This is a genomic window from Bacillus sp. P4_E1, from assembly GCF_056401715.1.
This window is the reverse complement of sequence record NZ_JBFUIV010000016.1, coordinates 1-57,671: the sequence shown is the minus strand read 5'-3', so window position 1 is coordinate 57,671 and position 57,671 is coordinate 1. Positions and strand designations below refer to the sequence as shown.

The 57,671-nt window shown below is 35.2% G+C and carries 57 protein-coding genes, 1 pseudogene and 1 other annotated feature (1 of these 59 running past the window's edge); of the genes and pseudogenes, 21 read left to right on the top strand and 37 right to left on the bottom strand.

What is annotated here, in order from left to right; all coding sequences use genetic code 11:
* The 9 genes and pseudogenes from AC1DS7_RS20790 to AC1DS7_RS20750 all read right to left on the bottom strand — a co-directional run.
* On the bottom strand, positions 1 to 2,256 hold the 5' portion of the coding sequence (locus AC1DS7_RS20790) for a tetratricopeptide repeat protein (RefSeq protein WP_476999177.1). It extends 1,947 nt beyond the left edge of the window; the window shows 2,256 of its 4,203 coding nt (coding positions 1-2,256); the start codon lies at positions 2,254 to 2,256; its stop codon lies off the left edge, out of view.
* A gap of 374 nt (positions 2,257 to 2,630) precedes the next feature.
* Positions 2,631 to 3,508, bottom strand: a pseudogene (locus AC1DS7_RS20785) (class I SAM-dependent methyltransferase).
* A 222-nt stretch (positions 3,509 to 3,730) separates the two neighbouring features.
* A complete protein-coding gene (locus AC1DS7_RS20780) occupies positions 3,731 to 3,949 on the bottom strand; it encodes a hypothetical protein (RefSeq protein ID WP_016102108.1) in 219 nt (72 codons plus the stop codon).
* A gap of 29 nt (positions 3,950 to 3,978) precedes the next feature.
* On the bottom strand, positions 3,979 to 4,308 hold the full coding sequence (locus AC1DS7_RS20775) for a DUF2085 domain-containing protein (RefSeq protein WP_016102109.1): 330 nt from the start codon (positions 4,306 to 4,308) through the stop codon (positions 3,979 to 3,981).
* Positions 4,309 to 4,479: 171 nt separating this feature from the next.
* Positions 4,480 to 6,168, bottom strand: coding sequence for an arginine--tRNA ligase (gene argS, locus AC1DS7_RS20770; RefSeq protein WP_016102110.1), 1,689 nt, complete (start codon positions 6,166 to 6,168; stop codon positions 4,480 to 4,482).
* Positions 6,169 to 6,213: 45 nt separating this feature from the next.
* Positions 6,214 to 6,428, bottom strand: a binding site (T-box leader).
* Between the two features lie 40 nt (positions 6,429 to 6,468).
* Positions 6,469 to 7,245 carry a class I SAM-dependent methyltransferase gene (locus AC1DS7_RS20765; protein ID WP_002141576.1) on the bottom strand — a complete coding sequence of 259 codons (777 nt, stop codon included), beginning with the start codon at positions 7,243 to 7,245 and terminating at the stop codon, positions 6,469 to 6,471.
* 49 nt (positions 7,246 to 7,294) lie between these two features.
* Positions 7,295 to 7,729, bottom strand: a complete 435-nt coding sequence (locus tag AC1DS7_RS20760) for a BrxA/BrxB family bacilliredoxin (protein ID WP_002012568.1) — start codon at positions 7,727 to 7,729, stop codon at positions 7,295 to 7,297.
* A gap of 82 nt (positions 7,730 to 7,811) precedes the next feature.
* On the bottom strand, positions 7,812 to 8,195 hold the full coding sequence (locus AC1DS7_RS20755; RefSeq protein WP_002085930.1) for a thiol-disulfide oxidoreductase DCC family protein: 384 nt from the start codon (positions 8,193 to 8,195) through the stop codon (positions 7,812 to 7,814).
* Positions 8,196 to 8,198: 3 nt separating this feature from the next.
* Positions 8,199 to 9,326, bottom strand: a complete 1,128-nt coding sequence (locus AC1DS7_RS20750) for a conserved virulence factor C family protein (protein ID WP_476999176.1) — start codon at positions 9,324 to 9,326, stop codon at positions 8,199 to 8,201.
* Positions 9,327 to 9,583: 257 nt separating this feature from the next.
* On the opposite strand from AC1DS7_RS20750, the gene AC1DS7_RS20745 reads away from it, so the two are divergent.
* Positions 9,584 to 10,717 (top strand): FAD-dependent monooxygenase, encoded by a 1,134-nt coding sequence (locus AC1DS7_RS20745; protein ID WP_016102111.1) that lies wholly within the window; start codon positions 9,584 to 9,586, stop codon positions 10,715 to 10,717.
* A gap of 144 nt (positions 10,718 to 10,861) precedes the next feature.
* Positions 10,862 to 11,452, top strand: coding sequence for a TetR/AcrR family transcriptional regulator (locus AC1DS7_RS20740; RefSeq protein WP_002136037.1), 591 nt, complete (start codon positions 10,862 to 10,864; stop codon positions 11,450 to 11,452).
* Positions 11,453 to 11,501: 49 nt separating this feature from the next.
* On the opposite strand, the gene AC1DS7_RS20735 is transcribed toward AC1DS7_RS20740, so the two are convergent.
* From AC1DS7_RS20735 to AC1DS7_RS20715, 5 genes are all read right to left on the bottom strand, one after another.
* Positions 11,502 to 11,840, bottom strand: coding sequence for a single-stranded DNA-binding protein (locus AC1DS7_RS20735; protein WP_002141572.1), 339 nt, complete (start codon positions 11,838 to 11,840; stop codon positions 11,502 to 11,504).
* A gap of 161 nt (positions 11,841 to 12,001) precedes the next feature.
* A complete protein-coding gene (locus tag AC1DS7_RS20730; RefSeq protein WP_002185977.1) occupies positions 12,002 to 12,256 on the bottom strand; it encodes a DUF4318 domain-containing protein in 255 nt (84 codons plus the stop codon).
* A 94-nt stretch (positions 12,257 to 12,350) separates the two neighbouring features.
* Positions 12,351 to 13,082 carry a Bax inhibitor-1/YccA family protein gene (locus AC1DS7_RS20725; RefSeq protein ID WP_002127140.1) on the bottom strand — a complete coding sequence of 244 codons (732 nt, stop codon included), beginning with the start codon at positions 13,080 to 13,082 and terminating at the stop codon, positions 12,351 to 12,353.
* Between the two features lie 75 nt (positions 13,083 to 13,157).
* Positions 13,158 to 15,053: an ABC-F family ATP-binding cassette domain-containing protein gene (locus tag AC1DS7_RS20720; protein WP_002127139.1), complete on the bottom strand. Its 1,896-nt coding sequence runs from the start codon at positions 15,051 to 15,053 to the stop codon at positions 13,158 to 13,160.
* Positions 15,050 to 15,697, bottom strand: a complete 648-nt coding sequence (locus tag AC1DS7_RS20715; RefSeq protein ID WP_002012557.1) for an HD domain-containing protein — start codon at positions 15,695 to 15,697, stop codon at positions 15,050 to 15,052. The genes AC1DS7_RS20720 and AC1DS7_RS20715 overlap by 4 nt, the downstream gene beginning before the upstream one ends.
* Before the next feature lie 109 nt (positions 15,698 to 15,806).
* Here AC1DS7_RS20715 and AC1DS7_RS20710 point away from each other — a divergent pair, with 109 nt between their 5' ends.
* Entirely contained in the window at positions 15,807 to 16,484 is a 678-nt protein-coding gene (locus AC1DS7_RS20710) for a hypothetical protein (RefSeq protein WP_002065129.1), read from the top strand.
* A gap of 232 nt (positions 16,485 to 16,716) precedes the next feature.
* Here the strand turns inward: AC1DS7_RS20710 and AC1DS7_RS20705 are convergent, their stop codons facing one another.
* Both AC1DS7_RS20705 and AC1DS7_RS20700 read right to left on the bottom strand, forming a co-directional pair.
* Positions 16,717 to 16,992, bottom strand: a complete 276-nt coding sequence (locus tag AC1DS7_RS20705) for a stage V sporulation protein S (RefSeq protein WP_002035358.1) — start codon at positions 16,990 to 16,992, stop codon at positions 16,717 to 16,719.
* A gap of 191 nt (positions 16,993 to 17,183) precedes the next feature.
* A complete protein-coding gene (locus tag AC1DS7_RS20700; protein WP_002012544.1) occupies positions 17,184 to 17,333 on the bottom strand; it encodes a hypothetical protein in 150 nt (49 codons plus the stop codon).
* Positions 17,334 to 17,523: 190 nt separating this feature from the next.
* Between AC1DS7_RS20700 and AC1DS7_RS20695 the strand changes: the two genes are divergently transcribed.
* Positions 17,524 to 18,108, top strand: a complete 585-nt coding sequence (locus AC1DS7_RS20695) for a hypothetical protein (protein WP_002127124.1) — start codon at positions 17,524 to 17,526, stop codon at positions 18,106 to 18,108.
* A gap of 195 nt (positions 18,109 to 18,303) precedes the next feature.
* On the opposite strand, the gene AC1DS7_RS20690 is transcribed toward AC1DS7_RS20695, so the two are convergent.
* The 3 genes from AC1DS7_RS20690 to exsG form a co-directional block, all read right to left on the bottom strand.
* Positions 18,304 to 19,914 carry a lipase family alpha/beta hydrolase gene (locus AC1DS7_RS20690; RefSeq protein WP_370671436.1) on the bottom strand — a complete coding sequence of 537 codons (1,611 nt, stop codon included), beginning with the start codon at positions 19,912 to 19,914 and terminating at the stop codon, positions 18,304 to 18,306.
* Positions 19,915 to 20,177: 263 nt separating this feature from the next.
* Positions 20,178 to 20,387, bottom strand: a complete 210-nt coding sequence (locus AC1DS7_RS20685; protein WP_002085943.1) for a hypothetical protein — start codon at positions 20,385 to 20,387, stop codon at positions 20,178 to 20,180.
* Between the two features lie 249 nt (positions 20,388 to 20,636).
* Positions 20,637 to 20,789 carry an exosporium protein ExsG gene (gene exsG, locus AC1DS7_RS20680; protein ID WP_000395676.1) on the bottom strand — a complete coding sequence of 51 codons (153 nt, stop codon included), beginning with the start codon at positions 20,787 to 20,789 and terminating at the stop codon, positions 20,637 to 20,639.
* 208 nt (positions 20,790 to 20,997) lie between these two features.
* On the opposite strand from exsG, the gene AC1DS7_RS20675 reads away from it, so the two are divergent.
* From AC1DS7_RS20675 to AC1DS7_RS20645, 7 genes are all read left to right on the top strand, one after another.
* Positions 20,998 to 21,912, top strand: a complete 915-nt coding sequence (locus AC1DS7_RS20675; protein WP_088291381.1) for an excalibur calcium-binding domain-containing protein — start codon at positions 20,998 to 21,000, stop codon at positions 21,910 to 21,912.
* A 203-nt stretch (positions 21,913 to 22,115) separates the two neighbouring features.
* The gene (ric, locus tag AC1DS7_RS20670; protein ID WP_131246642.1) at positions 22,116 to 22,823 is read left to right on the top strand and encodes an iron-sulfur cluster repair di-iron protein; all 708 of its coding nucleotides are present in this window, start codon (positions 22,116 to 22,118) and stop codon (positions 22,821 to 22,823) included.
* Between the two features lie 246 nt (positions 22,824 to 23,069).
* A complete protein-coding gene (gene nirB, locus AC1DS7_RS20665; RefSeq protein ID WP_131246643.1) occupies positions 23,070 to 25,475 on the top strand; it encodes an NADPH-nitrite reductase large subunit in 2,406 nt (801 codons plus the stop codon).
* Between the two features lie 15 nt (positions 25,476 to 25,490).
* Positions 25,491 to 25,805 carry a nitrite reductase small subunit NirD gene (nirD, locus tag AC1DS7_RS20660; RefSeq protein ID WP_002127109.1) on the top strand — a complete coding sequence of 105 codons (315 nt, stop codon included), beginning with the start codon at positions 25,491 to 25,493 and terminating at the stop codon, positions 25,803 to 25,805.
* A 214-nt stretch (positions 25,806 to 26,019) separates the two neighbouring features.
* A complete protein-coding gene (locus AC1DS7_RS20655; protein ID WP_002127108.1) occupies positions 26,020 to 27,444 on the top strand; it encodes a uroporphyrin-III C-methyltransferase in 1,425 nt (474 codons plus the stop codon).
* Entirely contained in the window at positions 27,441 to 28,151 is a 711-nt protein-coding gene (locus AC1DS7_RS20650) for a sirohydrochlorin chelatase (RefSeq protein ID WP_002185994.1), read from the top strand. Before AC1DS7_RS20655 ends, AC1DS7_RS20650 begins: the two co-directional genes overlap by 4 nt.
* Positions 28,144 to 28,614 carry a precorrin-2 dehydrogenase gene (locus AC1DS7_RS20645; protein WP_002186000.1) on the top strand — a complete coding sequence of 157 codons (471 nt, stop codon included), beginning with the start codon at positions 28,144 to 28,146 and terminating at the stop codon, positions 28,612 to 28,614. The genes AC1DS7_RS20650 and AC1DS7_RS20645 overlap by 8 nt, the downstream gene beginning before the upstream one ends.
* Positions 28,615 to 28,837: 223 nt before the next feature.
* On the opposite strand, the gene AC1DS7_RS20640 is transcribed toward AC1DS7_RS20645, so the two are convergent.
* From AC1DS7_RS20640 to moaA, 9 genes are all read right to left on the bottom strand, one after another.
* On the bottom strand, positions 28,838 to 29,755 hold the full coding sequence (locus tag AC1DS7_RS20640; RefSeq protein WP_002031605.1) for an AEC family transporter: 918 nt from the start codon (positions 29,753 to 29,755) through the stop codon (positions 28,838 to 28,840).
* Positions 29,756 to 29,840: 85 nt separating this feature from the next.
* On the bottom strand, positions 29,841 to 30,584 hold the full coding sequence (locus tag AC1DS7_RS20635; RefSeq protein WP_476999175.1) for an amidohydrolase family protein: 744 nt from the start codon (positions 30,582 to 30,584) through the stop codon (positions 29,841 to 29,843).
* Between the two features lie 482 nt (positions 30,585 to 31,066).
* Entirely contained in the window at positions 31,067 to 31,264 is a 198-nt protein-coding gene (locus AC1DS7_RS20630) for a PspC domain-containing protein (RefSeq protein WP_000737853.1), read from the bottom strand.
* Between the two features lie 267 nt (positions 31,265 to 31,531).
* Positions 31,532 to 32,701, bottom strand: a complete 1,170-nt coding sequence (narK, locus tag AC1DS7_RS20625) for a nitrate transporter NarK (RefSeq protein WP_131246646.1) — start codon at positions 32,699 to 32,701, stop codon at positions 31,532 to 31,534.
* Positions 32,702 to 32,781: 80 nt separating this feature from the next.
* The gene (moaD, locus tag AC1DS7_RS20620) at positions 32,782 to 33,015 is read right to left on the bottom strand and encodes a molybdopterin converting factor subunit 1 (protein WP_002127098.1); all 234 of its coding nucleotides are present in this window, start codon (positions 33,013 to 33,015) and stop codon (positions 32,782 to 32,784) included.
* Positions 33,012 to 33,482, bottom strand: a complete 471-nt coding sequence (locus AC1DS7_RS20615; RefSeq protein WP_002127097.1) for a molybdenum cofactor biosynthesis protein MoaE — start codon at positions 33,480 to 33,482, stop codon at positions 33,012 to 33,014. The genes moaD and AC1DS7_RS20615 overlap by 4 nt, the downstream gene beginning before the upstream one ends.
* Before the next feature lie 44 nt (positions 33,483 to 33,526).
* Positions 33,527 to 34,816, bottom strand: coding sequence for a molybdopterin molybdotransferase MoeA (locus tag AC1DS7_RS20610; RefSeq protein WP_131246647.1), 1,290 nt, complete (start codon positions 34,814 to 34,816; stop codon positions 33,527 to 33,529).
* Positions 34,817 to 34,859: 43 nt separating this feature from the next.
* Positions 34,860 to 35,873: a molybdopterin-synthase adenylyltransferase MoeB gene (locus AC1DS7_RS20605; RefSeq protein WP_078203214.1), complete on the bottom strand. Its 1,014-nt coding sequence runs from the start codon at positions 35,871 to 35,873 to the stop codon at positions 34,860 to 34,862.
* A gap of 17 nt (positions 35,874 to 35,890) precedes the next feature.
* Positions 35,891 to 36,904 carry a GTP 3',8-cyclase MoaA gene (gene moaA, locus AC1DS7_RS20600; protein ID WP_002168528.1) on the bottom strand — a complete coding sequence of 338 codons (1,014 nt, stop codon included), beginning with the start codon at positions 36,902 to 36,904 and terminating at the stop codon, positions 35,891 to 35,893.
* Positions 36,905 to 37,229: 325 nt separating this feature from the next.
* Between moaA and AC1DS7_RS20595 the strand changes: the two genes are divergently transcribed.
* Positions 37,230 to 37,922, top strand: coding sequence for a Crp/Fnr family transcriptional regulator (locus tag AC1DS7_RS20595; protein ID WP_476999174.1), 693 nt, complete (start codon positions 37,230 to 37,232; stop codon positions 37,920 to 37,922).
* A 114-nt stretch (positions 37,923 to 38,036) separates the two neighbouring features.
* Here AC1DS7_RS20595 and narI read toward each other — a convergent pair whose 3' ends face one another.
* Genes narI through AC1DS7_RS20575 form a run of 4 tightly spaced genes read right to left on the bottom strand, consistent with a single transcriptional unit; the run spans position 38,037 to position 44,442 of the window.
* Positions 38,037 to 38,726: a respiratory nitrate reductase subunit gamma gene (gene narI, locus AC1DS7_RS20590; protein ID WP_059037760.1), complete on the bottom strand. Its 690-nt coding sequence runs from the start codon at positions 38,724 to 38,726 to the stop codon at positions 38,037 to 38,039.
* Between the two features lie 17 nt (positions 38,727 to 38,743).
* Positions 38,744 to 39,274 carry a nitrate reductase molybdenum cofactor assembly chaperone gene (narJ, locus tag AC1DS7_RS20585; RefSeq protein ID WP_002031591.1) on the bottom strand — a complete coding sequence of 177 codons (531 nt, stop codon included), beginning with the start codon at positions 39,272 to 39,274 and terminating at the stop codon, positions 38,744 to 38,746.
* Positions 39,275 to 39,293: 19 nt separating this feature from the next.
* On the bottom strand, positions 39,294 to 40,769 hold the full coding sequence (gene narH, locus AC1DS7_RS20580) for a nitrate reductase subunit beta (protein ID WP_002168531.1): 1,476 nt from the start codon (positions 40,767 to 40,769) through the stop codon (positions 39,294 to 39,296).
* The gene (locus AC1DS7_RS20575; RefSeq protein ID WP_063226484.1) at positions 40,759 to 44,442 is read right to left on the bottom strand and encodes a nitrate reductase subunit alpha; all 3,684 of its coding nucleotides are present in this window, start codon (positions 44,440 to 44,442) and stop codon (positions 40,759 to 40,761) included. The genes narH and AC1DS7_RS20575 overlap by 11 nt, the downstream gene beginning before the upstream one ends.
* Before the next feature lie 710 nt (positions 44,443 to 45,152).
* Here AC1DS7_RS20575 and AC1DS7_RS20570 point away from each other — a divergent pair.
* From AC1DS7_RS20570 to AC1DS7_RS20560, 3 genes are read left to right on the top strand one after another with little or no spacing between them, the layout of a single operon-like run.
* A complete protein-coding gene (locus tag AC1DS7_RS20570; protein WP_016120117.1) occupies positions 45,153 to 46,115 on the top strand; it encodes an AAA family ATPase in 963 nt (320 codons plus the stop codon).
* The gene (locus tag AC1DS7_RS20565; RefSeq protein ID WP_262449798.1) at positions 46,115 to 47,329 is read left to right on the top strand and encodes a DUF58 domain-containing protein; all 1,215 of its coding nucleotides are present in this window, start codon (positions 46,115 to 46,117) and stop codon (positions 47,327 to 47,329) included. The genes AC1DS7_RS20570 and AC1DS7_RS20565 overlap by 1 nt, the downstream gene beginning before the upstream one ends.
* A complete protein-coding gene (locus AC1DS7_RS20560) occupies positions 47,326 to 49,554 on the top strand; it encodes a transglutaminase TgpA family protein (RefSeq protein WP_454638710.1) in 2,229 nt (742 codons plus the stop codon). The genes AC1DS7_RS20565 and AC1DS7_RS20560 overlap by 4 nt, the downstream gene beginning before the upstream one ends.
* A gap of 83 nt (positions 49,555 to 49,637) precedes the next feature.
* On the opposite strand, the gene bsaA is transcribed toward AC1DS7_RS20560, so the two are convergent.
* Positions 49,638 to 50,120, bottom strand: a complete 483-nt coding sequence (gene bsaA, locus AC1DS7_RS20555) for a glutathione peroxidase (RefSeq protein ID WP_002127083.1) — start codon at positions 50,118 to 50,120, stop codon at positions 49,638 to 49,640.
* 225 nt (positions 50,121 to 50,345) lie between these two features.
* On the opposite strand from bsaA, the gene AC1DS7_RS20550 reads away from it, so the two are divergent.
* The 4 genes from AC1DS7_RS20550 (at position 50,346) to AC1DS7_RS20535 (ending at position 52,698) form a co-directional block, all read left to right on the top strand.
* A complete protein-coding gene (locus AC1DS7_RS20550) occupies positions 50,346 to 50,555 on the top strand; it encodes a DUF3925 family protein (protein WP_002127081.1) in 210 nt (69 codons plus the stop codon).
* Between the two features lie 96 nt (positions 50,556 to 50,651).
* Positions 50,652 to 51,623, top strand: coding sequence for an MBL fold metallo-hydrolase (locus AC1DS7_RS20545; RefSeq protein ID WP_476999173.1), 972 nt, complete (start codon positions 50,652 to 50,654; stop codon positions 51,621 to 51,623).
* Between the two features lie 86 nt (positions 51,624 to 51,709).
* Positions 51,710 to 52,144 carry a hypothetical protein gene (locus AC1DS7_RS20540; RefSeq protein ID WP_002012503.1) on the top strand — a complete coding sequence of 145 codons (435 nt, stop codon included), beginning with the start codon at positions 51,710 to 51,712 and terminating at the stop codon, positions 52,142 to 52,144.
* Positions 52,145 to 52,455: 311 nt separating this feature from the next.
* Positions 52,456 to 52,698, top strand: coding sequence for a hypothetical protein (locus AC1DS7_RS20535; protein ID WP_003188879.1), 243 nt, complete (start codon positions 52,456 to 52,458; stop codon positions 52,696 to 52,698).
* Positions 52,699 to 52,752: 54 nt separating this feature from the next.
* On the opposite strand, the gene AC1DS7_RS20530 is transcribed toward AC1DS7_RS20535, so the two are convergent.
* A complete protein-coding gene (locus AC1DS7_RS20530; protein WP_033733901.1) occupies positions 52,753 to 53,433 on the bottom strand; it encodes a DUF3600 domain-containing protein in 681 nt (226 codons plus the stop codon).
* A complete protein-coding gene (locus tag AC1DS7_RS20525) occupies positions 53,430 to 54,008 on the bottom strand; it encodes a sigma-70 family RNA polymerase sigma factor (protein ID WP_002165914.1) in 579 nt (192 codons plus the stop codon). The genes AC1DS7_RS20530 and AC1DS7_RS20525 overlap by 4 nt, the downstream gene beginning before the upstream one ends.
* A 206-nt stretch (positions 54,009 to 54,214) precedes the next feature.
* Here AC1DS7_RS20525 and AC1DS7_RS20520 point away from each other — a divergent pair, with 206 nt between their 5' ends.
* Complete coding sequence (locus AC1DS7_RS20520; protein ID WP_050001453.1) at positions 54,215 to 55,201, top strand: quinone oxidoreductase family protein; 987 nt, start codon at positions 54,215 to 54,217, stop codon at positions 55,199 to 55,201.
* Between the two features lie 29 nt (positions 55,202 to 55,230).
* A complete protein-coding gene (locus tag AC1DS7_RS20515; protein ID WP_050001454.1) occupies positions 55,231 to 55,869 on the top strand; it encodes a zinc dependent phospholipase C family protein in 639 nt (212 codons plus the stop codon).
* Positions 55,870 to 55,913: 44 nt separating this feature from the next.
* On the opposite strand, the gene AC1DS7_RS20510 is transcribed toward AC1DS7_RS20515, so the two are convergent.
* Together AC1DS7_RS20510 and AC1DS7_RS20505 are read right to left on the bottom strand one after the other, a co-directional pair.
* Entirely contained in the window at positions 55,914 to 56,297 is a 384-nt protein-coding gene (locus tag AC1DS7_RS20510) for a VOC family protein (RefSeq protein WP_050001455.1), read from the bottom strand.
* A 70-nt stretch (positions 56,298 to 56,367) separates the two neighbouring features.
* Positions 56,368 to 57,162 (bottom strand): sugar phosphate isomerase/epimerase family protein, encoded by a 795-nt coding sequence (locus AC1DS7_RS20505; RefSeq protein WP_215585992.1) that lies wholly within the window; start codon positions 57,160 to 57,162, stop codon positions 56,368 to 56,370.
* Positions 57,163 to 57,671 lie beyond the last annotated feature (509 nt).

The following is a 57,671-nucleotide window of genomic DNA, read 5'->3' as shown; positions in this document are numbered from 1 at the left end:
CGCTTCTTCAAGTTCATCATTTTGAAAATAAAAATCTCCTAAACGAACATATAAAGACGCCTGATCTTCACAATTTTGAATTCCTTGTAATAGAATTTCCTTCGTATTTTTCTCATCATCCAAATCCGATTCATAGATTTCCGAAAGCTTCGTATATAAATAGGCTGCTGTTTTATCTAATTGAATCGCCACTTTAAGTCCTTTTACCGCCAAATACACTTTCCCTAAATACTGAGCACATCTTGCACGTTCATACCATATGTGCGCTTCATATTTATATTCTTTTAATAAATCATTAAAGAATCCATATGCTTCTTCATATCGTTCTAAATCTATTAAAATTAAACCGTGATTTACAAGTGTAAACCTTTCCGGGCTACGTTCTATAGCTGTTAGAGAATATTCTAGCCCCTTTTCGGATTGATCCATATACATGTATGATAATGCTAAGAAACTCCACGCAACTGGTTGATCTGCATCCAATTGTAATGATGAACGAAAACTAGCAATCGATTCTGCATAATTATCTTGCTCAAAAGAGAAACGTCCATTTATAAAATGATACAACGCTTGATTGCTTTTCTTCTCCACACTTTGAAGCATCTGTCCTGCTTTTTCCATATCCTGCAGACGAATAAAACACTGTGCACTATGCAATTTCACAAAGTCAGAGCTCGGAAACTTTTTCATTAATTTTTCTATACAAAACTGAATAAAATCTTTATCTACTTCAGCATCTAAATGTTTAATCGTATATAACCAAGTGTTTGGATTTTCACTTGTTTCTTTTAAAAATAGTACTAACTTTTCAATCCCCTCTTTATCTTGCTCACCTAAATGATCTGTAAGAGAAAAGATTGTTTTATAATAAGTGTGTTCTTCCACATTTAAAAATGAAAGTTGTTCTATTCTATCTTTCGGTATAAACGTAATAGCTAAACAATCTGTATAACGATATTTTTCTTGCAACTTATCATATTCCACAAGAATCGGTTCCAAGAAATTCGGATCTTGAATATAAAAAGCTTGCAGTACATCGTCATAACCAGAAAGCACTTGTACATGGGAAGCGTGCTCAATATCTATACTTAATAAAACGGGAATACCTTGATTGAGTAATCTCTTATAATTTTCCTCATTCCCTTGAAAATAACGATATTCGTAACCTTGCTCTTCTATATATGTAACTGTATCTGAAAACTTAGAACCTGTTACATCAAAAATATGTTGTGCAATTTCATCTTGCGTACGTTTTTCTCCCCATACCCCTAACATCATTTCCAAACTTGTCGGAACGCAATAGTTATCCTTTTGTACAACCGGAACTATCGGTAAACGAACCTTTTTTCCATCAGGATTTTTTTCTATATGATGATATAGAGAATTTTTCAAACTCTTTTCACTTTTCAATAGTGCTTGCAAATCGTGAATATTATTCATTTTATAAAATGCTTCTGCACGTAAATGTATAAAATAAGTTGTATATGCATGATGCGGAAGCATATGATTAATTTTATCTATTACCGCTAACATTTCTTCATAGCGCTCTAAATCTAATAAATATTTTACTTTTTCAAAATAGAAATATGGTACTTGAGGAAACTTTGCAATCGCATCATTAATGAGTTGTAACGCTCGCTGCTGTTCACCTTTATATGCATATAATTGCGCCAATAAGTACGTAGCTAACTCTTCACAATCTTTATGCTGCTGACCGGATAAAAGTTGTTCCTCTGCCTTCTCCCACTCACCAGTCTGTATAAATAAGTAACCCCATTTATCAAAAACTGCACGTGTACTATACTTTTCCGCCTTTTGCATATAGGCATAGGCTTCTTCATTTCGCTTCATATCTAACAAACATCTAACTAACGTAAAGTATGCTTTCGTTAAAACCTCCGCATCAGTTTCTTCTTCATTTACCTTTTCCAAAGAATCTTTTAATAATTGTTCAGCATCAAGAATTTTACGTTCATCAATTAATTCATCACAATATAAAGAGAGCGTTCTCATATTTGGGAATTTTTTATAAGTATAACGAATTAAAAAGGAGCTATATTGATGCATCAAACCTTCATCAGCAAGACGAATTAATGTATCAAACTCCTTAGCTGACGAGACGTTAGAAAGCCATTTCTTCACGTATGATAACTTATTCGTTTCTTTTATATGCGCAATTTCATTATTTATCTCATGTAATCCATCTACGAATCTCTTTTCTTTCAAACAAATCTCTAATTGCTTAAAATCTAGCATGCATTCACCTCAAATTATTATTTATACTGCCATTTGCAAGCAGTATTCTAACCTACTTGCTTAGATTTTACACATCATATAGTATGCATTCAACTAAAACCTCATATAATGAACGATATTATTTAATATTATTCAAGTTTATAACTAAATATCTTAAAAACGATACTTTTTCTCGTTATTTTGTTTAATTTGATGAAATAACATATATTATTCGAAGATGGGTTTTATCTTCTTTTTTGAGGCTTCATTCAGTGGATGAAATTATATTAACGATTTGATAAGATATATCGATTTACCGAAAAATCTTGATAATAATGATAACCTTATTAGAAATATAGCAATTCTCCTTCTCTCTTACTTTTCTAATATGATATTTACTTCTTTATTTCACCAAATGTAATTTTCATATTCGGAGCATATACTAAAGATGCATGTATATGAAACATTCAAAAAATCGTAGTTCTGCTTCATATTGAGCGAGTGCATCAGCAAATGTTAAGCCCCGACTCATTAAACGGTCTATAAATTGTTGTTTTTCACCTGGATTACTAGCAATCCCCTCTTCTTTTAGAGAATTATATAATCCTTGCTTATCATTTTGATTTAAATTAGAATCTAAATAATTCACTTTATCACTTACTCTACATTCAATATTTTTAACACCTAATTCACTTAAATACATTGGTATTTTCATGCCAATATTGCCATCTCTACCACTTCTGTGTACATCTTCTTCAAATAACTTCTGCAAAACACCAAGCTGGATAATTTCCGATTGAATTAATCCGTCTAGCGTGTATGAGGACATATTAGAAATCCAATGTGGTTCAAAACAAATAACATGTCCGCCCTCCTTAATTGAATTTATCATTTTTTGCAACATCGTTTTGGGCGAATTCATATGTAATAAGAAAGCATGACTGACAGCTATATCATATTTATTTTCCAATTCAATTTCTGTAGCATCTCCTTCAATAAATTCTGATTCATATGGAAGCGAACGAAACAACTCTCTCGCTTCAGCTATTAATGCTTCCCCGCTATCAATACCTGTATACTTTGATCCATTTGGAAGTAACGGCAACAAAATTAATCCTAAGTAGCCATACCCACAACCGTAATCAACAATATGTACTGGCTCAGAAATCTTCCAAACTGTATTTACTAAAAAACTTAAATAATCATCGTTATAATATAAATCTCTCGTATTTCTTAAATACTCTAGCTTACTATTCCAATCATACTCTTCCAAGTACAACACCTCCTTTTATATACAAAACTAAAGTTCTCCATTCAATAAACGTATTCCTATGTTTCTAATATTTTTAGAGATTTTTAGTTCTAATTATTGCGTTAAATCGTACATGTTCTTTACTCTCCACCTATTTGACAAACTAATTTTTAAAAAAATAAAAAGGATTACATACCTGAAACGATATATAATCCTTTTCATAAAAAAGAAATACATAGAAGTTTAGATAGTACAATCACAATCTGAGCAATCGGTACAATCTATTACGTCACAATCTAAATTTCTCTTTTTTTTGCTTCTTTTTAAATAAAAATATAGTAGCACCATAAATAATAGGCAAATAACAAAAGCTATTGTTGCTTCTATATATTTTTCATGAATGATAAAACCAATTCCACTTCCACCTGATATAAAAATTAGAATTATGTAAATCCAAAACATGTAAGTAGCTACCTCCGTTGATATGTGGTTTAAGATGTAATCCATATAATACTAGCTGCAATAAATAATCCCATACCATTACCGCTTAATAAGCCAGTAGTTACTCTTAGCAAATTTGTGCTGCTTCGCCATTTCCACTTTTGGGTGAATCCATCAATTAATAATGGAATTTGAGCAAAAAAGGATAGCATTAATGAGAGACTAAACGAAGGTGTTATTAAAAAGTAAATTGGAAACATACATAAACCAATAAACATACCTGTGCATCGCGCACATAAAGGCATGTATTTTTGTAGTTTAAGAAAACTCCTTTCCGGTAGTCTATGACAAGGAATATTTAAAATAAAACTTCGAATCAATACGAACCATCCTCTCTACAAATATTTTAATTGATTTCGTAACAAAATTATAGAATTCTTACACTTCGTAGCGTATAACACTTTATAAATAAGAATTTATTTAAGAAAATACAAAAAGACAAATCAGGTTAATGACCGTCTGATTTGCCTTTTTGTTACAAAATTTTTATTTTACATCTCCTCAGGTGCCCCTACCCCAAGTAAACGTAATCCCTCTTTTAATACAACCGTCACAGCATAAGCTAATGCGAGTCTACTCTCTTTCTCTTCGTTCTCTTCTAATATACGAACATTTCCATAATATTTATTGAACGCTTGTGCTACATCTAATACGTATTTTGAAATAGTAGATGGCTCATTTTTGTTGAAGGCCGCTTCAATTACTTGCGGGAATTTATTAAGTAATTTTACGACACTCCAGCTATAATCGTCTTTTAATGCAAACGTACAAGTTTCAAATTCTACACTTTCTTTTCTTAAAATTGAACAAGCACGCGCATGTGTGTACTGCACATATGGTCCTGTTTCTCCTTCAAATTTCAACATATTTTCTAATGAGAATTCGATATTATGCATACGCTCATTTTTTAAATCGTGGAAGATAACTGCTCCAACACCGACTTGTTTTGCCACGTCTTCTTTTTGTTTTAAATTAGGATTTTTCTCTTCAATATTTTGTTCCGCAAGCGCAACAGCTTCTTCTAACACTTCTTCCAATAAAATAATTCTGCCCTTACGTGTCGACATTTTCTTACCATCTTTTAATATGAACCCGAACGGTACATGTTCCATACCATCGACCCAGTCATAACCAAGCTTTTTTAATACAGTGAAAAATTGATTGAAATGTAAGCTTTGTTCTGGGCCTACAACATATAACGCTTTATCAAATTCGTATGTGTTTTGACGATACAATGCCGCTGTTAAATCACGTGTTGCGTAAATGGTAGCACCATCTGATTTTCTAATTAAACATGGCGGCATACCTTCTTCTTCTAAATTAACGACTAATGCCCCTTCTGATTCTTCCAGTAAGTCGTACTCTTCTAACATCCCAATAAAGTCTTCCATTTTATCGTTATAGAAAGCTTCTCCTTGAAAGTTTGTAAATTCCACACCGAGAAGTTCATAAATACGAGAAAATTCTTTTAAAGACTCATGACGGAACCAATTCCAAAGTTCGACTGCTTCTTCATTTCCTTCTTCTAGTTTTTTAAACCATGAGCGTCCTTCTTCTTCTAGTTCTTTGTTCTCTTTTGCTTCTTCATGAAACTGAACATATAACTTAAATAACTCACGAATTGGATCCTCTTTAACAACTTCTTCATTTCCCCATTTTCTATATGCAGTAATTAACTTTCCAAACTGCGTGCCCCAATCGCCAATATAATTGATTCCGACAACTTCATACCCACATTTTTCGGCGATATGTTTCAGCGAATTACCAATCATTGTAGAACGTAAATGCCCCATTGAAAAAGGTTTCGCGATATTAGGAGAGGAATAATCGATAACTACCGTTTTTTCACATCCAAAGTGATTTTGACCGTACTCTTCTTTCTCCGCTAAAATCGTTTTTAATACTTTATCACTTACTGTTTCACGATTAAAAAATACATTTACATAAGGACCCACAGCCTCTACTTTCGTAAAGAACGGATCATTTAATTTCTCCGCCAATTCCTTCGCTATAATAGCTGGTGATTTTTTATATTGCTTCGCTAGTGAAAAGCATGGGAACGCTGCATCTCCGAATTCATTTTGTTTTGGTGTTTCGATTAAATCTAAAATTTGATTTTGTGTTAATTCATTTGTAAAAATATTCGATAAACTTTTCGCAAACTGCGTTTTATAATTCATACTATAACCTCCTTATTTTTTAAAACACAAAAAACTCGTCTCTAAAAAAGAGACGAGTTTTAACCCGTGGTACCACCCTTGTTGTTCATTTCGAACCACTTTCCCGTTTATAACGAGGACAGGGGGCCTCGGCTTACTCTACTATTCGTTCAAGAAGCGTCTCCGAAGTGCGCTTCATCTTTTTCTTCTGCACTAGGCTCACACCATCCCTAGCTCGCTTTCCTTCTGAAAAAGACTACTCTCTTCATCACAGACAGTATATTTAATTAATTATTGCTTATTATACATCTTTTCAAACAATTAGCAAGGGTCAATTACACCAAAGTGAAACTTAGCACTTTTTCTTTTGTATACGTGAAAATTATGTTTTTCAAATCTAGAACTACGAAAATGATCTTTCAGAACGACACGCTTTCTCGCCACACGCTTCGCTTCCGCAATTGTTTCGTCAGTAATATCATGATACAAAGCGAAGTGTTTTAATCCTTTAATTCCATCTGATTCTATGACAGTTTCTTCAAACATTGGATCAAGGTAAACAACGTCATAACTATTATCTTCACATTGTTTTAAAAATGCAAAATGCTCTGTTTGCTTTACATCGATTCTTTGCATTGCTTCATCGATTTCAGAAACGGATGAAGACCATGTTTGCAAGCCTTTTCCCATGATGTAAGACATATATTCGTTTCCTTCAAGCCCTGTTACTTTTCCACTTTCACCAACAACATAACTAGCTACAATACTATCTGATGCCATACCGAGCGTACAATCTAATACTGTCATTCCGCTCTCTAATTTAGCAGCTTGTATAAATGGATCATGTTCTCCGCGCATTAACCTTTTCACACGAAACATCGCTGAGTTTGGATGAAAGAAAAACGACTCTTCCGTACCTTTTGGATAAATGGCTAATCGATTTTTCCCTACGACAAGTACATCTTGTTCATACTGCTCATGCAGTTTATGTACTGGTATGTCATTACGTTTAACGAAAGAAAGATTTAATTCTGCTGCTACCTTGTTTGCATAATCTTTCATTTCTTTATTTGTTCTTCCTGCTGTTGTTACTATCATTTTTTCACCTCTATATAAAGAAAAGAGGGAGATTCACTCTCCCCCTACTTTAGCAATTCTTTTCGAAAGCTTGTTCTAAGTTTGTAATAATTTCGTCCATTGTTGCGCCTTCAATTTCATGACGGTGAATGAAGTGAACAACTTCTTTTCCTTTTAGTAATGCCATAGATGGTGAAGATGGAGGAATTTCTCCGAAGTATTCACGCATTTTTACAGTAGCATCTTTATCTTGACCTGCAAATACAGTTACAAGATGATCAGGTTGTTTTTCAGCACGTACAACCGCTTGACCTGCTGATGGGCGTGCTAAACCAGCTGCACAACCACAAACAGAGTTTACAACTACTAAAGTTGTACCTGATGCATTCTCCATAAATTCTGTTACAGCTTCTTCTGTAGTTAACTCTTCAAATCCAGAACGCACTAACTCTTGGCGCATTGGAATTACCATTTGACGCATGTATTCTTCATATGCATTTGACATCTTGTATCTCTCCTTCAACTTTCATTCCAAATTTATCATATCACGCTCTATTAATAGGTGCAAAAGAAAGATAACGATGATTTCATTTTTTTGTAGGGATTTCACAAACCCCTTCACGACAGTGTCCAACTGGGACAAGTTTTCTATTGTTGGCAATATAATCGTATACTTTACTTCCAAATCCAAGTACGATAGATAGTTTTATAAAAGGTACTGCAAACCAATAAGATGGAACGGCCTTTGCTAATACGTTAATGCTATGAATTCCGTCATACCACTTATTATTTTTTAAAATATACAATCTTTGTTCCATCTTACTTTGTAATTCTTGAGAAAGTTCATACTTCTCAACTACATCTTCATCTCGAAATGAAACAAATTTCATCTTACCCTTTTTATCTAATCTTTTCGTACGTTCTGCAACCGCCGTACACATTGGGCACCAACTATCATAGAAAACAATCATAAACTATTCCCCTTTACGAGACTCCGTCATTTGCTTCCATACTGATCCTTTTGCTTCTTCGCCGCCTTCAATACGTTCTAAAGCTAAACGTGCTTGCATCGCCACTTCAAACTCCGGATCATCTTCTGCTGCTTTTAGTGCCGGAATTGCACTTTCATCACCAAGTTCAAATAAGAACATTGCTGCACGCCAGCGTACTAATTTACTTGAATCTTTCAGAGATTTAATCATAACGAACATCGCTGCTGGATCACCTACGTCTGATAAGCAATCTCCTGCTGTACGACGAACACTTACTGAACGATCTAATAACGCTTTATATAATAACGGCAATACTCCTTCACCTTTTACCATACCTAAATAAGCTGTTGCTAAACGGCGGATAGATACTTTCTCATCATCTAATGCCATTTTCAATACCATCATATCTTCTTCCGTTGGATCCATTTGTTCTAAAGCTGCAAAACGGTTTTTCCAGTCAGAATCTTTCATCATCTCTTCTGTTAYTTTATATGGCTCACGCTTTTGAATCGTTACTTCAACAGCACCTGCCTGGTTTAATAATTCTTTAACCGTTTCATTTACACGTTCTTCTGAATAAGCAGCAATAATTTCTTCTACTACTTCTTTCCCGATTTCTTCAAAATTACCGTAACGTGTACTTTGCTCTACCCACTTACGCTCTTTCACAACGTTAGGTGCAGACATTTGCACTTTCATAATTGATTCTTTAAAACGATCAGGTAAACCAACACGCTCTTCTGAGGTTCCATCTGTTAACTTCACTTGCATCGGAATTGTAAAGAACATTTGAACAAACACTTTCACTTCTCCAAAATGAGAAAGTTGTTGTTCTTCGCTTTCTTCCACTATTTCTTCACCGAAAACAGCACGAACTTGTTGTAATAAAACTTTCCAGTCATACTTCGCATTTCGCTCCACTGCTAAAAAGTCTGCAACATGATACACACCTTTAATGCCTTCAATCTTCAAAATTTCTTGCACTTGCACTGGTGCTTGTTCTTTATTTTCATTTGTATAATTATTACGCGCTCCTGATGGTAATACTTCATTCAAAATAACTTTCATTGTATTTGGACTTGGCGTCGGTTCAATTGCTTTAATCTTCACGTAAAAAACTCTCCTTTATTGCGTGTTCTTAGCTGTATTGTAACATGTTATCCCTCTATACTCCTACTCGGATGCTTAATTTTACTAATTCCTCTTCTACATTTTTAGAATTTCAATTATTTCTATTTTCACCTAATCGTTCCGGAACTATAGTTAAAAGTCTAATTGACAATAACAAAAAAAGGTACTAATCTTAACTCATAAAATGACCGTGGTCATTTTATGAGTTAAGTCACTTAATTGTGGAGGGATAACAAATGAATAATGTCATGGTTATAGGTGGTGGTATTGCTGGTCTTTGTGTAGCAATTTCCTTAAAAAAAATAGGATTAGATGTAAAAGTATATGACAAAAATATTGAAACTACTGTTGCTGGTGCAGGTATTATCATTGCCCCAAATGCGATGCAAGCACTTGAACCATACGGAATTTCTGAACAAATAAAAAAATTTGGCAACGAAAGTGACGGTTTTAACCTTGTATCCGAAAAAGGAACTATATTTAGTAAATTGACCATTCCAGCTTGTTATCCAAAAATGTACTCCATTCATAGAAAAGATTTACATCAATGGCTACTTTCCGAACTACAAGAAGGTACTGTCGAATGGGGAAAAGAGTGCGTAAAAATAGAACAAAATGAAGAAAACGCCTTAAAAATATTATTTCAAGATGGTAGTGAAGCACTCGGCAATATACTCATTGCTGCAGATGGTATTCATTCTGTCGTTCGAAAACAAGTAACACAAAGTGACGGTTATCGTTATGCCGGTTATACGTGTTGGCGCGGCGTAACTCCAGCTCATAGTCTATCTTTAACAAACGATTTTATTGAAACTTGGGGAACAAACGGTAGATTTGGTATCGTCCCTCTCCCAAACAACGAAGTATACTGGTATGCGCTCATAAACGCTAAAGCTAGAGATCCCAAATACAAGGATTACACAACAGCAGATTTGTATAATCATTTCAAAACTTACCATAACCCCATCCCATCTATTTTAAATAACGCCTCTGACATTGATATGATTCATCGTGATATTGTAGACATTATTCCAATGAAACAGTTTTTTGACAAACGCATCGTCTTTATTGGGGATGCTGCCCATGCACTTACACCTAATTTAGGCCAAGGGGCTTGTCAGGCAATTGAAGATTCTATTATTCTTGCTGAATGCATCAAAAATAATGCCCACTATCGCCAAGCATTTATAGAATACGAACAAAAAAGACGAGAAAGAATTGAAAAAATCTCAAACACTGCGTGGAAAGTTGGAAAAATGGCGCAAATAGAAAGTAAACCTTTAACTATACTAAGAAACCAAGCAATGAAACATATTCCGAAATGGATTTCTGATAGGCAAGCACATGAACTATACAGTTTTCATTTATGACAAACTCCAACGAAAAGTATGAACGGAATTCTCTCTATCCTTCTTTCAATTGTATTAAACAGTAAAATTAGGAGGCATGAAATAAGATTTCATTTGAGATACTCTAATAAACAGATATAATTGTTTGTATTAGGAGTCGATTATATGCTTAGAGAAACGAGAAAAAAAGAATTAAAAGAACTTATATTCCTAAAAGCAGTACAGCTCTTTCAAGAACGTGGGTACGAAAATGTAACGGTTCAAGATATTACTACTGCATGTGGGATTGCAAAAGGAACTTTCTTCAACTACTTTCCGAAAAAAGAAAACATATTATTATTTTTAGGTGATTCTCAAATTGAACTATGGAATGAAAGTTTAAAAACGTATGAAAATGTGGAACATCCAAAAGAACGAATCAAACTTGTTTTAGGAGACTTACTAGATCGCTTTACTGGACATGGAGAATTAATGAAGCATGCTGTTTTTGAAATTATTAAATCTAACTACTTAGTAGAAAATGAATTAAAAAGTATACAACAGCTACAAGAAAGTTTGTCTTCAATTATTACAGCAGCGAAAGAAACAGGAAAATTAAACAGTCAATGGGATATAAATATTATCACTTCTACTATTATGAGTACTTATTTTTATACACTCATGTCCCAATCCCTATTAAATTCTAATGAAACAAATGCGAAAAATATACTCAATCAACAGTTAGATGTTGTTTGGGAAGGTATCAATCAAAAATAATAGAGGGCTATGCTACAAAGCCCTCTTAACTTTTAATACTCTTTACATCTTATTGCGATGCCCCCTCCCTCCTTCTCTCCAGAAATGTAATGCTCTCAATCAGAACTTCAGTTCTATATACTCTCTTTCCTTGTTCATCATCGTAATTACTCGTATGAATACGCCCTGTAATCCCCACAAGTGAGCCTTTCGTACAATATTCTGTTACATTTTCAGCCGACCTTCTCCATACAACACAATTAATAAAATCTACTTGCTGTTCACCTAAACTATTTCGAAAACCTCTATTCACCGCAACACATATTCGTGCATAAGCGACACCTTGTTTTGTGTAGTATAATTCTGGCTCCTTTGTCAATCTACCTATTAATACAACTCGATTCATCATAAGTTATACCACCTCACATATTTTTCTTCATTGTAAAGAAAAATGTTGGAAGGGTAAAAAGCGCAAAATGATATGTTTGTAAGCAAAAATTATTACTTTATATCTTACAAATCAAAAAAAGAAACCCTACATAGTTTAAACATGTAAGGTTTCCAAAAACATTATACTTTACTGCAAGATATGTAATATCCTCCGCGGGCCATCTTTATTTCAGCGCGGTACATTACATTTTCTAAGTAGAAAGTAATCGGTTTAACTTTACTCTCAATTTTTAATTGTTCATTACATTTAGCCGCATAGCTTTCAATAGCTGAACGAATAACTTCTGCTGATGGATATGTTAAAGCGTCATCTAGTTCTATGAAAAAACTTTTAGAAAATAGTTTTTTCATAATCCCTTTTTTCTCTTTCATCATATTCCATCCCCCTTCAATTTAAGTCGCCAACATCCATATTTTCAATTTATCTTTAAAAATAAAAAAACCTGCACATTTCATGCAGGATTTTTTATTAGTCATTTTTCGTAAAGTAAGAAACGAAACGAAGAATTTCTAAGTATAACCATACTAGCGTCATCATTAGACCCATTGCACTGTACCACTCCATATATTTTGGAGCTTGGCTACGTGCACCATTTTCGATTAAATCGAAATCTAGTAATAAATTTAATGCAGCAACTACAATAATAACTGCACTAATGATCATACCAATTGTTCCACCTTGGTGAATATATGGAACAGAAACACCGAACATGTTTAATAAGAATACGATTAAATACATAACCATAATTCCCATTGTTGCTGCCATAACACCTGTGCGGAATTTATCAGTTACCTTCACTACGCGTGTTGCATATAAAACTAACATCGCAAATAGAATTGAGATTGTTAGTAATACAGCGTTTAAAACGATAGAATCCTGAAATTTCATTGCATAAACTGCTGAAATACTTCCTAACACTACCCCTTCTACTGCCGCATAAATCGGTGCACCAATTGGTGATATGCGCGGGAAGAAGATAGATGCAAATGCAACGATTGCCGCAATAACTAAAGCACCAATTAATACTGGCATCTTCATCGTACCTTGCGTCATCTGTATGTATGAATAGACAGACGTTGCAAGCAGCAAGATAAGCATAATAAACGTTTTGCCTACTGTTCCGCCAATAGTCATCGCAGAAGTATTTGCTCCCTCTTTACGGAATGCCTCTTTTTTCAACATTGGATTAGATGTTCTCATTTTTTCCCTCCTAAAATAGGTTCTACCAATAGTGTAAAGTTTTTCTCTTTACTTTTCAATATATGCAGCTTGTTTTTATTTTAATCCTTCAACGATGTCGGATAGTTCACTCCATCGTTCCATCGTTTTTTCTAGCTCTTCTTCTATCTTCTGCCCTGCTTCAGATAATTCTTGGGCCTTTGTGAAATCAGATCCAACATTCGTAAGTTCTTCTCCAATTGATTCAAGTTTCTCTTCTAGTTGTGCAATTGTATCTTCAATTGTTTCCCATTCACGCTGCTCATTGTAAGAAAGTTTACGTTTACGTTGTTGTTTCGGAGCCTCTTCTACTACTTTTTTCTCCTTTTGAACTTCTGCTTTCTCAATGAGTTCTCTCGTTTTTTCCATTTCTAAATACTCTGTATAACTACCTAGGAATTCACGCACTTCGCCTTCGCCAGTAAAGATGAACAATTCATCTACTACTTTATCTAAGAAGTAACGGTCATGCGATACAGTTAAAACGACACCTGGGAAATCTTCTAAATAATCTTCTAGCACTGTTAATGTTTGTGTGTCTAAATCATTCGTAGGCTCATCAAGTAATAGTACGTTTGGTTCTCCCATTAAAATACGCAATAAATATAACCGTCTTCTTTCGCCACCAGATAGTTTACCAAGCGTTGTTCCATGTGAATGCGGTAGGAATAAGAAACGTTCTAACATTTGAGATGCGCCAATTACTTTTCCGTCTGTCGTATGAATAACTTCCGCAATTTCTTTAATGTATTCAATCATACGCTGGTTTAAATTCATCTCTTCATTTTCTTGCGTATAATAGGCAACTTTTACAGTTTGTCCTACTTCAATTTCACCACTATCAGGAGAGAATTTTCCTGCAAGCATATTTAATAGTGATGATTTTCCGCTTCCATTTGCTCCGATGATTCCGATACGATCACCAGGCTTCACAATATGATTAAAGTTATGTAATACTGTTTTATCACCAAATTTTTTCGTTACATCTTTTAATTCAAGTACTTTCTTTCCTAAACGACTTCCACTTAGTGCAATATCAACTGATTGCTTCGCTGCTGGTCCTTCTTGTCCCTTTAGCTCATCAAAACGCTGAATACGCGCCTTTTGTTTCGTAGAACGGGCTTTTGCACCACGGCGAATCCAAGCAAGTTCACGACGATATAAATTTTGGCGTTTTGATTCTTGTGCCGATTCTTGCTCTTCACGAAGTGCTTTCGCTTCTAAAAATGTACTGTAGTTTCCTTCGTAGCTATACAGTTTACCGTTATCTAATTCAAAAATACGGTTTGTCACACGATCTAAGAAATAACGATCATGGGTTACAAGTAATACCGCACCTGTATATCTTGCTAAATATTCTTCTAACCATTCAACTGTCTCATGGTCAAGATGGTTCGTAGGCTCATCCAAAATTAATAAATCAGGTGTTTCAATAAAACATTGCGCCATTGCAATACGCTTTTTTTGTCCACCAGATAGGTTTCCAACAGTTGCTGTAAAATCAGTAATTCCTAATTTCGTTAATAACGATTTTGCATTCGCATTTGCTTCCCATGCACTCATCGCATCCATACGTTGCTGCACTGCAAATAATTGTTCCTGTACTTTTTCATTACTTGGATCTTTTTCGATATTTAATAACGATTGTTCATAATCACGAAGAAGACGAATTAAAGGTGTATCACCATGGAACACTTGCTCTAATACTGTTAGTTTTTCATCAAACTCTGGTTGCTGTGATAAATAACTAATTGTATATCCGCGTGAATGCGTCATATCACCTGTATCAGGAGTTTCTAATCCTGCAATAATTTTTAATAACGTTGATTTACCAGTACCGTTTACACCGATAATTCCGACACGTTGTCCTTCTGTAATACTACATGATAATCCATCAAATAACGGTTTTTCTCCGTATGATTTCGATAAGTTCTCCACAGTTAACATTTTCATATTTGTGCATTCCACTCTTTCATAAATTGTTCAATAAACTGTTCCATATAACGATGACGAACTTCAGCCTCTTGTTTTGCTGCGTTCGTGTTCATTAAATCTTTTAGTTTTAAAAGCTTTTCATAAAAATGATTTAAAGATGGATCATTATTTTTTCTATATTCATCTTTCGTCATCACTTCTCGAGGAGGGATAGTTGGATCATACATTAATCTCCCTTTCGCTCCTCCGTATGCAAACGTTCGAGCTATTCCAATTGCACCAAGAGCATCTAAACGATCCGCATCTTGAACAATTCTACCTTCAAGTGACTCAACTGTGCCACCATGACCGCCCTTATAAGACATATTGGCGATGATATGAAGAACATGCTTACTTTCATCTTCTTCAACACGTAACTCTTCTAACCAATCAGAAACTTTTTTCATTCCTGCTTCTTCACTCTCATTTAACTTCTCATCTGCTACATCGTGAAGTAATGCTGCCATTTCAATTATAAAACGATTTCCCCCTTCTTGCTCGGATAAAGAAATCGCCAATTTATGTACGCGTTCAATATGATACCAATCATGCCCACTCGCATCTTTTTCTAAAATATGCTTTACGAAAGTTATTGTTTTTTGTATTTTTTCTTGTTTTATCATTTTATCTTCACCCAGTTACTTATTGTAACACGCCCGCATTTTTTCATCACATATTTTCTTGTCCGCCCATACACTAGGTGGTAGGCATCATTATGAAGGAGGAATAAAAATGTTCTATAATAACCAACCACCTTACCCACAACAACCTCTTTATCCTCAACATCAGGAACAAAGATATGCTGAACAATATGAGGAGCAAGAGACACAACATCAAGAGCCACAATACGAACAAAATCCATACGCAACACCGCAAAATCAAGAAACTGAATATCCTCAAAACCCTTATGACACACGTCCAAATTATGAATATCCTCAAAATCCATACGTAGCACAACCTAGCCAAGAACCTCAATTTCAAGGTACTCCATACGAGACGCAACCACAATATCAACAAAATCCATACCAACAACAAATGTATCAACCAAACTATGACGCACGTGTCTCACCACCTAAACCACCAACAATTGATCCGACGCAACCACAAATTTTACCACCTGGGCCGACTTTAGATATTACACAACCACAAATTTTACCACCTGGACCTATTACAGAACCAACGCAACAACAAATCCAACAAGTTGTCGGTACACAGTTTTTACCTTTAAAGAAACCTGTACTTGATTTCGTAAAACCTTGGGTAGATTACGGCTTGAATGAAGCGAAACATACATCACACAAACATGCTTTAACAGAAGTTGCTGCGATTATGTTCTTAGTTGGTAAAGGATTCAACCCAACGATTGCTCATTATATTGTAGAATCTTGGGAGAAGAATGAGCAGTTTTAGAATTGTTGATTTTATAAAACATAAAAACCTCAAAAATGCCAAATCCCTTATGTCACAAAGGATTTGGCATTTTTAAGTTTCTAGAAAAACCCGCTAAATATAAAGAGGAATTAAAAGTCATAAATCCGGTACAATACTGTATCCACGCCCAAGGAACTGTAAAATGAAATAACGTGTCTAACTTTTTGGAGTCTATTGACCTTTTCAAATCCCCTTATATTAATGCTCGCTATTAAGACCTTCTCCTTCTAGGACCTACAATTAATTTGATTGCTGTTCTTTCTTGATTATCGATAGTAACCTCTTGAAACGCTGGAACAAGAACCAAGTCAATGCCACTTGGAGCTACAAAACCTCTTGCAATCGCAATTGCTTTAATCGCTTGATTTAAAGAACCAGCTCCAATCACTTGGATTTCTACTTTGCCACTTGCTCTTAGTACGCCCGCTATTGCACCTGCCACTGAATTCGGACTTGATTTTGAGGATACCTTTAATATATTTTCCATGTAAGTTGCTCCCTCTATTATTTAATCTCTCTTTTCTTACTGTTTGAAATATAACTAACGTATCTTTAACTACTATTCGAAATAAATACAAACAATTCTGTATAATTACATTCATTCGATATTTTTTGCCTTCTTCCTGCACAACTACATAAATAAAAAGCGACGACTAAGTTAAAAACTTAATCATCGCTTTATCCATTTCTCTGTTTCACTAAAATGCTGTCCTTTAAATACTTCTCTTCTTTACTTTGGCGATATACTATCTTAAAGTTTAAATACTTCAACATTTTAAAACCTTGGATAGAGTTATCTGCTAAATATTCATCCTTTTTCTTCTCCAAAATTCATTACATAGAATATTCTAACTCCATTTTTTTGAAAACTATATCTCCTCATTAGAGCACTTTATATTATGCCAGCTTTTTATCCCAAATCTATTACCTTATATATGGACAAGTATACACGCCAATTGCTTTTCGATTGCATAAACTACTATGTGTTATACATTTATTAATAATAGGAGGTAATATATTGGGTTCATACTATCATTCTTCAAGTTCATATAAAAGATCTTCATGCCACTCTTCTTCTAGTTCATATAAAAAATGTTCGTGCCATCAATCTTCCAGTTCGTATAAAAAATGTTCATGCGACCATTCACATAAATCATCTAAGCCTGCTTACGGCACTTTTTGGCAAACTGAGTTTATAACTGTTCCTTTTGGCGGTTCTTTTCCGTTTAATCACGTTGGCCCTTTGGCAGGGGGAGTTTCCTTATTAAATCCGACTACTATACAATTTAGTAAAGCTGGTGATTATAGAATTTCTTTCATTTCAAGTATTAACACTACGTTAAATCCTGTATTTCCCCATATTCCAGTCATAACTATATTTTTAAATAATAATCCACTTGCTAATAGTCAAGGTGATTTCGCTTTTCAAATGAATACTTCATCAAATAACGAATGCCTTCAACTAGTTGGCGAAACTATTGTTACGGTGCCTGCTAATTCAACTCTTCAACTTAGAAATAATAGTGGTTTCAATCATCAAAGTATTGTAACTTGTGATAATGGTATAAATTCAGTTGAATTAACAGTTACAAAACTAAGTTAATACTATTCCCTCACATTCAGATACTAATTTAGTATCTTTTTTTATTGCATAACGTTTTTTTGATTCCTATCGTCCTCTTATAGAACATAAACTCCCATTTCACTTTTCTATTCATCTAATAAACATGAAAAAGTGCCGAAATCCTTCTGCCACAAGAATTCGGCACTTTTTTTATTAAAACCGATTCATTCTTTCCTACTTCTCCACATAAACCGATTTAACTATCGTACGATTATAAGGTTGTCCTTCCTTATTCATTCCTTTCATATCAATTGTAACGTTATATACACCTGGCTGTTCTATATTTTTCAAAGCACCTGTAAATGTAGTTGTATTAATGTTTTTCGATTCATTTGATTCAGAAACTAATTTTCCATCTTTATTAATTACTCGTACTGTTACTGAAAGATCGCCTTTCATTTCTGGAGCTACAGGTGATTTTTTGAGTTTATACTCTGCTTTATTTACTTTAACCTTTGCCGGCATTTGAAGGACGAACGGAGCATCTTTTTTGTAATCGGTCACGATTAAATATGCATCTTTCGGCTGCTTCGCCATCATTTTAACTTGCCATTCTCCTGCTTCCATTTTATCAAATTTAAATGTTCTTATAGTGGCTCCTTTAAAGAGAGATTCACCTTCACCAGTAGATACAGCACTATCTTTATTTGTATAAACTTTTCCTTTTGGAGATATTAGTTGTATTTCTACATCTGAAGAAGCTGTTAAAATAGAAACTACCCCTTCTGCTTTTTTATCAACTGCGACAGTTTGTCCTACCCACTCATTTTGTGACAACTCTCCTCCTAAAATAGCTTGATTAGAAGTTGTGTTTAATTGTTCTACCTTATCCTCTGAACTATTACTCGGGGCTAATAAAGCTGGTACTGGCACATTTACTGTCCGTAAATATGGTTCAATTCGTGCGAAAACGGCTGAACCTTTTCGTATATTATCATGATCAAATCGTGAATCTGTAAATAAATGTGTTCCATATGGTAACTTAGCACTCCATTCGTTCACCAATCCATCATTAGAACCGTATGATGACAAATACAACCCGCCCATAGATAGTGCTGAAAAAACAGGTCCCCAGCTTGTCCCAGTAGCCGTATAGTAACGGTTTAATTTAGCTGCAGGATTATTATCTATTGTAGAACGAAACTTTGCCATTTCACCTATTTGCAATGAATATGTCCCATCATCTTTTTGACCTAATATAGAGGCAAGCCATCCTGCCCACCAACTATATGATAAATCCGCTAAATTGGATCCGTAATGCGGAGTGGCAAGAGTAATAACATTTCCAACAAATCGATTCGCTCCATATCCAACTAACGCAGCTTGTGTATCAATACCACCTTTACTGTGAGCTACAATATTTACTTTTTTGCCAAAATGATTATAAATCTCTTCAAGCTTTTGTGCTAACAATTTTCCATTGTCCCATTGGCTAGCTGATCCTTTGCCCGCGGCATCATATAATTGAATAAATACAGTTTGATAGCCTGCTTTCAAAGCATAATCGTACATATCATTCATCTCATGATATACTGTCTTTCCATACCAACTATCCGCATTACCATTTCTTCCTTGTACAAAGAGAATTGGTGTTTTATTCTCATCATAATTAGCAGGTTTCTGACCTAAAAACCATTCTCCAGGAGTAAATACTTCTTGATCTGGAAAGCCAGTCTTAAGCTCTGTTACAACCTCCGCGTGTACATTTGCACTAAAAACCAGCGGACTCATAAAACAAAGTACAATAAATAATGCGATACTCCTTTTCATAATTCCCATTAACATCCCCCTTTTTCTCCTGAAAGAAAACGCTACCATTCCGTTGAACACCAATTGTTTTAAATTCCATTTAATCAATTACTTTTACGTTACAATATAATAAGAAATTAATAGCCGCATTCCTTTCTTATCAAACGTTATTCTCTCAACATTTCTTCATTCCTTTTTACAATAAGCGTTTTGAATATTTCTCAATAAAGCTTTCTCTTTACAAAAAAAACTGCGTATAAAAGGTCTCTTTAATAACCTTTTATACGCAGCTTCTTTGTTTAAAACTCGATGATGTACTCATCATCATATTTATCGTATTGCAAACCCGCTCCTATTTTGAATTCTGTAACTTGATCTCTTAGAAATGGTGCATCTTCTATTTTACTAGTTGCTATTTCAATCCCATATTTTTTTGTTAAATGCGCTAATTCTATTAAAAACCATTCTCTTCGTAATACGACTGGAATATCATACGTTCGTCTTTTCATATATACTAGCACCTCTTCTATTTTCATTATTGAAAAGAATATCAATTCTACTTTCGATACACTTTTTAAAACTATCGTTCATCATCAAAGGCCAATGAAACATTATAGTATATGCATGTCCGTTTTAAACGTGCTATGGCAAAAATAATATTAAAAAACTTAAAAAGTCTTATTTAGTTTACATAAAAAAATTATGTAATAGTAAAAGGGGAAGGCTTGTCCCTCATCCTTTTACTATCAAAAGCTAAATTAAGAACATCTTGGTACACCTAAAGCTAAGAATAAACCTGCTACTCCTGCTGTAATTGGCACTTTCAACGTAATAACATCGTCTACTTTTGTTACTAAAAAGTAAGCATTCCCTTCTTGTAACACGCAATTCACTAATAATTGAAATTCCATTCAAATCTCCTCCTTTCAATCGATATACTATAATTTATGAAATCTCTTTTAAAATGTAATAGTAAATATATCTATTTTTCCTTATATACGAAATAAACGTTTATACATCTATTAAAAATATTAATTTTCTAAATTAATATAAAACGTGTAATATCCAATAAGTCCCTATATAATCAATAGAGAAAATCTTACAAATGGAGGTATGAAAATGGCAGTTTTGAGTAATATTGGTGTAGCTTTATTTTTTATAGCTTTTATTCTTTTAATCTTATGTATCATTTCATTCTTTAAGAAAAATGGAAAAGCAAAACAATATGGTCGTCCTACTGTTATTCTTTTTATGATTTCAATTATATTAATAATGACTGGCTCAACAAAATCTGAACACCCAGTCGTAGAATTTTTTTCTACTTTAAGTTTCATTCTATTTATATTTTTCCTTGTTCTAGCAATCTTATCTGTAATTAAGAAAACCGGTGTAGCAAAAAAGCAATTTATAATTACAGCTGTTTTATTTGTCATTTTTGTTGCGCTATCAGGTATTTCAAGTCCTTCTTCTGAAAAAACGACAGTAACGAATAAACAAGTCGCTTCTAATAGTGAAGAGAAAAAAGATGACAAAAAGAAAAAGGAAGTAGAAAAGAAAGAAGCGGACGAAAAAACTCGTAAACAACAAGAAGATGAAAAACGCCAAGCCGAAGAGCAAGCTCTTAAGCAAGAAGATGAAAAGCGTCTAGCTGATGAACAAGCTCGTAAACAACAAGAAGAGCAAAAACGTCTAGCTGATGAACAGGCTCGTAAACAACAAGAAGAGCAAAAACGCCAGGCTGATGAACAAGCTCGTAAACAACAAGAAGAGCAAAAACGCCAGGCTGATGAACAAGCTCGCAAACAACAAGAAGAGCAAAAACGCCAGGCTGATGAACAAGCTCGCAAACAACAAGAGGATCAGCAAAAAGTACAGCAAGCTCAAACACAACCAGCTGCAAGTAACAATAGTAATGTAACTTACAAAAATTGTACTGAAGTTAAAAACGCTGGAAAAGCTCCATTATATAGAGATCAACCAGGTTATAGCTCTAAACTTGATCGTGATGGCGATGGAGTTGCATGTGAAAAATAGTAGTAAAAAAGAAGCTTCTAGTAAGCTTCTTTTTTTATTATCAGAAACTATTGCGACGAATTACCCTCCCTCTCCCTTTTATAAAACTCATTTTATTATTCTCAAAAATGACACATAATAAGTGATTTAAATCACCACATTGATTTTAATTTAACGCTATTCTTAATTTAGATATTACATTTAAACTTTATGGAGGCATTCATATGAAACATACATTTACTGAAACTTCAATTATCGGTAAGATTGTTACACAATTTCCGAAAGCTAGTGATCTTTTTAAATCATATAGAATAGATTTTTGTTGTGGTGGTAGTAGACCACTTATTGATGCAATTAATGAAAGAAATTTATCGGCAACAGAGGTAATTACAGAGTTAAATACGCTTTATCATAAAACAAAACTATTAAACGAATCTGAAATTGATTGGAAAAATGCTTCTTATCAAGAATTGATTGATTATGTTGTAAATAAGCATCATCGCTATTTAAATGAAGAGTTGCCACAGTTAAGTCCATATGTGACGAAAGTATTACGCGTTCATGGGGTAAGTCAGCCTCATTTAGCTCAAATTCATAAACTATTTCATGAACTTAAAATGGAATTAGAACAACATTTAATTAAAGAAGAAACGGAAGATTTCCCATTAATTTTAGAATTCGAACAAAATCCAACTGATGAAAACTATGCAAAGTTACGTAAAGTAGTAGATGCGCTCGAAAATGAACATAACCACGCTGGCAATATTATTAAAGAACTTCGTAAGGTGACAAATGACTTTACTCCACCAGAAGGAGCTTGCGGCACTTATCGCCTTATTTACCAGCGCCTTGAAGCCATTGAATCTGATTTATTTGAGCATATTCATTTAGAAAATAATATTTTATTTCCGCGTGCAATTTCAAGAGCATAAATAAAGTGCAGGACATGAGTATAAATGCTCCTGTCCTGCTTTTTCATTGTGTAAAAAATATTTACACTTCCCCTCTACCCATATAACCATATTCCCTTTCGCTTCTCCCTTCACATAAATCCGAATTTTAACAATTTGTGAATCATTATAAAAATGTGATAAATATCACATCTCCCTCTTTTTTAATTTTCTATAATAGAAATATAATCCTTTGTTCAACATTTCACATAAAAAGGGGAAACGAAAATGAAAAAACGTTTAGTTATGATCGGAAATGGTATGGCTGGCATACGCTGTATGGAAGAAATATTAAAACATGATAGTGATTCATATGAGATTACTATTTTTGGAGATGAACCACATCCAAACTACAATCGCATTATGCTCTCTCATGTTCTACAAGGCAAAACAAATATGCAAGATATCATTATGAACGAATATAGTTGGTATGAAGAAAATGAAATAACTTTGTATACAAATGAAAGAGTTCAAAGTATTAACCGAAAAGAAAAAATTATTATTACAGAAAAAAATCGTACTGTTACATACGACAAACTCATTATCGCAACAGGTTCTAGTGCTTTTATTTTACCAGTTGAAGGTTCCCCTCTTCCTGGTGTAACAGGATTTCGAACAATTGAAGATACACAATTTATGATGGATACCGCTAAAGAAAAGAAAAAGGCTGTTGTCATTGGTGGTGGATTACTCGGTTTAGAAGCCGCAAGAGGTCTTATTGACTTAGGAATGGACGTACATGTTGTTCATTTAATGCCTAGCTTAATGGAGCAACAACTAGATACGAAAGCAGCTTCCCTATTGCGTGAAGATTTAGAAGCGCAAGGCATGAAGTTTCTAATGGAAAAGAAAACTGTAAAGATTCTTGGTACAGACCATGTTGAGGGCATTCAATTTGAAGATGGTGAAGTTGTAGATTGTAATTTAATCGTGATGGCTGTTGGAATACGCCCGAATACCCATTTAGCAAAAGATGCTAGTTTAATTGTAAATCGCGGCATTGTAGTTAACGACTATATGCAAACAAATGATGCATCCATTTATGCAGTTGGAGAATGTGCAGAACATGACGGTATCGCATATGGACTTGTTGCCCCTCTTTATGAACAAGGCGCAATATTAGCAAAACATATAACGAATTTACAAACTAATGGATATACGGGCAGCATCGTCGGTACACAGTTAAAAGTTGCAGGTTGTGATTTATTCTCTGCTGGTCAAATTTATGAAGATGATCAAACGAAAGCAATTTCAATCTTTGATGAATGTAAACGTTCCTATAAAAAAGTATTAATTCGTGACAATAAAGTCGTCGGTATCGTTTTATATGGTGATGCAACTGATGGTACACGCCTCTTTAGCATGTTAAAGAAAGAAGAAGATATACAAGAATATACAGCCGCTTCCCTTCTTCACAAAGCTGGTGAAGAAAGTGAACTTGACGTTGCTACAATGAGTGCGGATGACACAATTTGTGGATGTAATGGCGTTACGAAAGGTACAATCGTTCATGCCATTTTAGAACAAGAGTTAACTACTTTTGAAGAAGTTAAAGGATGCACGAAAGCCGCAGGGTCTTGTGGTAAATGTCGTCCGCTTGTGGAACAAGTTCTAGCTCATACACTCGGAGATGCTTTTGATGCTTCTGCGCAGTCTGCTGGTATGTGCGGATGTACAACTTTATCACGTGACGAAGTCGTAGCCGCCATTCACGAGAAAGGTTTAAAATCGCCAAAAGAAGTACGAAATGTACTCGGTTTTGCACATGAAGACGGCTGTTCGAAATGTCGTCCTGCTTTAAATTACTATTTACGTATGGCGATTCCGGAAGAATATGTAGATGATAAATCATCCCGTTACGTTAATGAAAGAATGAATGGTAACATCCAGCATGATGGTACATTCTCTGTTATTCCACGTATGTACGGAGGCGTTACAACCGCAGATGATTTAATGAAAATTGCTGAAGTCGCAAAAAAATATGACGTTCCTCTTGTGAAAATTACAGGTGCGAGCCGAATCGGCTTATATGGTGTTAAGAAACAAGATTTACCTAACGTATGGGCTGACTTAAATATGACTTCTGGATATGCGTACTCAAAATCGCTTCGTAATGTAAAATCATGTGTTGGTTCTCGCTTCTGTCGTTTCGGTACGAAAGATTCTTTAGGACTTGGTATGCTCCTTGAACAGTCATTAGAAATGGTAGATACACCTCATAAAATGAAAATGGGTGTAACAGGTTGTCCACGTAACTGTGCGGAAGTACTTACGAAAGATTTCGGCGTTGTGTGTGTTGAAAATGGATTCCAACTGTATATCGGTGGAAATGGTGGTACGGAAGTACGCGAGGCTGATTTTGTAATGATCGTCCCTACTGAAGACGATGTCCTTCGCATCGCTACAGCTTACATGCAATATTATCGTGAAACTGGTATTTACGGGGAGCGTACTGCCTATTGGACAGAACGATTAGGCTTCGATCACATAAAAGAAATACTACAAGATACAAGTATGGTCACGATGTTAAATGATCGTTTCCAAACAGCTCGTAGCACATATACGGAAGCTTGGGGACAAGCACTAGAAACGAAGTCTTTAAAAGCGATGTATGAAGTAGAAACTGTGAAATAAGGAGCTGTGATCTATATGATACAAACGAAAGAAAAAATAAAAGTTATGCGTGCAGAAGATCTTCCTATTCAAATCGGTAAAGAGGTACAAATGAAAGGTATGTCTATCGCCCTATTCCGCCTTTCAAATGGCGATATTCGAGCTGTAGAAAATCGTTGTCCTCATAAAAACGGACCGTTAGCGGAAGGAATTGTATCTGGGGAATTCGTCTTTTGCCCACTACATGATTGGAAAATTTCATTACTAACAGGTGAAGTCCAAAAACCGGATGACGGTTGTATTCAAACGTACGAAGTAGAAGTTATTGACGGTGACATTTATATAAAGTGAAACTTTAATCAGCGGGGATTGGTTCATCCCCCGCTGATTATTAGCCCTCACCAATCGGGCTTTTACGGACAGTTGATCCCCACCTAACTACTTTGCTTTCGCTGAATTTTGAGATAGGGGTCTTACTGCCCGGCAAATAGCGGGATAAACATGTAATTTACGAAAGGAAGCCTCCTCTGGCTTCCTTTTAAATAAAAAATGATGAGGTGCGATTATGAACGGATATGTATATTTAGTTGGTGCAGGACCAGGTGATGAAGGGCTTATTACAAAGAAAGCGATAGATTGCTTAAAGCGTGCAGATATCGTTTTATATGACCGTTTATTAAACCCTTTCTTTCTTAATTATTCAAAAGAAACATGTGAATTTATTTATTGCGGAAAAATGCCAAAGAATCATACTATGAGACAAGAAATGATTAACGCTCATCTCCTTCAATTTGCACAAGAAGGAAAAATCGTTGTCCGCTTAAAGGGCGGAGATCCATCTATTTTTGGCCGTGTTGGTGAAGAAGCAGAAACTTTAGCAGCAGCGGACATTCCATATGAAATTGTACCAGGTATTACATCTAGCATCGCCGCTAGTAGCTATGCAGGTATCCCCCTCACCCACCGCAACTACAGTAATAGCGTTACTTTACTAACTGGGCATGCAAAAGGTCCTTTAACCGATCATGGAAAATATAATTCATCCCACAATAGCGACACAATTGCCTACTACATGGGTATAAAAAACTTACCTACAATTTGCGAAAACTTACTACAAGCAGGAAAAAAAGACGATACGCCAGTAGCAGTCATTGAATGGGGTACAACTGGAAAACAGCGCGTTGTCACAGGAACACTTTCAACCATTGTTCCTATCGTCAAAAACGAAAATATTTCTAACCCTTCTATGACAATTGTTGGTGATGTCGTTTCCTTACGGGATCAAATCGCTTGGAAAGAACGTAAACCATTACATGGTAAAAAAGTTTTATTTGCATCCGCAACAAATAAAACAAGTTTAATGAAGCAAAAGTTACAAGAATGCGGTGCAGAAACATATCAAATTCCAACTTTCAAAAGGGAAGAATACACATTAACATCTGAACAAATCAATGAAATTTTTAACGTTGATCGCCTTGTATTTTGTTCAGATGAAAGTGTAGAAATCTTGATGCGATCATGTAGTAAACACCAGAAAGATATTCGTTCCTTACAGGCGAAACTGCAGTATATGAACGTTGCCACTCAAGAAAAACTTATGCAATATGGGCTACTAAGTAAACAAGCAGAGTTCTCTTCCGGTACAACTATTTATTTAAGCAGAAATATTAATCGAATTGCTTTTATTCAAGAGAAAATTGGTGCTGGGTCTTATATGATGACTCATGAGTATACAATTGATCATCGCTTCGATGAAATTCATTCTCGTATGCTTTCTGAGTTCTCATGGGATAGCATTGTGTTTGACGGCCGTGCTTCACTTGATACATTTTTATCAGAAATAAAACGACTTGGCTTTATCGATATTCTTACTCTTCCCTTCTCGTATACCGACATTCCAACGTTACACTATGCGAATAAAGTTGGTTTTCATAATGTAGATGAGCAATTACAAGACATGATTATGAAGAAAGATTTGGTGGTACGATGAAAGGAATTGTATATGTTGGACACGGTAGTCGCCTGCGAGAAGGTAATGAACAATTCATTCACTTTATTCAATCTGTTATGAAAGAACGTAACGAAAGGAGTCAAAAAATAGCTTTTCTAGAACTAACGACACCTACCATTTCGGATGCAGTTACAGAAGCAATACTAGAGGGTGCAACTGAAATAATGATTGTACCTGTTTTATTATTTGCAGCAGCTCACTATAAACGTGATATTCCTTTTGAAATAGAGCAACTACAAAAGAAATATCCTCAAATAACATTTTCAGTTGTACCACCTTTTAGTACGCATCCACATATGGTTGAACTTGTAGTGAAAAGAATACGTGAAACTATGCCAAAGCAAGATAGTAGCGTTTTACTCGTAGGACGAGGCAGTAGTGATCCACAGCCGATACATGAGTTACAACAAATCGGAGCAGCGGTCGAACGAAAACTCGGTATGCCAGTATCGTGCTCCTTTTTAACGAAAGGAGCGCCCTCTTTTACTGCTGAGCTCAAGACGATAACATCGACTGCGTCCCATGTATATGTCATGCCGTACCTTCTCTTTACCGGTTTGTTGCTTCAAAAAATTAAGTTGCATACAAAAAAATATGATCACATCACGACTTGTAATTGTCTTCAATTTGATACATATATGAAGTTGGCATTATTAGAACGAATGGAGGAATGTGTGTATGTATAATATGTATCCTCTTATGTTTAATTTAGATAAAAAAGTTGTTGTTATAGTTGGTGGTGGTAAAATTGCATATTGGAAAGCGTCTGGATTAAAAGATACAGGCGCTTTTGTCACCGTTATCAGCCCAGAGATTTGCGAGGAAATGAAGGAACTTCCTTATATTACTTGGAAGCAAAAAACTTTTAGTAATGATGATATTAAAGATGCTCACCTTATTTATGCAGCTACAAATCAACATGATGTCAATATGATGGTCAAACAGGCCTCCCATGATTTCCAATGGGTTAACGTTGTAAGTGATGGCACAGAATCATCCTTTCACACACCTGGTGTCATCCGAAATGATGAATATATTGTAACGATTTCAACTTCAGGTAAGGATCCATCGTTTACAAAGCGTTTGAAGCAGGAACTAACATCTATATTTCCTAAACTTATAAAAAAGCTTTCTCGTACTCACAAATAATAATCTATTTCTTAGCTAAAATAGTAATTACCTTTGGACAAACGTTTTTTAGAAGCGTTTGTTCTTTTTGTTTTGGTTCCTTTTTTGAATTAAGCCGCTTGATTATCAGACATGGTACAATTGTAAACGACACCCAATATATCAAAGACTGTTTTCTTCTCATATCGATGGGATTTCCGTCCATCATTTACCGCCTCAAATCTATCCGTTTTTGCACGTATATTCAAAACAAAATATATGACAAATAAATAACGACAGTTACTGTAATAATGCTGAAAAGTGTTGAAAATAAAACGATTTGTGCATGTAGTTCAGGCTCTATTTGATACTCCATAGCAATAGTTGCTGTATTTCTTGAAGTAGGAAAAGAACTTGCAATAAATAATGATTGTGCAACAATACCATCAATGTTTAGTAGGTATATCATGGCAAGTGCTAATAATGGTCCCATCAATAATCTTCCAATTAAAGCCCATGTTATGACTCGATGAAAAAAATTAAGCTTAATGTTGGATAATTGCGCTCCTAGCAATATGAGTGCTATTGCAACAAAACTATTCGCAAGCTGATTAAGAGGTAGAAAGATAGAATTAGGTATTTGAATTGTAAAAGATTGAAAGAGAACCCCTAATATGAGTGCATGAAATACAGGCAGTCTTAGAAATGATTGAATAATACTTCCGATTGTTTTTGTTGCTGATAGTAAGTTATATATCCCATATGAATAAGTTAAAAGATTCTGGAAAATCACAATGAAAATCTGAATGGAAACCCCCACTGGATTGTGACTGAAAATCAATTGACTTACTGGTAATCCATAATTACCGGAATTCATTAACGAAATGCTATTTTTTAGAGCTGCACTTTCTCCTTTTTCTAACTTTAATGTTTTTGAAATGAAATGACTTACTATCATCACACTCAGACTGTAAAGTATTAAATAGTATATTATCTGGAGCAACAAACCTGTTTCTATACTAATATCATATATATTCACAAATACAGCCGCTGGCATCAAGCAATAAGTAATAAGTGTAGATAGCTGCTTTAAGTTAAATTGGAACTTTCTTTGTAAGATTGCACCAATTAGAATCAATATTAATATTGGTAATATCACGTCTAATATAATAAAAACAAACATTTAATACCCCATTCTAAATACATTATAGTTGGATTAAACTCTTTACTAAATATGGATACAGTTAATTCAAATGTAGCCCCTGACGCTACCCAAAATACCATTTGAAAGCATTCGTATACAGGATTTTATCGGTAGCTTGTTCATCAAATAGCTGTTGAATCAATTTGATATCTCCATACTCAAAAGGTCTTTTTGCTCTTGTAGATGGTAAATCTGTTCCAAACATAAGTGCATCTGGGTTAACTTCATAAATCAATTTTAAGGCATTCTCAACATCTAATTCGACACGACCAAAACCAGTAGCTTTCACATGTACCCCTTTATCAACTAGTTTTAATAAATATGGTAAACCTTCTTCTGATAACCCTAAATGGTCAATTGATATAGCTGGTAACTTTTCTATAGTGGATGCAATTTCGGGCAACTCTATTGCATCCATATAAAGCTCACTATGCCATCCTACTAAATCATGAACTCTTCTAGCAAAGTAATCCAGCTTCGATAAATCTTCTGAACCACCTCTTTTAATATTAAAGCGTAATGCTTTTACCCCATTTTCATTTAAATTTAGTATTTCTTCATCCGTCACTGTAAAAGGTAATTGTGTTACGCCACAAAATGTTGAACCCAACTGTTTTAGTGCCTTTAATAAATATTCTTGATCAAACCCTTGGAAAGAACCAGATACGATCGCTCCACCAATTACATTCAAATTAGGAGTTTCATTCTGATAATCTTCTACAACAAAGTTGGGTGGAAAATACCCTTTGTTCTCAATAATCGGAAAATTAAAATCAATAATGTGAAAATGTGCATCAAAAATTCTCATTTCATTTCCCTCCCCTCTCTTTTCTTTAACATATCAAATATGACTCATAAAGAAAATTATGGATTATTTATACAAATTCATAATTTTATCTTATCGACCTAAACTTTATTCTTTATTTTAAGTGTACCTTTTCACAATATCCATTAGCCTTACCAAAAAATCTGGCCCTAAAAAATATGAAGTTTTTTCTTGTTATAAATACCTTCATATATTTTTGTGATTTCTGGATGTTTATATATATTTATATTTATATATAGTTTTTTAGAAAATGGCGACTATTTATCGATTCGTTAGCGATCAATAGTCATCGTTTAATTCAAAAGTTATTATTTTCGTTCTCGATATATTCAGAATGTTTTATGAGGATTTTTCGTTTGTTCATTTCAGTCTTATAACAATCGTACTGTTGCTTTTACTTTGGAAACTTTCAATAGACAAAAAACAGAGTTCTCGATTGTGGAATTAGATTTAAGTTCATACATTTATCGCTTAATATCTTTATCTGTAGGCAAAACAATTGCAGCTATTATATAAAGTAACACCGTAAATCCACTAGTAAAAAAGGCTGATAATGCAGTGACTATGCGAAGGATACTTACATCAATTCCATACTTATCGCTTAAGCCACCTAATACACCTGATACTTGTTTATCTTGAGTGGACTTATATAATTTTTTCATCTAAACACCCCGATCCAATTAAGTATTTGTATGCTAAAAATTAGTTCTATCTTCGGAAGAGATTTAAACTTTCTTTAACTAACCCTTTAATTGAATAACATCTGATATCTATATTTTAACATAAAATTCCACAAAACTTCTGTTTTTCATTTTTAAACCACATTATTTTAGAATACAAGTGTTTGTTAAGTTAGCAATAAAAAACATATCGAAGCCTATTACTAAAACAACCCTCCTAGATTACTTTAGGAGGGTTCTTTTTCTTTATTAATGATTCTTTAACATCACTAACAGCTTCTCTTGGCTATACATCCATACTGTAATGATTAAACAAGCAAGAGCGACTTCTGATAACGCCATAAATCCAATTGCATAATGACCTGTTAGTTGGAATAGTAACGTTAAAATTAATGGTGGGAAGAACCCTCCTAATCCACCTAAAGCTGACACAACCCCATTTACAATCCCTGCTTGCTCAGAGAAGTACATTGGAACAAGCTTAAAGATTGTACCATTTCCAATACCTGCACAGAATGCGACTAGTAAGCAACCAAATGTATACACGTTCATACTAGGCATGAATGATAAAACAATACCAGATAGTGTTAAGCCGATAAATACGAAGATTAATATTTTAAATGGATTAAATTTATCACCGAGCCAACCACCAATCGGGCGCATCATTGTTGCTAATACGATGAATCCAGCTGTCCGCATGCCTGCATCTACTTTCTCTAATCCGAAGTGAGATACTAAAAAGTTTGGTAAATATACTGTAAATGCAACAAATGATCCAAATGTTAAAAAGTAAAAGATACATAGAAACCAAAGTTTTTCATTTTTATATACACCTTTTATTTGCTCCATTAATGGTGTATTCACCTTTTTTTCCTTACGATCGCCTAATAAAAAGTTCATAAGTGCAAATGCTGCAAGTAAAACTAAATAACACTGTACTGTTGTTCTCCAGCCAACTGATGTCGCAATTACAGGTGCTAAAAATGAAGTAATTGCTGTTCCAGCGTTACCCACACCGTAAATACCATTTACAAAACCGTGACTCTCTTTCGGGAAGTATTTCGGTAGAGAAGTTACTCCTACAGAGAATACAGCACCACCAATCCCTACAAATAATCCACCAATAATTAAATCCATCATAGAATTGGCAACACTAATGTAAAAGACAGGGAATAATAAAAGTATAAAACTAATAAAGAACAATTTTCTTGCTCCGTAACGATTTGTCCAATAACCAATTGGAATGCGAAGAATAGAACCTAAAATAATCGGTACTGCTGTGACCATAGAAATTTGTCCCGCAGTTAATGGAATATCCGCTTTAATATATGGCATTAATGATGATAAGATAACCCATACCATAAAACCGATAACTAGATTAGAAGTTTGTAAACTTAATTGAAAATTAGGACTTTTCATCCTGTTCCCTCCTATGTATGCATAGTTATATTCATTCTCTCCAGCCTAATCACGTCCTAACATGATTAGGCTGAAAAGAATCAACCACCACTTACTGGCGGAATCATTGCTACTACATCGCCAGTTTGAATAATGTCATCCTCATTTGCATACTCTTCATTTACGGCGACCATTATCTCGTTTGAAATCGCTACGCTGTATTTCTTAATGAGAACTTCCTTTAGTTCAGCAACCGTAATATTTTCACAATCTATGTACAAGGCCGGCTTACTTGCTTCTTCTTGCAAATGTGCAAATAATAGTACTTCAATCATGTTCTCATCTCCCTTTCAGGCTCACCATTTGCATATGCTATTTTCTCTAACTGATCACCTATCCATGACTCACCATCTTCCCAAAACTCTTTCTTCCAAATCGGAACAATTTGTTTTATACGCTCCATAATATATTCGTTCGCCTCATAGGCTGCTTTCCGGTGTGGTGTTGAAACGGCGACAACAACAGCAAAATCAGAAATTTCCAATGTACCAATGCGATGTGTAATTGCTACATATGTCCCAGGCCACTTCTCTTCTACTTCATTACCAATTTTCTCAAGCTGTTTTTCCGCCATTGTTTTATATGCTACATACTCTAAATATAGCGTACGACGTCCTTTCGTAAATTCTCTGACGGTACCAATGAAAGTAGTAACCGCACCACACTCACACCGAATTACTTTGTTTGTAACTTCTTCAATTGAAATAGGTGTATCAATTACTTCATAATACGTATGTGTCATTTTGCACCTCTTACCTTCGTATAAGTTAGCAATCTATTTTTCTATTACTTATATGATCGAAGTGGTTCTTTCCACGGCCACTCACTTCCTATGTTCGATTCCAATAATAATACCGAAACAATTATTCCTGCTTCAAATCCTTTCGTTCCTCCCGGCAGGACGATAAATGCATTCGCCTCTGCAAGTGAAGAAATTGCACTAGATTTATCTAAACCAACTGGTGTAGCTTGCAATTTTCCATCTACACTTTCCACTTTCCCTCGTACAAAACGAGTAAATGGGTTTGCTTTTGGAAAGTCTTTCTGTAAAATTGCTTCTGCTCGATATACGTGCGGATCTTTTCTATGCAAATATGTTCCAATGACTGGCCGAACATATAATTCACATCCGACATAACAAGCTGAAGGATTACCAGATAGACCGAATAATAGTTTTCCTTCTAGCTCAGCTACAGTTGTCACACTTCCTGGTCGCATCGCTATTTTGTTGAAAAGTACATTAGCTCGTAATCTCTCATAAATAGCAGGTAAATAGTCATAGTCTCCTACTGAAACGCCACCAGTTGTAATTAAAATATCGACTTCTTTTATTGCTCTTTTTACGGTCTCATAACACGTCTCTAAATCGTCAGCAAATTGTCCATAATAGCGTACAATTCCACCTGCTCGCTCAATTTGAGCAGCAATCATATAGGAATTACTATTTCGAATCCTCCCCGATTTAAGCTGTTCATGTACTTCTAAAAGTTCACTTCCTGTCGCTAAAATTCCAATAACCGGCTGTTTTACAACATGTACGGAACTATAACCAAACGTAGCAAGAAGCGCTGCTACTCCAGGGTTAATAGAAGTCCCTTTTTTCACAAGTATGGCATTTTGTTTTACATCTTCTCCTTTAAAAGAAATGTTATCACCAGCAGCGAAAGAGCGTTTTAATTTCATATAAGTCTTTTCTTTTTCTTCAAATCCTTCCGTTAGCTCTAACATAACAACCGCATTACATCCTGCTGGAATTGCAGCTCCTGTCATAATACGTACAGCTTGCAATGCTTTCACCTCTTCTCTAAAAACAGAACCTGCCCCGATCTCACCAATCACTTCAAACTGAATCGGGTTACTGCTATTTGCTTCTTTTGTATCTTCCGCTCGAATCGCAAATCCGTCGTACGGAGAGCGATCGAAATGCGGGACATCATGATCTGCAATAACATCTTCTCCAAGCATTCTACCGTAGCTGTCTATAAGAGAAACCTTTTCTATTTCACCTTGATGAGCATACTCCATTATGCGTGCAACTGCTTCTGCTACTGGAATTGGTTTACGTTTTTCTAGCATTCTTTTTTCACCTCGTTTTGATAAGGATAAACTCTCTTTCAGTTCATCCTATATATTTTGCGTATAATCGTTTTACCATTTTCATATCATTAGTCCCATGAATAAACGCTCTGCCGTCTGTAAATAAAACAAAACGATATTCATCTACTAGAAACGATAGTAAATATGGAGTTTTTTTGACACTCACGCTTTTTTGTAAGCGCTTTTGAATTTCTTCTAAATTAAGAATTCTCTTTATTCCTGGACGGATTTGAACTGTATTCCGCCCGCATAGCACTTCAGTTTTCATCTGTGATCCAAATGTTAAACTTGGGTACGTGCGTACATTCCCACAAGATGGACATGTACTTTTTTTCTGCCTGTTTACTTTTAATGAGATACATTGATTGTTCCAAATATCAAATGATAACATCGTTCCCCTTAGCGCCTTATAATCGTCCACCAATATTTTCATCGCTTCTGTTACTTGGTGAGCAACTACCATTTGTACAGCTGGCTGAATAATTCCTGCTGTATCGCATGTTGCACCGCCCATAGGATGATCCATTAGGCAGCGAAAACATGGTGTTTCCCCCGGAAGAGTTGTATACGTTACACCGTAACTCCCAATACATCCACCATATATCCAAGGTATATTTTCTTTTTGTGACATGTCATTTATAAGTAGGCGCGTATCGAAATTATCAGTCGCATCTAAAATGAGATCCACTTCTTTTACTAACTCTTCCATTTCTTGCATTGTAACATCCGTTACAACTGGTACAATTTCCACTTCAGAATTAATCTTTCTTAAATGTTCTGCCGCTGCAATTGCTTTTGGTTTACACTGCTGTGCATCTTCTTCTGTATATAACTGTTGCCGCTGTAAATTACTCCATTCGACGTAGTCACGGTCAGCAATTGTCAATTTCCCAATCCCCATCCTAACGAGCGCTTCCGCATTTGCAGCTCCTAGTGCACCCGCACCGATTAGGAGCACATGTTTTTTTCTTATTTTTCTTTGTCCCATTTCACCAATTCCAGAAAACAATACTTGCCTTGAATATCGCTCTTGCATAGGGAATCCTCCTTTCGCTATCCACCAATATAAGACATTTCAACTTTTGGACGTTTATTTGTACTTTCAGCCGTTCTTTCATCCGAATACCGATCTGTTCTGCACTCCCATGTATGTTGGAGAATTTTTAATAATGAAGCATCAGAAATATTTTCTCGAAGAAGCGTTCGCAAATCCGTTCCTTTCGTTCCAAATAAGCACGTAAAAAACTTACCGTCTGCCGAAATACGAGCTCTCGTACAAGAGGAACAAAAAGATTCAGAAACAGAAGTAATAAATCCAACTTCTGCATCGCTCCCTACATATCGATACAATTTCGCAACTTCTCCAAAGTAACGAGGTTTAACAGGCTCAATCGGATATACACGATTAATTTTCTCTATTAATTGTTCCTTCGTAATGACTTGTTCAAAGTTCCATCCGTTCGTACTGCCCACATCCATAAATTCGATAAAACGAAGCTGAATTTCTTGTTCTTTAAAATAACGAGCCATAAGAAGAATTTGACTATCATTCATCCCTTTTTTTACGACCATATTTACTTTTACTTCTAATCCAGCTGCTTTTGCTGCTTCAATTCCTTTCAATACAGGTTTTGTACTTACATTTCGTCCATTAATTTTTCGGAAGACATGATCTTCTATCGCATCTAAACTAATGTTTACACGTTTTAATCCCGCTTCTTTTAATGCCCTTGCCTGTTTTGCTAAATGAATACCGTTTGTTGTGAGTCCAATATCCTTTAAGCCTTCTAGCTTTGCAAGCCTTGCAATTAACTTCGGTAAATCTTTACGCAATAAAGGTTCACCGCCAGTAAGTCTAATTTTATTAACACCCATACTTATAAATAATCTCGCTAACCTTTCTATTTCATCGAACGTTAATAAAAACTCTTCCTGTAAAAAAGCATAATCAGGTCCGAACACTTCAGCTGGCATACAGTACGTGCACCTAAAATTACAACGGTCAATAACTGAAATACGTAAATCTTGAAGTGGCCGCTCTAAAGAATCTTTCATCTTCTCGTGCATCTATATCCCTTCTTTTCTACTGCAATCATTAGTAAGCTTTCAAATTTTTTATTTGCCTTCATTATAAAAAAGAAGCTACATATTCAATGTGACTTTTCTCACATTACTTTCCCCATTCAAAAATTCTTCACAAATCCGTTCGAATTTTGTTCACATCTTTAGTCCCATCCACTTTGCGTATTGAACCTTTCAAACTAAAAACTTAAAATCACCTCCCCTTACGGTCATTGAAATTTCACTTTATTTTTAAAATAGCTCTTGCATTTTCAGCATATTTACACTCAAAATAGGAAATGTATTGCTTATAAGAAGAAAGGTGATTGCTGTGGCAAACAGTATGACATTATCTCAAGATTTAAAGGAATTACTTGCATCTGTTGAATATAAAATGCAGATTAAAAAGGGGAGTTTTATTTTTCAAGAAGGTATGGAAGCAACAGAACTCTATATCATCCACTCTGGAAAAGTACAAATTAGTAAACTAAGTGCTGACGGGCAAGAATTAACACTCCGTATTTGTTCGGCATACGACATTATTGGAGAATTAACATTATTCACGGACAATGCGAAGTATTTATTAAATTCAAAATGCCTTGAAGATGTTGAAGTAGGCGTTATAAAGCGTGAAGCCTTAGAAAAAGCATTACTCCAAAAACCCGCTCTTGTATTTGAATTTATGAAATGGATTAGTGAACATTTAAGAAGAATGCAAACGAAGTTCCGAGATCTAGTATTACACGGCAAAAAAGGTGCCCTATATTCTACTCTCATTCGAATGACAAATAGTTATGGTGTGTTAAAAGAAAATGGGATTCTCATCGATTTACCATTAACGAATCAAGAACTTGCAAACTTCTGTGCAACTTCGCGTGAAAGCGTAAATCGAATGTTAAATGATTTGAAAAAAAAAGGTACGATTTCTATTCATAAAGGAAAGATTACAATCCATGATTTACAATTTTTAAAATGTGAAATTGCTTGTGAAGATTGCTCTGCTTCTGTTTGTAGCATTGATTAGCATCTTATTTAGATGCTAATCTTTTTTTCTTGCATACAGTTATTTCCTAAAAAAGCCGAGGCCTTCCATTAGACCTCGGCTTTCTTTATAGATTACTAAACGTGTATAGCAAAATTATTTTTTCAATTCATTTGGAATACGTCTTCTGTAAATTACATAACTACGGCTTAAATATTTAATTGGGGCACTAAATACATGGACAAGTCTAGTAAATGGCCATACTGCGAATAGACCCATACCTGCAATTATATGAATTTTAAACCATACTGGTACTTCCATCATATATTCAACTTTCGGTTGGAAAATAAAGAGACTTCGGAACCACGGACCGATTGTTGTACGATAATCAAATCCTTTTGAGTCGATATTTAAAAAGGTTGAAGAAAGTCCTGCTAGCATTACGATTAGTAATAAAATAAGCGCAATATAATCTCCCTTTGTACTCGTTGCAATGATGCGTTTTACTGTTACACGGCGGTACGTTAATATAATTAAACCGATGATAGAAGCAACACCTGCCGGAAGCCCGAAACTAATTGCTACTACATGATACATATGCTCAGAAATACCTATTGAACGGTATACAGACTCTGGAATAAAAATCCCCATAACATGACCACCAATGACGAACATGATCCCAAAGTGGAATAATAGACTTCCGATTCGGAGCATTTTCTTTTCTAATAGTTCACTAGATTTTGACGTCCATCCAAATTGATCATAGTTGTATCTGAAAATATGTCCACCGATAAAGATTGCAAAAATGATATAGGGAAACAATACCCATAGAAATTGATCCATCATTTTGACAACTCTCCTTTCTAATTTGCCTGTACACCCCATGTATTGATAGCGAGTAGAACAGCGGCGAGAATTGGTTCATACATACAGTTTGCTTCTTTTAATTGCCCGTGCAACGCTTGTATATTTTCCGTGTATTTACTCATAATTGGCTCGCTATCTTTTTCATTCGCGTTTGCAAGAAACTCAAGTAGAAGCGGTAAATAATCAGGTAGTTCTTTATCTGTTACGTTAAAACCAGATTTTTGATAATGCTGTTTTAACTCTAATAATTCAATTCCACGCTCTCTTTGTTCACCTGTTTTCATGTAGGTAAGATACATATTTGTCTTCTTTCCAAAGTCGAATGTATAGACGTAAGAATCAATAAGTTGATTGTCTGTTTTATTTAGCGCTTCTTTTATAAATGTTGTAAGTGATGCTCTGATTTCTTCCTGTTCAATTTCTTGAATCTCTTCCTGTAATTCTAGTAAAGCTTCCCTCCAACCTAGTTCAGGATAGGAGAGAAGAAAAGAAGAACAAGAAAAAGCTGTTTGTAAACTTTGTTTCATAGTTTTCTGCCCCCTTTTTTTAAGAAATTGTCGTACAAGAGCCTGGCCCACCTGCGAAAGATAAACCACAACTTCCTTGCTCGCTATATAAATCTGCAACTTGTTCGCGGTGAGACGTCGGGATAACAAAGCGATCTTTATATTTCGCAATAGCAAGAAGACGATACATATCTTCTACATCTTCTTTCGTTAAACCGAGTTCTTTTAATACAGCTTCATTTGGTTCTTTATTAATTTGCAATGCTCTCATATGTGTTCGCATGACAGCCAATTTTTTCAATGTAAGACGAATATGTGATTCATCTCCTGCAGTGAGTAAATTCGCTAAATATTGAATTGGAATACGCATATTATCAATAGCAGGGAAAATCTCTTCTGCTTGCCAGTTACTACCTTTCCCCTCCACCATGTTCATAATTGGGCTAAGCGGCGGGATATACCAAACCATTGGCATTGTACGATACTCTGGATGAAGAGGTAGAGCGATTTTCCAATCGATAATCATTTTATAGATTGGTGACTGTTGTGCTGCTTTAATCCACTCTTCAGGAATGCCTTGTTTTTTCGCTTCAGCTGCTACTTCTGGATCATTTGGATCTAGGAAAACAGTAAGCTGAGATTCATATAAATCTTTTTCATTTTCAACAGAAGCCGCTTCTTTTACTTTATCAGCGTTATATAGCATTACCCCAATATATCGAATACGTCCTACACATGTTTCAGAACAAATTGTTGGCATACCAGCTTCAATACGAGGGAAACACATTGTACATTTTTCAGCTTTATTTGTTTGCCAGTTAAAATATACTTTTTTATACGGACAAGACGATACACAAAATCTCCATGCACGACATGCATTTTGATCCACAAGAACAATCCCATCTTCTTCACGTTTATACATCGCACCCGATGGACAAGAAGAAACGCAAGATGGATTCATACAATGTTCGCAAATACGTGGTAAATACATCATAAAGACATTTTCAAAATCCGTTTTAATTCCTTCTTCCATTTTCTTGACGTTCGGATCTTGTAACCCTGTTATATGTCCGCCTGCTAAATCATCTTCCCAGTTTGGACCCCATTCAATTTTGTCGATAAATTCACCCGTAATTGCTGATTTCGGACGAGCAACTGGTTGATGCTTACGCTGCGGGCTATTTGTTAATGTTTCATAATCATAATTCCAAGGTTCAAAGTAATCATCAATTGTTGGTTGATCTGGATTGTGAAAAATATTCATAAGACGCTTTATTTTCGAACCGGATTTCAGCTGAATTTCACCATTTTTCAATTCCCAGCCGCCTTTGTATTTCTCCTGATTTTCCCATTGTTTCGGATAACCAATTCCAGGTTTCGTTTCTACGTTATTGAAGTACATATATTCAGCACCTGGACGATTCGTCCAGGTGTTTTTGCATGTTACGCTACAAGTATGGCAGCCGATGCATTTATCTAAGTTCATTACCATTCCGACTTGCGCTTTAATCTTCAAGCCAATCTACCTCCTTCAGTTTACGGATTACAACGTTTAAGTCACGCTGGTTCCCAGTCGGACCATAATAGTTAAATCCATAGCTTAATTGGCCATATCCACCAATCATATGTGTTGGTTTAACGTGAATACGGGTTGGACTATTATGTGTTCCCCCGCGGGTGCTTGTTAATTTCGTACCAGGCACGTTAATGTGACGATCTTGCGCATGATGCATAAATGCCATCCCCCTCGGTATACGGTGCGTTACAACAGCACGTGCTACGACTACGCCGTTACGGTTAAAGCATTCAATCCAATCATTATCAGCAACACCAGCTTCATTCGCATCATCTTTATTCATCCAAACAGTTGGACCACCTCTAAACAGCGTTAACATTGGTAATGAATCGAAGTACATACTATGAATCGACCACTTATTATGCGGTGTTAAATAGTTTAGTGTAATTTCTTTCCCTTCTACTTCAGGGCGTGATTTACGGAATGGTTTATGTTGCAGTATTGGTTTAAATGTTGCCATCGTTTCGCCAAATTCTTTCATCATGTCGTGATCTAAGTAGAAAGATTGTCGACCAGTTATCGTTCTCCAAGGGATGAGACGTTCAACATTTGTTGTAAATGGTGAGTAACGGCGTCCACCTTTTTCAGAACCCGTAAAGGCCGGAGAAGTAATTACTGTTTTAGGCTGCGCTGTAATTTGTTCAAATGTGAAGCATTCTTCTTCACGTTCTTCTGCTAAGTCACGTAGTTTTAAATCGGTTTGTTTTTCAAGCGCTTCCCATGCTTTTACCGCCATATGACCGTTTGTTGTAGAAGAAAGTGTTAATACCGCCTCAGCAGCATTAATTGCTTCTTTTATGTCTGGGCACCCCTTCGCAATAGAATCCGTTCGAACAACTCCTAATCGACTCTTTAATTGCTCATATTCTTTTTCTGCCGACCAAGAAATCCCTTTCGTACCAATCGGTTGTTTTCCGGTATTTGGTCCAAGCGCTGTCATCTTGTCATAAATCGTTTTATAATCCCTTTCGACAACATGAATTTGCGGCATTGTTTTACCTGGGATCGGTTCACACTCACCTTTGCTCCAGTCTTTAATCTTGCCAAGTGGTTGCGCTAATTCTTGCGGTGTATCGTGAAGAAGTGGTGTTGCAACGACTTCTTTCATTGGTTCAAGATCGATTTTCTTCGCTAAATCTGACACAGCTTTAGAAAGAGAGGTGAAAATATCCCAGTCAGAGCGTGCTTCCCACGGTGAACCGATTGCTGGATTAAATGGATGCACAAATGGATGCATATCCGTACTGCTTAAATCATGCTTTTCATACCAAGTTGAAGCAGGTAAGACGATATCAGAATAAAGCGCCGTTCCAGCCATACGGAAATCTAAATTAATGAGTAAATCTAACTTCCCTTCAGGTGCATCTTCATGCCACTTAATTTCTTCTGGTCTTAATGAGTCACTATCGTCATTCATTAATCCGTTTGTTGTACCTAATAAATGTTTTAAGAAATATTCGTGTCCTTTACCGGAACTTGAAATTAAGTTTGCACGCCATACGAATAAGTTACGCGGGAAGTTGTTTTTATTATCTGGGTCTTCAATCGCAAATTTCAGTTCTTTTTCTTTTAGTTTTTGTGCAACGTATTTTCCGATTTCTTCTTGTGTTGTTGCACCAGCAGCAACAGCTTCTTTATATAATTCAATTCCATTCTTCTCGAATGTTGGATAAGAAGGTAACCAGCCAAGTCGTGCTGCTAATACGTTGTAATCACCGTGATGTTGATAACGAGAGTTGCCCTCAACTGGTGATGCTAAATGTCCAACAGGTGTATCTTCATAACGCCATTGATCTGTTACGAAATAGAAGAAAGATGTACCGTTTTGTAATTTCGGTGGCCCTTGCCAATCTTTCGCCATCGCGATTGTTTGCCATCCTTCTGCTGGTCGTAATTTTTCTTGACCAACATAATGTGCCCAACCGCCGCCGTTTACACCTTGTGCCCCAACAAGAAGAACAAGATTTAAAACTGCGCGATAAATCGTATCAGAGTTAAACCAATGGTTAATACCAGCTCCCATAATAATCATCGAGCGGCCATTCGTATCAACTGCATTTTGCGCGAACTCACGAGCAATTTGAATAATAAGCTCTCGCTTTACTCCGGTCATTTTCTCTTGCCATGCAGGTGTAAACGGCACATCATCATTGAAATCTTTCGGTTCTTGCCCGCCGAGCCCTCGGTTCACACCGTAATTTGCTAACGTTAAGTCATATACAGTTGTAACGCACACTTCGCCTTCTTCTGTCATAACTTTTTTCACTGGAATTGTACGTTCTAATATTGTATTTCCATCATCAGAGAAGTACGGAATTTGCACTGTTTCAACACTATCTTCCATTCCAAGTAAAGAAAGACGTGGATCAATCGTTGCACCTGTCTGTTCATCTTCTAAACGTAAGTTCCATTTCTTTTCGTTATCCCAACGTGATCCCATTGTGCCGTGAGGTGTTGCAAAATCATTCGTATTCTCGTTCCAAATTACAGGTTTCCATTCCCCTAACTTCGTTTCACGTCCAATATCAGAAGCATTTAAGAAACGATCAGCAACGAATTGATCTCCTTTTTCTTTCAATGTGACAAAGAAAGGAAAATCAGTATATTGCTTCGCATACTTTGTGAAGTATTCCACTTGATTATCTACGTAAAATTCTTGTAAGATCACATGCCCCATTGCCATCGCAAGTGCACCATCTGTACCTTGTTTCACACTAATCCAATCATCTGCAAACTTTGTAGACTCGGCAAAGTCAGGACTTACAGAAACGACTTTCGTTCCTTTATATCGAACCTCTGCTAAAAAGTGAGCATCTGGTGTTCTCGTCATCGGTACATTTGAACCCCATGTCATAATGTATCCAGAGTTATACCAGTCACTACTTTCTGGTACATCAGTTTGATCACCCCAAATTTGCGGAGAAGCTGGTGGTAAATCTGCGTACCAATCATAAAAGCTAAGCATTGGTCCACCCATAAGTTGCATAAAGCGGCTACCAGCTGCATGACTTAACATCGACATTGCTGGAATTGGTGAAAAACCAACATTTCGGTCTGGACCGTATTTAATTACTGTGTATAGTAATGAAGCAGAAACGAGTTGTAATACTTCATCCCAATTCGCACGAATGAATCCCCCTTTACCACGCGCCTGCTTATACGTACGTGCTTTTTCAGGGTTTTCCACAATGCTTTTCCAAGCGTCTAGTGGTGACTCGTTATTTTGTAGTTCCTCTTGCCACATACTCCATAGAACACCACGTACATACGGATATTTCACACGAAGCGGACTGTAAATGTACCAAGAAAAACTCGCTCCACGCGGACATCCTCGTGGTTCAAAATCAGGCATATCAGGACCTGTTGTTGGATAGTTAAGCTCTTGACCCTCCCATGTTACAATTCCATCTTTCACATAAATGTTCCAGCTACAAGAACCAGTACAGTTCACACCGTGTGTAGAACGGATTACTTTATCATGCTGCCAACGCTTTCTGTACACATTTTCCCATTCACGATCTTCATATGTTTCTTGTGTATGATTATCGTTATAACGATCTATTGGTGAAAAATATTTTAAACGTCTCATTAATGCTGAAGGTTTCTTCTTCATACTGTTCACTCCTTTAGTACGTCTCTCTTACATACCCTTACTATAAAAGAGGTTGTAAAATACAGATGTGACATTTCGCACAGTTCAAGAGATTGTCATAAATTCATTTGGAAATCGGTTTAAGGGGAAACATTTATAAGTAAAGATTACTTTGTTTTGTTGTGAAGATTTCGGTCAGCGGTGGGCTTATTAGGAGAATAGTATTTGGAGGATTCACCTTTTTTTGCATAAGAAAAAACGCAGGAGAAATTCCTACGTTTTTATATAAATATATTAAAAAGAGTTTTGATACTACTTCAATAATGCTATAAGGAATTTACTTTTCTGCAACGATACTATTATCAAGACATATTTTATATAAAGTGAAACTTTAATCAGCCCGCAAATAGAGGGATAAAACTACAAATCATTATTTACTGTATTGCCCTTAATTACGGAAACAATTATACTAGATGTTATCCACATATATAATCTGAATATTCATAAAATTACGAGTAGGATTTCCTTTGGGGACATAGAAATTATAAAGTATATCACCATGATTTTTTAACATTTAAGTTTTTCCTATTTATATAAGTTCTCAATATGAACTTATATAAACCATTCCTACTTACCTCTTAGATTAATATTATACTGCATTAAAATGAAGGAACTCCTTTTCTTTAACATAAAAATGAATTAGAAACGATAATAAAATTAGGAGGATTACGATGCCCCAGCTTGATTCATTACATCCCATAGTAGAAAAAATAATCACCAATATTGAAAAATTAATGGTCGGAAAACGAAAAGAAACGATCTTAGCTTTGACAGCTCTCTTAGCTGAAGGTCATGTACTATTAGAAGATGTTCCTGGCGTTGGGAAAACAATGCTAGTACGTGCTCTTTCTAAATCCATTGATGCCGATTACAAGCGTATTCAATTCACACCTGATTTACTGCCGTCAGATGTAACAGGTGTTTCTATTTATAATCCAAAAGAACTCCAATTTGAGTTCAAGCCTGGACCGATTATGGGGAATTTTGTACTTGCTGATGAAATTAATCGTACATCTCCAAAGACACAATCTGCCTTACTTGAAAGTATGGAAGAAGGCACTATCACAATAGATGGCATTACAAGATCGTTACCAAAACCTTTCTTTGTAATGGCTACACAAAATCCGGTCGAATATGAGGGAACATATCCTTTACCAGAAGCTCAGCTCGATCGTTTCTTGTTGAAGCTAAGAATGGGATATCCTACACCAGAAGAAGAATTTGAAATTTTAAACCGGATGGAAAAAACAAATCCACTCTCTCATTTACAAGCTATTACTACAATAAAAGAATTACTTTATTTACAACAAAGCGTACGGGAAGTAAGCATGGACAAAGCAATCAAGCATTACATTGTAAAGCTTGTTACTCAGACTCGTTCTTATAGTTCTATACAGCTAGGTGCAAGTCCACGCGGCTCAATCGCTTTAATGAAAGCTTCACAAGCTTATGCATTCATCCATGGCAGAAATTATGTTATTCCAGACGATGTTAAATTTTTAGCTCCTTACGTTTTAGCTCACAGACTCATTCTAAAAATGGAAGCAAGATTTGAAGGAATAACAGGAGAACAAGTTATCGCCAAAATCGTTGCACGAACTACTGTGCCGACTCAAAGGACGAAAAAACTTTGATGAAACGACTACTACGAGCACTATATCACGTTACGAAGTTATTGCTAATCCCTTTATGCCTAGTCTTAACATTTGTGTACGCTATGCTTCAAGGAGGATTTGTAAGTTGGTTTTTGTTTTACAGTACGATTCCTATTGGTCTTTATTCAATACTACTTCCCTTCTACGCTTTACGAGACGCTGAAGTAAAACGAATAACAAACCAAAATGAATATGCAGCAGGAGAACAATTTTTAAGCACTATTACAATAAAAAGAAAATTTCCTTTTCCCTTACTTTATTTAGTTATAGAAGATGAACTACCTTCACAATTTACAAGTTGTATACAAACGAAGGTGAATAAGGTAATACTCTTTCCAGGATTCAAACGGAATATTTCGTTTCAATATGTTATTGACACAATCCCTAGAGGAGAGCACACTTTTTCAAGCGTACGTGTCAAAACTGGTGATCTATTCGGAATGATGGAGAAAGAAGTAACTTTTTCAGTTCCAGATACATTTTTAATCTATCCCCAGTACGTAGATATAACGTATCGACAATTGGAAAATCATTTCGAACAAGGAGCGCTTTCAGCAAATATAAATTTAGTAAAAGACTCTACAATCTCTGTCGGTGTCAGAGACTATAAACCTGGTGACCGCTTTTCATGGATTGATTGGAAAGCAACTGCACGAACAAACAACATTATGACGAAAGAGTTTGAACAACAGCGCAGCCATAATATTATGATATTTATGGACAGAACTGAGTCCCCTCTATTCGAATCAGTCGTAACGTTTACTGCCTCTATTGTGAGGGCTGTCTTGAAGCAAAATTCACCAGCGTCATTCGTGTCTGTCGGAAAAGAACGAACTTTTTTCCCTTTAGACAATGGAGATAGTCAGTTACAACAAATCTTTTGTCATTTAGCGAAAGTACAAGCAGACAGTGTATTCCCGCTCTCTCGAAGTGTAGAAATGGAATTAAGAAAAATTTATGAGCCCGTAACGATTATACTCGTGACAAGCGATCTTTCTCCCGATATTCAAAAGGCGGCTGACTATGCCGCTATAAAAAACAGAAAATTAATGGTGTTTGTCGTGAAAGAAAAAACAAATCAACTCTCACATCGAGAACTAAGTATTCTAGAAACTCTACAAAAACGAAAAATATTTGTAAATGTGGTTTATGGGAACCGGTATACAAACGTGTTTTTTGAGGTGAGCAAATGATAACATTACAAACAAAATACAAATGGGATATGAGCAGATTCTTCATGCATGCATGCGCATTTTTACTTTTACTAGAATGGCTAAGACCCCTTATAGGTATTACAAACGTAGGTAGATTAGATATTTTTGTAATATTTATAGGAATTTGCTTCACTCTCTCTTTTTTTCAAACAAGGTGGCAGATTCCAATAAAGATCGTCACGATCTTATTCATCATTCATTTCCTGTATTATAAAAATGCTTTTATAAATCCATCTTGGCTAACAAAATTTTTTGCTGATATTTCTCGAAATTCCTCTCTGTTTTTCCAGGGGGATTTGCTAGATATTTCTCCAGTTTTTCCAACATTATTATTTTTTCTATCATTTTGGTTTTTGAGTTCTTTCAGCTCTTTTTGGGTTATTCATAAAAAACGTGGGTTGTTATTTCTTGCAATGACTATTATTTATATCACAACTTTTCATAACTTACATTTATACAATGCAAACTACGCTATTATTCGTACTGTTGTCATCGGCTTTTTTATACTTAGTCTTCTTCAAATAGAACGAATAAAAAAGATGGAACACTTACAAAATTATGCTAGAGCAATCTCAAAATTACTTAGACCTCTTACAATATTTATTGTATTGTCAGCAACCATCGCATACTTTGCTCCAAAATTTGGCCCTCAATGGCCAAACCCAATGGATTTTTTGAAATTCAACACATCTGAAGCAAGTAAAGAACAAGCAGTTTCTAAAATTGGATATGGTCTAGATGACTCGCAATTAGGCGGTCCTTTTAAGCCGGATAATACAATTATTTTTACAGCACAAACGCAAAACAAACAATATTGGAGAGTAGAAACAAAAGATTTTTATACAGGAAAAGGTTGGGATGTTTCTGAAAATCGAAAAAAAGTTTCTTTTAAAAATAAAAACGACGTCGTGAGCTGGTACGAACCAAATACAAAAACGGAGATAACTGAGGCAACAATCACCATGCAAAAAAGTTATCCTCACCTTACCTATCCAGCAGGATTAGTATCAGTTGAGGCTTCTTCTGATGTATCATACAGCGTTGACCCATTTTCAGAAAAAATCTATACGATGCACGAAGACTCTTCTACTACTTTAAATTCGTATAAAGTAACATATGAGGTTCCGGAGTTTTCCATAGAAAATTTGAAATCTGTAAAAACGAATGAAGGTCATGAAACAAGTCCTTATTTCATGACAAAGTACACACAACTTCCCGAATCATTACCGCAGCGAGTAAAAGACTTGGCTGTCAATCTTACAAATGATAAAGACAACCGATATGATAAAGTATTAGCTATTGAAAATTACTTTACAGACAATTCTTTTGTATACGAAACAATGAATGTCTTATACCCTGCCAAAAACCAAGACTATGTAGATCAATTCCTTTTCGATACAAAAAGCGGTTACTGCAATAATTTTTCGACATCTATGATCGTGTTACTTCGTTCTGCTGGGATTCCTGCTCGCTGGGTAAAAGGATTTACAGAAGGAACTCTGGAGAATACACTTGCCTCTGCAGAAGGTGAGAATGTTTATACAATCGCGAACAATAACGCACACTCTTGGGTCGAAGTATATTTCCCAGGATACGGATGGATTCCATTCGAACCAACAAAAGGATTTACCAATCCCTATAATTTTACAAATAATACTCCTGCTTCTACTTCACAAAATAACGAAGTAAATAATTCTAATAACGAGCCAATACACCAACGGAACAATGAAGCAAAGCTCAAAAGTTTAATAGAAAATACAGAAGAAGCCTCTACTAAAAAGATTACAAATTCCAAAAATGATTTTTCTTGGTGGTACGTATTCCTCTCTACGATACCGATTAGTATCATCGGATACATTCTCTTCACCACTAGAATGAAATGGATTACATTTTTTATTATTCTTTTCTATAAATACCGAAAAGATGATGCTGTTTATCAAAAAGCTTACGGTGCACTTTTAAAACAATTTGCGAGAATCGGCATACCACGGGGTGAAAGTCAAACATTCCGAGAATACGCTCTCCACATCGATACACTTTACAATTCGGCCGATATGCAACAACTTACTTTCAGTTATGAGAACGCTATGTATCAAAAGGAACAGGCCGCAGCCGCATGGAAGACATCCGTACACTTATGGGAAGTGCTTATGAAAAAAGCAGCTTCTCTGCCTAAATCAAACGACTACGATAGAGTGATTTAATCTTGATAATGTGAGTTTAAAGAAAACACCTCAAAGAACTACATTGTTCTTTGAGGCGTTTTTTAATAAAGTGAAACTCCTAATTATTCCCCAAGCACCTTCTCAATCTCAACCTCTAAATCCACCGGCTTCGTCTGCGGTGCAAAACGTCCTACTACTTTCCCGTCTTTTCCAATTAGAAACTTAGTAAAGTTCCATTTCACTGCTTTCATACCGAGTAAACCTGGCGCTTGTTCTGTCATGTATGTATAGAGAGGATGAGCCTTATCACCTTTCACATCAATCTTCGCAAACATCGGGAAGTTCACACCGTAGTTCAATTCACAAAAACTAGTAATATCAGCTTCTGTGCCTGGTTCTTGTCCCCCAAATTGATTACAAGGGAAACCGAGTATTTCTAGTCCTTGGTCTTTATATTTATCATATACTTCCTGTAACCCTTTATATTGTGGTGTAAATCCACATTTACTAGCTACATTTACAATAAGCAGTACTTTTCCTTCGTAATCTTTTAACGATTTATCTTCTCCTGTTATTGTTTTAGCTGAAAAATCATAAACTGTCATTGTTCCTACCCCTCTCTTCACTATCATTCTATGTTTATACTATACTACATTCGTGAATATACAGCTCTTATTACGTACTCACATATCGGAATGATAGCGCTTTATTTTCGTTCGAAAATTCGACACAATATACTAGACTTTTATGATGGAAAGTTTTACAATTAATTTGTGAACAAAATGTGACAGTTTATATTTCCATTATAATAGAAAAGGATGGTGTTCATTATGAAAACTGCACAACATGAAACGATTTCAAATCGCGAGTTTTATTTCGTACTATATATGATGTTATTGTATGTTATTGGCTGGGTAATCGATGTAAATGGTTTATTTTTAAGCTCCTACTTTAATTTAGCAGGAGAAATTATGCTTCCGATCGTTGGTGGCATTGTTGGACTGTTCGTTATGTCTATCAATAAAGAACAAACGAAATAACTACATTACAAAAGGGCAGAAGACGAGCTTTCGTTTTCTGTCTTTTTCTATTTTTAGCGTATAATAGATACATACCGTATATAAGGAGTGGTAAGTATGAAAAAAGTAGAACAACTATCTTCTCATCTATATCTTATTGATGATTATGACTTACAACATGATGAACGCACAGGTACATACGTTTTATTAGGTGACGATATTACTTTAATTGAAACTTGTGCGGCCCCTTCTCTTCCCTATATTTTAGACGGATTACAGCAATTACATATTAATTTAAATGATGTAAAAAACATTATCGTTACACATGTTCATTTAGATCACGCAGGCGCAGCAGGGTTAATGATGGAAAAGTGCCCAAATGCTACTCTATTTGTGCATCCGCGCGGGGCTCGTCATATGATTGATCCAACAAAACTAATTCTTGGCGCAAAAGCTGTGTACAAAGAAGATTTTGATAAACTTTTTGATCCAATTCTTCCAATTGAAGAAGAACGTGTTCATATTGTACAAAATGGTGATACATTAAAAGTTGCAGAAGACCGTACACTTTCATTTTATAATACACCGGGACATGCGAAGCACCATATTAGCATTCACGATTCATTAACAAACGGCATTTTTACTGGCGATACAATAGGAATTTATTATAGAGAACTCGCAGACCTTGATGTAGAACTATATCTACCATCAACGTCTCCTTCACAATTCCAGCCAGATGCGATGATTGCTTCTAAAAATCATATTCAAAGTATGAATGTAGATACTATTTATTTCGGTCATTACGGCGCATCATCCAATGTTACAGAAGTATATAACCAACTTGAACATTGGTTACCTATTTTCGTTGGTACTGGTAAAGAAGTCTTTGAAAAGTATAATGATTTCGATGAAGCGACTAAAGCTTTACAAACTTTATTAATGGATAAAATCTCTTCTCATCTTACAAAGTTAAACGTTCCATCAAATCATTCCGTTTATAACATTTTACATCTAGATATAGAAATTAGTGCAATGGGCATTATTGATTATTTCACGAAGCAAGAGAAATCCAAATCCACTATCAACTAACAGTAAAAGAAGAGATATATAACAGTAGTTATTGTATATCTCTTCTTTTTTTGAATATATTTTTTAATAAAGGATGGTGGAATGGAATGCAAAAATTGATACTTTACCTCTGCTTTACATTATTTATCATCTTATTATTATTTGTAGGAGTAAAAATTCAATTTTATTTAGAAACAGACGCGCAAGTGAACTTTAACTTTTATCCAAGGTTATTCTACTTTACACTCTTCCCTCTTTTGTTCGGCATTTTATTACGATTCCTACAATCCATTAATCGCGAAACGAGCAAACAAAACTGGAGCTTTCAGCCGGATAAATTTATCGCTATTACGTTGCCAACACTATTCATTTCCTTTTCTCCAGCCCTACTCTTTTCACCAGTTGGCAAATACCTACCTTATTTAACTAATATTATTCTTGTGAATACAACTTTCGTTACCATTATTAGTTTAATAGCTGGTTACTCACTTTTAGATTGTTTGATACAAAAAGACAAGGAGAATAGTAAGGAATATAACTAAGTGATTTCCCACTTTCACTTTATTAAGCAAATCAAGATAATTCTGCCCCTAACTTGTATGCAAAAGAACCTAATGTTCAATTTTTAAGTGTCGTTGGTTATGGTGGTTTATTTATAAGTGCAATACTCCTTGTAAGAGTTGCTATACATGTGGTAAGGAAATTTAAGTAATAACAAAACGAGTATGAAATCGCATAGATTTTATACTCGTTTTTTATTGTTCATATATTTAATTGGTAATAGGAAATTTATGTTAAACTAAAGAAAGTCGCGCACTAAATCAAAATACATTTCAAACAAGGGAGACTTATTATGAAATTAGGGACTTTCTCGTTTCTAACGTTTATCACAAGTATATGTTCTTTCTTTATTTTAAGAGGACCTAATGCAAATTTAACATTAATTATTGTGCTTCTAAGTATTCTTTCATTACTCGGTATTATTTTTGCGATCGCATCAAAGAATTGGCTATTTAAAATAGTTGGTACGACATTAAATGGAGTCATACTAATATTTGTATATTTCTTATTGCTAGCAAAAGGAATAGGTGGTTAATATATTTACGTTTCAATAAGAAAAGCTCACAGCTTAAGCTATGAGCTTTTTTACTTATCTCACCTTTTCATCTACATACTCCATAAACTGTTCTGCTTTAATAAATCTTTCTTTATACGCTTCAGGTACTTCTTCTACTGTTATCCCACCACTCGATTTCGCTTTTACTAATACAGTTTGATATGACATTAACGCTTCCATATATTGTTCATACTCTTCTGAAGTTAATACTTCTTTACTAGATTTATGGCCATTTAATTTATCAAAATACGGCTGAAGTTCCATTTCTACCTTTTTCATTTCCTCTTTTTTAGCTGGTGATAATTGATCATAATCAATATTACCGTTCGAATCCCCGTACTCAAGCTTTGCATTTGTTAATTTCTTTAGTTCTTTTGTAAACTCTTCATATTCCTTCGCACCCATTTCGTCTTTCGCTTGTGATAACTTTGCATTAAAACGCATGTATCCTTCTAATGTTATAGCTCCGGCATGTTTTTTTAAGTTCTCAAAAGATCCGTATATACCATCCGCCATAATAGATTGGTAAGCAAAAGCAGTCGTTGGGATTAAAAATACGGCTGCAAGCACTCCTGCGATAAGGCGCTTCTTCCTTTTACTTCCCCCGCTCTTCATTTTTATTTGAACAATTACTTTTTCTTTTAACTCCGGCGGGGCAATAATCCCCTTCGCTTCTTCTTGTATAGATTCTCTAACTCTACAATCTAAGCTCATTTCACATTCCCTACCTCTCCTAAAAAGATTTCTTCTACTTGCTCTTTTTGACGTAGTTTCTTTAATGCCGCATGAATTCTAGACTTCACTGTACCGATTGGAATATGTAATATTTGTGCTACTTCTTCTTGAGAGTAATCGTGTAAGTATCTTAAGATAATAACTTGTTTCAATTTATACGGTAACTTATGAATGAGTTCGATTAATTTTTGATTTGATATTTTACTTACAACATCGCTAGAAAAATCAATTTGTACTGGTTTTCTTTGCTCTTCTGCTTTTTTTACAATTCGTAGTCGCATCCACCTCTTCCTTCTATAAGAATGAATTTGTTTAATCGCAAGTCCAATTAGCCAAGGTCTAAATGGCTTCTCGCTATCATATTTACGAAGCGATTCATATAGCTGTATGTATATTTCTTGAACGACATCATCTACATCTGCTTTGTCTTCTATTAAAAAATGTGCTGTCTTATATATTTCTTGAATCGTTTTATCATACAATTCGCTATATGCTTCTTTATTGCCTGATAAAGTTAATTGGATTAAATCTGAATACACTGTTTCACCCTTCATGTACCATCCCTCCTTTGTCCTACACTATATATTGGCAAGAAAACGATATTCCGTTCGATTTCTTTCAAAGTTTTTTCAAATAAATTAATATAATGATGCAATGACTTCATAAGCTTCACTTATAACCCTGCATAACAATTATATAATTTTCCAATTTCTAATAAAGATTTAAAATAATATATATATTCAAATTTAGGAGGATGTATATGAAAGCTATCGTTGTAACTTCGTTCGGTGGTCCTGAAGTGATGAAATATACAGATGTGGAGATGCCGGCTATTTCAGACAATCAAGTTTTAATTCGTGTTGTTGCTACTAGTGTTAATTTCGCCGATATTAAATCACGCTATGGCAAAAAAGGAAACAAAGCATTACCTTTTATTCCAGGTATAGATGTAGCTGGTATTGTAGAACACGTAGGTTCTCAAGTGAAAAATATTCATTCTGGACAACGTGTCATCGCTTTCCCTCAAAACGGATCTTACGCAGAATACGTTGTCGCAAACGAAAATCTTACTTTCGTTTTACCTGATGAAGTCGATTTTCAAGCTGCAGCTGCCTGCCCTATCGTATCTTTTACAAGCTACAATTTACTTGCAAATGTTGCAAGACTACAAAAAGATGAAACAGTTCTAATCCATGCAGCTGCTGGTGGAATTGGTACTACAGCGATTCAACTTGCAAAACTATTAGGGGCTAAAAAAGTTATCGGTACTGTTGGAAATGAAGCAAAAAGAAAAATTGCTTTAGATGCTGGCGCTGATTATGTTATTTGTCATCAAGATGAAGATTTTGTAGAGAGGATAAATCAACTTACAAACGGAGAAGGCGTTAATATTATTTTAGATTCTATTTCTGGTACTGTGTCCGAAAGAAGTTTAGAATGCCTTGCTTATTACGGTCGTCTCGTCCATTTCGGCAATGCTAGCGGAGAAGTTGGTAGTTTTCAAACGAAAGATTTACACGCAAGTTGCCGTTCTATACTCGGTTTCAGCTTTGGCACTACACGGAAAAAACGTCCTGAATTGCTTCAAGAAACTGCGAATCAAGTTTTCCGTTATTTACGCGATGGAAGTTTACAACTTAAAGCTACGAAATCTTTTCCTCTTCAAGATGCAGGGAAAGCACATGAATGGGTCGAAAGTAGACAAAGTACAGGGAAAGTAATACTCCACGTTCAGACAGCTCCCTAAAATGAATACATGAAATAGAGGTGTTATTCATGGGATCACGAATTATGCATATCATTATCGCGAGCGGTATTGCAGAGAAACTATCTATTCAAGATAAAACTTCTTTCTTACTTGGTGGTGTAGCTCCTGATGCTGTTCATTCAAAAGAAGAAAAAGGAACTTCACATTTTTACGCTGGTACAACGAAGAACTATACGAGAAGAATAGATTATGATTCATTTATTCATAAATATGAAGAGCATATGGACTCCTCTTATATTTTAGGTTATTATACCCACCTCATTGCCGATGATAGTTGGCTAAGTGGATTTTTTCTACCTTGGCTAAAAAACAGAATTGAGAACGACGAAACTATCGTGCCTATGTACTATAACGATTTTAAATTATTGAACGCACAATTGTTGCATCATTACGATAAAGAACAACAGCTCTTCACCCTACTTAATCAAGAGGCTAACATTGTGAATATCGAGGAGGTTTCTAGAGAGAATGTTTTAGCTTTTCGGCAATATATTTTTGAAGATATGCTATACCCTGAGCAACACTTGCACGAAAACTTACAAGTGTTTTCATTTGATCAAATCGTTGGTTATATTGAGACTGCAATTGAAAAAGGAACATTTTTTATAGAACAACTCGTTAATAAAAAATTGACTTCAAATATTTAATCCCCCTCATTATTTACGAGGGGGATTTTCACATAACTATATAATTATTTATTTTTTCCCATTACTGCAAAGTAATTCCCTTCACTATCAGCAAAGTTAAACAATTTACCAGTAGGCATAGTTACCATTTCTCCAACAGTAACATTTTTATTTGTTAGCTCTTTATATAATTGATCAAGATTTTCTGAGAAGAACATTAAGGACGGTGTACCAAGATTTAATTCTGGGCTCATGTTCGAAATAACTTCTTTATTATGTAGTATAATACTCGTTTCTGCCCCCTTAGTCGGAGCGATTTCAATCCATCTCATTCCTTGCTTGTTATCTTCCTCTGCAACTACATGAAATCCTACTTTTTCCGTCCAAAAATTTACTGCCTCATCTTGATTATTTACGTATAACATAATTTGTCCAACTTTATGGATCATTTGTTTTCCCCCTAATAGTTTTTATATTCTATGTAGGTTTCTACAAGTGCTATTGTTATTCCTTTTGAGTTTATATGTACCTCTTCACAAAATTTATCGACTGATTCATCCCGTCAAGTTCGTTAAAATAATCATTTCTTTCAATCATGTAATAACCGTCGAATCCGATTTCATCTAATGCCTTGAAGAATATATTGAAATCTACTTCACCGTTTCCTGCTGCGACTTCTATATACTTACTTGAACTATCGCTTTTCAATTCTTTACAGTCTTTAATATGCGTTTGTACTATATAATCTTTTAATAGGAATAAACTTTCTATCGGATTTTCATTTACATCACTTATTAAATTCGCTGGGTCAAAGTTAACTGCTAGTCCTTTTGAGTTTATATTTTCTAAAAATCTTTTTAACACTATTGCTTTTTCAGATCCCGTCTCAATAGCAAAGACTCCCCCTAATTTTAATGATAAATCCCCTATCTCATAACAAGCCCTTTGCATCTTTTCATATCGCTCGCTCTTTTCAACATCTAGAATCTTTCCAATGTGAGCCGTTATTATGTTTGCTCCTAATTCTAATCCCTTATCAGCAACACGTTTCAACTGCTCTATTACACTTTCATCTTCCGCCCCTACAATTCCACTTTCTCCAAAACTAATTGCTAATGATGGGACTTTAATCCCATTAAAAGATAAGCTATCCTTTAAAGTAATCCATTCTAACTTTGAAATATTAGCTAAATTGAAATTCTCATTCATAGCATATAGTTGAATATATTCTAAATCCCATTCTCTCGCCTTTCTTATTCCTTCGTTTACTTCAATATGTTTCGTATTTAAAAACATTCCTAATTTCCTAGCCATACATGTACCTTCTTTTTATTATTTCGTATCATGTTAATATTCGACTCTTTTTATGTTACTTCCTTGTACAAACTAAACTAGAAATGCTACACCTTTATCAATATTCCCTGTAGAATCGTTAATATTTTTAAAGTTACGATAGATGAAATTTTAATAGTCGTTAATAAAATTCCATCTATTATTCCACAAAAAAAGACGTAACTACGCATAGTTACGTCTTTCCTTTTATTTATCCCGCTATTTTCCGTGCAATAAGACTCCCACCTCAAAATTCGGTTAGAGCAAAGAAGTCAGGTGGGAGATTAACTGCCCGAAAACGCCCGATTGGTGAGGGCTAATAATCAGTGGGGAACAGCCACCACTGATTAAAGTTTCACATTATCTAGGCTTTTTCTTACCAGTAAAAGCTGGTTTCTTTTTCTTTGGTGCTGGTGGTTTCGATTCTACAAATGTTCCTTTGAACATTTCTTGTTTCGTAAACACGATACCTAATTTACCTAATTTTTTCG

Coding starts and splice junctions, on each gene's coding strand:
- AC1DS7_RS20645 (WP_002186000.1), top strand. CDS start 28,144: ATGTATAATATGTATCCTCTTATGTTTAATTTAGATAAAAAAGTTGTT.
- moaA (WP_002168528.1), bottom strand. CDS start 36,904: ATGCACGAGAAGATGAAAGATTCTTTAGAGCGGCCACTTCAAGATTTA.
- argS (WP_016102110.1), bottom strand. CDS start 6,168: ATGAATTATAAAACGCAGTTTGCGAAAAGTTTATCGAATATTTTTACA.
- AC1DS7_RS20615 (WP_002127097.1), bottom strand. CDS start 33,482: ATGACACATACGTATTATGAAGTAATTGATACACCTATTTCAATTGAA.
- AC1DS7_RS20715 (WP_002012557.1), bottom strand. CDS start 15,697: ATGATAAAACAAGAAAAAATACAAAAAACAATAACTTTCGTAAAGCAT.
- AC1DS7_RS20725 (WP_002127140.1), bottom strand. CDS start 13,082: ATGAGAACATCTAATCCAATGTTGAAAAAAGAGGCATTCCGTAAAGAG.
- AC1DS7_RS20675 (WP_088291381.1), top strand. CDS start 20,998: ATGGCAGTTTTGAGTAATATTGGTGTAGCTTTATTTTTTATAGCTTTT.
- AC1DS7_RS20690 (WP_370671436.1), bottom strand. CDS start 19,914: ATGTTAATGGGAATTATGAAAAGGAGTATCGCATTATTTATTGTACTT.
- exsG (WP_000395676.1), bottom strand. CDS start 20,789: ATGGAATTTCAATTATTAGTGAATTGCGTGTTACAAGAAGGGAATGCT.
- AC1DS7_RS20545 (WP_476999173.1), top strand. CDS start 50,652: ATGAAAAAAGTAGAACAACTATCTTCTCATCTATATCTTATTGATGAT.
- AC1DS7_RS20540 (WP_002012503.1), top strand. CDS start 51,710: ATGCAAAAATTGATACTTTACCTCTGCTTTACATTATTTATCATCTTA.
- AC1DS7_RS20640 (WP_002031605.1), bottom strand. CDS start 29,755: ATGTTTGTTTTTATTATATTAGACGTGATATTACCAATATTAATATTG.
- narK (WP_131246646.1), bottom strand. CDS start 32,701: ATGAAAAGTCCTAATTTTCAATTAAGTTTACAAACTTCTAATCTAGTT.
- nirB (WP_131246643.1), top strand. CDS start 23,070: ATGAAAAAACGTTTAGTTATGATCGGAAATGGTATGGCTGGCATACGC.
- nirD (WP_002127109.1), top strand. CDS start 25,491: ATGATACAAACGAAAGAAAAAATAAAAGTTATGCGTGCAGAAGATCTT.
- AC1DS7_RS20630 (WP_000737853.1), bottom strand. CDS start 31,264: ATGAAAAAATTATATAAGTCCACTCAAGATAAACAAGTATCAGGTGTA.
- AC1DS7_RS20550 (WP_002127081.1), top strand. CDS start 50,346: ATGAAAACTGCACAACATGAAACGATTTCAAATCGCGAGTTTTATTTC.
- AC1DS7_RS20520 (WP_050001453.1), top strand. CDS start 54,215: ATGAAAGCTATCGTTGTAACTTCGTTCGGTGGTCCTGAAGTGATGAAA.
- AC1DS7_RS20745 (WP_016102111.1), top strand. CDS start 9,584: ATGAATAATGTCATGGTTATAGGTGGTGGTATTGCTGGTCTTTGTGTA.
- AC1DS7_RS20650 (WP_002185994.1), top strand. CDS start 27,441: ATGAAAGGAATTGTATATGTTGGACACGGTAGTCGCCTGCGAGAAGGT.
- AC1DS7_RS20570 (WP_016120117.1), top strand. CDS start 45,153: ATGCCCCAGCTTGATTCATTACATCCCATAGTAGAAAAAATAATCACC.
- ric (WP_131246642.1), top strand. CDS start 22,116: ATGAAACATACATTTACTGAAACTTCAATTATCGGTAAGATTGTTACA.
- AC1DS7_RS20575 (WP_063226484.1), bottom strand. CDS start 44,442: ATGAAGAAGAAACCTTCAGCATTAATGAGACGTTTAAAATATTTTTCA.
- AC1DS7_RS20735 (WP_002141572.1), bottom strand. CDS start 11,840: ATGATGAATCGAGTTGTATTAATAGGTAGATTGACAAAGGAGCCAGAA.
- AC1DS7_RS20720 (WP_002127139.1), bottom strand. CDS start 15,053: ATGAAAATGTTAACTGTGGAGAACTTATCGAAATCATACGGAGAAAAA.
- AC1DS7_RS20780 (WP_016102108.1), bottom strand. CDS start 3,949: ATGTTTTGGATTTACATAATTCTAATTTTTATATCAGGTGGAAGTGGA.
- AC1DS7_RS20535 (WP_003188879.1), top strand. CDS start 52,456: ATGAAATTAGGGACTTTCTCGTTTCTAACGTTTATCACAAGTATATGT.
- AC1DS7_RS20510 (WP_050001455.1), bottom strand. CDS start 56,297: ATGATCCATAAAGTTGGACAAATTATGTTATACGTAAATAATCAAGAT.
- AC1DS7_RS20605 (WP_078203214.1), bottom strand. CDS start 35,873: ATGCAAGAGCGATATTCAAGGCAAGTATTGTTTTCTGGAATTGGTGAA.
- AC1DS7_RS20765 (WP_002141576.1), bottom strand. CDS start 7,245: ATGATAGTAACAACAGCAGGAAGAACAAATAAAGAAATGAAAGATTAT.
- AC1DS7_RS20760 (WP_002012568.1), bottom strand. CDS start 7,729: ATGTCAAATGCATATGAAGAATACATGCGTCAAATGGTAATTCCAATG.
- AC1DS7_RS20685 (WP_002085943.1), bottom strand. CDS start 20,387: ATGAAAAGACGAACGTATGATATTCCAGTCGTATTACGAAGAGAATGG.
- AC1DS7_RS20730 (WP_002185977.1), bottom strand. CDS start 12,256: ATGATGAAAGAGAAAAAAGGGATTATGAAAAAACTATTTTCTAAAAGT.
- AC1DS7_RS20560 (WP_454638710.1), top strand. CDS start 47,326: ATGATAACATTACAAACAAAATACAAATGGGATATGAGCAGATTCTTC.
- moaD (WP_002127098.1), bottom strand. CDS start 33,015: ATGATTGAAGTACTATTATTTGCACATTTGCAAGAAGAAGCAAGTAAG.
- AC1DS7_RS20525 (WP_002165914.1), bottom strand. CDS start 54,008: ATGAAGGGTGAAACAGTGTATTCAGATTTAATCCAATTAACTTTATCA.
- AC1DS7_RS20655 (WP_002127108.1), top strand. CDS start 26,020: ATGAACGGATATGTATATTTAGTTGGTGCAGGACCAGGTGATGAAGGG.
- AC1DS7_RS20565 (WP_262449798.1), top strand. CDS start 46,115: ATGAAACGACTACTACGAGCACTATATCACGTTACGAAGTTATTGCTA.
- AC1DS7_RS20610 (WP_131246647.1), bottom strand. CDS start 34,816: ATGCTAGAAAAACGTAAACCAATTCCAGTAGCAGAAGCAGTTGCACGC.
- narI (WP_059037760.1), bottom strand. CDS start 38,726: ATGATGGATCAATTTCTATGGGTATTGTTTCCCTATATCATTTTTGCA.
- AC1DS7_RS20710 (WP_002065129.1), top strand. CDS start 15,807: ATGTTCTATAATAACCAACCACCTTACCCACAACAACCTCTTTATCCT.
- AC1DS7_RS20515 (WP_050001454.1), top strand. CDS start 55,231: ATGGGATCACGAATTATGCATATCATTATCGCGAGCGGTATTGCAGAG.
- bsaA (WP_002127083.1), bottom strand. CDS start 50,120: ATGACAGTTTATGATTTTTCAGCTAAAACAATAACAGGAGAAGATAAA.
- AC1DS7_RS20505 (WP_215585992.1), bottom strand. CDS start 57,162: ATGGCTAGGAAATTAGGAATGTTTTTAAATACGAAACATATTGAAGTA.
- AC1DS7_RS20755 (WP_002085930.1), bottom strand. CDS start 8,195: ATGATTGTTTTCTATGATAGTTGGTGCCCAATGTGTACGGCGGTTGCA.
- AC1DS7_RS20530 (WP_033733901.1), bottom strand. CDS start 53,433: ATGAGCTTAGATTGTAGAGTTAGAGAATCTATACAAGAAGAAGCGAAG.
- AC1DS7_RS20635 (WP_476999175.1), bottom strand. CDS start 30,584: ATGAGAATTTTTGATGCACATTTTCACATTATTGATTTTAATTTTCCG.
- AC1DS7_RS20740 (WP_002136037.1), top strand. CDS start 10,862: ATGCTTAGAGAAACGAGAAAAAAAGAATTAAAAGAACTTATATTCCTA.
- AC1DS7_RS20705 (WP_002035358.1), bottom strand. CDS start 16,992: ATGGAAAATATATTAAAGGTATCCTCAAAATCAAGTCCGAATTCAGTG.
- narJ (WP_002031591.1), bottom strand. CDS start 39,274: ATGAAACAAAGTTTACAAACAGCTTTTTCTTGTTCTTCTTTTCTTCTC.